Annotated in this window: 56 protein-coding genes, 1 pseudogene and 1 CRISPR repeat array (1 of these 58 running past the window's edge); of the genes and pseudogenes, 43 read left to right on the top strand and 14 right to left on the bottom strand. The window is 39.4% G+C overall.

Going from position 1 to position 57671, the window contains the following annotated elements; translation table 11 throughout:
• The 5 genes from QEZ38_RS01170 to csn2 form a co-directional block, all read left to right on the top strand.
• Positions 1–861 carry the 3' portion of a TDT family transporter gene (locus QEZ38_RS01170; RefSeq protein ID WP_075232154.1) on the top strand. It extends 36 nt beyond the left edge of the window, so 861 of the gene's 897 nt are visible here — the last part of the coding sequence; its start codon lies beyond the left edge, outside the window; it ends in the stop codon at positions 859–861.
• A 325-nt stretch (positions 862–1186) separates the two neighbouring features.
• Complete coding sequence (gene cas9 / locus QEZ38_RS01165; RefSeq protein WP_281334740.1) at positions 1187–5371, top strand: type II CRISPR RNA-guided endonuclease Cas9; 4185 nt, start codon at positions 1187–1189, stop codon at positions 5369–5371.
• Positions 5371–6237, top strand: coding sequence for a type II CRISPR-associated endonuclease Cas1 (gene cas1, locus QEZ38_RS01160; protein WP_281334739.1), 867 nt, complete (start codon positions 5371–5373; stop codon positions 6235–6237). Before cas9 ends, cas1 begins: the two co-directional genes overlap by 1 nt.
• Positions 6234–6578 (top strand): CRISPR-associated endonuclease Cas2, encoded by a 345-nt coding sequence (gene cas2 / locus QEZ38_RS01155; protein WP_281334738.1) that lies wholly within the window; start codon positions 6234–6236, stop codon positions 6576–6578. Before cas1 ends, cas2 begins: the two co-directional genes overlap by 4 nt.
• Positions 6568–7230: a type II-A CRISPR-associated protein Csn2 gene (gene csn2 / locus QEZ38_RS01150; RefSeq protein ID WP_281334737.1), complete on the top strand. Its 663-nt coding sequence runs from the start codon at positions 6568–6570 to the stop codon at positions 7228–7230. Before cas2 ends, csn2 begins: the two co-directional genes overlap by 11 nt.
• Positions 7231–7320: 90 nt before the next feature.
• Positions 7321–7818: a CRISPR direct-repeat array (repeat unit 36 nt; unit sequence GTTTTAGAGCTGTGTTGTTTCGAATGGTTCCAAAAC).
• Positions 7819–8208: 390 nt separating this feature from the next.
• Here csn2 and QEZ38_RS01145 read toward each other — a convergent pair.
• The 7 genes from QEZ38_RS01145 to QEZ38_RS01115 are packed head-to-tail and all read right to left on the bottom strand — an operon-like array spanning position 8209 to position 11031.
• Positions 8209–8748, bottom strand: coding sequence for a DUF3278 domain-containing protein (locus QEZ38_RS01145; protein WP_281334736.1), 540 nt, complete (start codon positions 8746–8748; stop codon positions 8209–8211).
• 12 nt (positions 8749–8760) lie between these two features.
• On the bottom strand, positions 8761–9102 hold the full coding sequence (locus tag QEZ38_RS01140) for a hypothetical protein (protein ID WP_075228452.1): 342 nt from the start codon (positions 9100–9102) through the stop codon (positions 8761–8763).
• Between the two features lie 10 nt (positions 9103–9112).
• Complete coding sequence (locus tag QEZ38_RS01135) at positions 9113–9655, bottom strand: DUF3278 domain-containing protein (RefSeq protein WP_281334735.1); 543 nt, start codon at positions 9653–9655, stop codon at positions 9113–9115.
• 25 nt (positions 9656–9680) lie between these two features.
• Positions 9681–10016, bottom strand: coding sequence for a hypothetical protein (locus tag QEZ38_RS01130; protein ID WP_281334734.1), 336 nt, complete (start codon positions 10014–10016; stop codon positions 9681–9683).
• 10 nt (positions 10017–10026) lie between these two features.
• On the bottom strand, positions 10027–10269 hold the full coding sequence (locus QEZ38_RS01125) for a hypothetical protein (protein ID WP_049548368.1): 243 nt from the start codon (positions 10267–10269) through the stop codon (positions 10027–10029).
• Between the two features lie 10 nt (positions 10270–10279).
• Positions 10280–10822: a DUF3278 domain-containing protein gene (locus QEZ38_RS01120; protein ID WP_281334733.1), complete on the bottom strand. Its 543-nt coding sequence runs from the start codon at positions 10820–10822 to the stop codon at positions 10280–10282.
• A gap of 14 nt (positions 10823–10836) precedes the next feature.
• Positions 10837–11031, bottom strand: a complete 195-nt coding sequence (locus tag QEZ38_RS01115) for a helix-turn-helix transcriptional regulator (RefSeq protein ID WP_001082477.1) — start codon at positions 11029–11031, stop codon at positions 10837–10839.
• 208 nt (positions 11032–11239) lie between these two features.
• Here QEZ38_RS01115 and QEZ38_RS01110 point away from each other — a divergent pair, with 208 nt between their 5' ends.
• Positions 11240–12073 carry a metallophosphoesterase family protein gene (locus tag QEZ38_RS01110; RefSeq protein WP_281334732.1) on the top strand — a complete coding sequence of 278 codons (834 nt, stop codon included), beginning with the start codon at positions 11240–11242 and terminating at the stop codon, positions 12071–12073.
• Positions 12074–12136: 63 nt separating this feature from the next.
• Here the strand turns inward: QEZ38_RS01110 and QEZ38_RS01105 are convergent, their stop codons facing one another.
• The gene (locus QEZ38_RS01105; protein WP_281334731.1) at positions 12137–12946 is read right to left on the bottom strand and encodes an amino acid ABC transporter substrate-binding protein; all 810 of its coding nucleotides are present in this window, start codon (positions 12944–12946) and stop codon (positions 12137–12139) included.
• 210 nt (positions 12947–13156) lie between these two features.
• Between QEZ38_RS01105 and QEZ38_RS01100 the strand changes: the two genes are divergently transcribed.
• The 16 genes from QEZ38_RS01100 to QEZ38_RS01025 all read left to right on the top strand — a co-directional run bounded on the left by QEZ38_RS01100 (position 13157) and on the right by QEZ38_RS01025 (position 31230).
• Positions 13157–13762, top strand: a complete 606-nt coding sequence (locus QEZ38_RS01100) for a nitroreductase family protein (RefSeq protein ID WP_000670164.1) — start codon at positions 13157–13159, stop codon at positions 13760–13762.
• A 12-nt stretch (positions 13763–13774) separates the two neighbouring features.
• A complete protein-coding gene (gene pepV, locus QEZ38_RS01095; protein ID WP_281334730.1) occupies positions 13775–15175 on the top strand; it encodes a dipeptidase PepV in 1401 nt (466 codons plus the stop codon).
• A 53-nt stretch (positions 15176–15228) separates the two neighbouring features.
• Entirely contained in the window at positions 15229–15819 is a 591-nt protein-coding gene (locus QEZ38_RS01090) for a uracil-DNA glycosylase family protein (RefSeq protein WP_153225192.1), read from the top strand.
• A complete protein-coding gene (locus QEZ38_RS01085) occupies positions 15816–16097 on the top strand; it encodes a rhodanese-like domain-containing protein (protein ID WP_153225193.1) in 282 nt (93 codons plus the stop codon). The genes QEZ38_RS01090 and QEZ38_RS01085 overlap by 4 nt, the downstream gene beginning before the upstream one ends.
• A gap of 166 nt (positions 16098–16263) precedes the next feature.
• Positions 16264–17589 carry a branched-chain amino acid transport system II carrier protein gene (brnQ, locus tag QEZ38_RS01080; RefSeq protein ID WP_281334729.1) on the top strand — a complete coding sequence of 442 codons (1326 nt, stop codon included), beginning with the start codon at positions 16264–16266 and terminating at the stop codon, positions 17587–17589.
• A gap of 96 nt (positions 17590–17685) precedes the next feature.
• Positions 17686–18723: a M42 family metallopeptidase gene (locus QEZ38_RS01075; protein ID WP_281334728.1), complete on the top strand. Its 1038-nt coding sequence runs from the start codon at positions 17686–17688 to the stop codon at positions 18721–18723.
• A 1-nt stretch (position 18724) separates the two neighbouring features.
• A complete protein-coding gene (locus QEZ38_RS01070; protein WP_153225196.1) occupies positions 18725–19186 on the top strand; it encodes an HIT family protein in 462 nt (153 codons plus the stop codon).
• 11 nt (positions 19187–19197) lie between these two features.
• The gene (gene ldcB / locus QEZ38_RS01065) at positions 19198–19914 is read left to right on the top strand and encodes an LD-carboxypeptidase LdcB/DacB (protein WP_281334727.1); all 717 of its coding nucleotides are present in this window, start codon (positions 19198–19200) and stop codon (positions 19912–19914) included.
• Between the two features lie 276 nt (positions 19915–20190).
• Complete coding sequence (pheS, locus tag QEZ38_RS01060; RefSeq protein WP_281334726.1) at positions 20191–21237, top strand: phenylalanine--tRNA ligase subunit alpha; 1047 nt, start codon at positions 20191–20193, stop codon at positions 21235–21237.
• Positions 21238–21368: 131 nt separating this feature from the next.
• A complete protein-coding gene (pheT, locus tag QEZ38_RS01055; RefSeq protein ID WP_281334725.1) occupies positions 21369–23774 on the top strand; it encodes a phenylalanine--tRNA ligase subunit beta in 2406 nt (801 codons plus the stop codon).
• Between the two features lie 278 nt (positions 23775–24052).
• The gene (locus QEZ38_RS01050) at positions 24053–24946 is read left to right on the top strand and encodes an ABC transporter ATP-binding protein (protein ID WP_006147212.1); all 894 of its coding nucleotides are present in this window, start codon (positions 24053–24055) and stop codon (positions 24944–24946) included.
• Positions 24943–26142 carry an ABC transporter permease gene (locus QEZ38_RS01045; RefSeq protein ID WP_281334724.1) on the top strand — a complete coding sequence of 400 codons (1200 nt, stop codon included), beginning with the start codon at positions 24943–24945 and terminating at the stop codon, positions 26140–26142. Before QEZ38_RS01050 ends, QEZ38_RS01045 begins: the two co-directional genes overlap by 4 nt.
• A gap of 292 nt (positions 26143–26434) precedes the next feature.
• On the top strand, positions 26435–27010 hold the full coding sequence (gene rpoE, locus QEZ38_RS01040; protein WP_000418422.1) for a DNA-directed RNA polymerase subunit delta: 576 nt from the start codon (positions 26435–26437) through the stop codon (positions 27008–27010).
• A 320-nt stretch (positions 27011–27330) separates the two neighbouring features.
• Positions 27331–28938, top strand: coding sequence for a CTP synthase (locus QEZ38_RS01035; protein ID WP_281334723.1), 1608 nt, complete (start codon positions 27331–27333; stop codon positions 28936–28938).
• A 98-nt stretch (positions 28939–29036) separates the two neighbouring features.
• A complete protein-coding gene (locus QEZ38_RS01030) occupies positions 29037–29990 on the top strand; it encodes a class I SAM-dependent methyltransferase (RefSeq protein WP_248035703.1) in 954 nt (317 codons plus the stop codon).
• Positions 29991–30039: 49 nt separating this feature from the next.
• Positions 30040–31230, top strand: a complete 1191-nt coding sequence (locus QEZ38_RS01025; RefSeq protein ID WP_248035705.1) for an acetate kinase — start codon at positions 30040–30042, stop codon at positions 31228–31230.
• 55 nt (positions 31231–31285) lie between these two features.
• On the opposite strand, the gene birA is transcribed toward QEZ38_RS01025, so the two are convergent.
• On the bottom strand, positions 31286–32221 hold the full coding sequence (gene birA / locus QEZ38_RS01020; protein WP_281334722.1) for a bifunctional biotin--[acetyl-CoA-carboxylase] ligase/biotin operon repressor BirA: 936 nt from the start codon (positions 32219–32221) through the stop codon (positions 31286–31288).
• A 210-nt stretch (positions 32222–32431) separates the two neighbouring features.
• Here birA and QEZ38_RS01015 point away from each other — a divergent pair, with 210 nt between their 5' ends.
• The gene (locus QEZ38_RS01015) at positions 32432–33622 is read left to right on the top strand and encodes an O-antigen ligase family protein (protein ID WP_281334721.1); all 1191 of its coding nucleotides are present in this window, start codon (positions 32432–32434) and stop codon (positions 33620–33622) included.
• 50 nt (positions 33623–33672) lie between these two features.
• On the opposite strand, the gene QEZ38_RS01010 is transcribed toward QEZ38_RS01015, so the two are convergent.
• Complete coding sequence (locus QEZ38_RS01010) at positions 33673–34221, bottom strand: NADPH-dependent FMN reductase (protein ID WP_281334720.1); 549 nt, start codon at positions 34219–34221, stop codon at positions 33673–33675.
• A gap of 260 nt (positions 34222–34481) precedes the next feature.
• Here QEZ38_RS01010 and QEZ38_RS01005 point away from each other — a divergent pair, with 260 nt between their 5' ends.
• From QEZ38_RS01005 to QEZ38_RS00975, 7 genes are all read left to right on the top strand, one after another.
• On the top strand, positions 34482–34970 hold the full coding sequence (locus QEZ38_RS01005) for a cell wall elongation regulator TseB-like domain-containing protein (RefSeq protein ID WP_248035713.1): 489 nt from the start codon (positions 34482–34484) through the stop codon (positions 34968–34970).
• A complete protein-coding gene (locus QEZ38_RS01000) occupies positions 34967–36145 on the top strand; it encodes a pyridoxal phosphate-dependent aminotransferase (RefSeq protein ID WP_248035715.1) in 1179 nt (392 codons plus the stop codon). The genes QEZ38_RS01005 and QEZ38_RS01000 overlap by 4 nt, the downstream gene beginning before the upstream one ends.
• Positions 36146–36294: 149 nt before the next feature.
• A complete protein-coding gene (gene asnS / locus QEZ38_RS00995) occupies positions 36295–37638 on the top strand; it encodes an asparagine--tRNA ligase (RefSeq protein WP_425445014.1) in 1344 nt (447 codons plus the stop codon).
• Positions 37639–37906: 268 nt separating this feature from the next.
• Positions 37907–39106 carry an MFS transporter gene (locus tag QEZ38_RS00990; RefSeq protein ID WP_281334718.1) on the top strand — a complete coding sequence of 400 codons (1200 nt, stop codon included), beginning with the start codon at positions 37907–37909 and terminating at the stop codon, positions 39104–39106.
• Positions 39107–39173: 67 nt separating this feature from the next.
• Entirely contained in the window at positions 39174–39941 is a 768-nt protein-coding gene (locus QEZ38_RS00985) for an epoxyqueuosine reductase QueH (RefSeq protein WP_000567559.1), read from the top strand.
• Between the two features lie 295 nt (positions 39942–40236).
• Complete coding sequence (locus tag QEZ38_RS00980) at positions 40237–41010, top strand: class I SAM-dependent methyltransferase (RefSeq protein WP_281334717.1); 774 nt, start codon at positions 40237–40239, stop codon at positions 41008–41010.
• Positions 41011–41022: 12 nt separating this feature from the next.
• Positions 41023–41880, top strand: coding sequence for an Rgg/GadR/MutR family transcriptional regulator (locus tag QEZ38_RS00975; RefSeq protein ID WP_045763550.1), 858 nt, complete (start codon positions 41023–41025; stop codon positions 41878–41880).
• Between the two features lie 324 nt (positions 41881–42204).
• On the opposite strand, the gene ntdP is transcribed toward QEZ38_RS00975, so the two are convergent.
• The 3 genes from ntdP to QEZ38_RS00960 form a co-directional block, all read right to left on the bottom strand.
• Complete coding sequence (gene ntdP / locus QEZ38_RS00970) at positions 42205–42738, bottom strand: nucleoside tri-diphosphate phosphatase (RefSeq protein ID WP_000775325.1); 534 nt, start codon at positions 42736–42738, stop codon at positions 42205–42207.
• An 88-nt stretch (positions 42739–42826) separates the two neighbouring features.
• Positions 42827–43603, bottom strand: a complete 777-nt coding sequence (gene recX, locus QEZ38_RS00965; RefSeq protein WP_281334716.1) for a recombination regulator RecX — start codon at positions 43601–43603, stop codon at positions 42827–42829.
• Positions 43604–43613: 10 nt separating this feature from the next.
• Positions 43614–44387, bottom strand: coding sequence for an aminoglycoside 3'-phosphotransferase (locus QEZ38_RS00960; RefSeq protein WP_281334715.1), 774 nt, complete (start codon positions 44385–44387; stop codon positions 43614–43616).
• 55 nt (positions 44388–44442) lie between these two features.
• On the opposite strand from QEZ38_RS00960, the gene rlmD reads away from it, so the two are divergent.
• From rlmD to whiA, 13 genes are all read left to right on the top strand, one after another.
• Positions 44443–45810 (top strand): 23S rRNA (uracil(1939)-C(5))-methyltransferase RlmD, encoded by a 1368-nt coding sequence (rlmD, locus tag QEZ38_RS00955; protein ID WP_281334714.1) that lies wholly within the window; start codon positions 44443–44445, stop codon positions 45808–45810.
• A 117-nt stretch (positions 45811–45927) separates the two neighbouring features.
• Positions 45928–46686, top strand: a complete 759-nt coding sequence (gene tpiA / locus QEZ38_RS00950; protein WP_045763546.1) for a triose-phosphate isomerase — start codon at positions 45928–45930, stop codon at positions 46684–46686.
• Between the two features lie 124 nt (positions 46687–46810).
• Positions 46811–48547, top strand: a complete 1737-nt coding sequence (locus QEZ38_RS00945) for an ABC transporter ATP-binding protein (RefSeq protein ID WP_281334713.1) — start codon at positions 46811–46813, stop codon at positions 48545–48547.
• Positions 48548–48557: 10 nt separating this feature from the next.
• On the top strand, positions 48558–50339 hold the full coding sequence (locus tag QEZ38_RS00940) for an ABC transporter ATP-binding protein (RefSeq protein WP_281334712.1): 1782 nt from the start codon (positions 48558–48560) through the stop codon (positions 50337–50339).
• 149 nt (positions 50340–50488) lie between these two features.
• Positions 50489–51007 carry a Dps family protein gene (locus QEZ38_RS00935; protein WP_281334711.1) on the top strand — a complete coding sequence of 173 codons (519 nt, stop codon included), beginning with the start codon at positions 50489–50491 and terminating at the stop codon, positions 51005–51007.
• 127 nt (positions 51008–51134) lie between these two features.
• The gene (locus QEZ38_RS00930) at positions 51135–51641 is read left to right on the top strand and encodes a dihydrofolate reductase (RefSeq protein WP_281334710.1); all 507 of its coding nucleotides are present in this window, start codon (positions 51135–51137) and stop codon (positions 51639–51641) included.
• Positions 51641–51811, top strand: coding sequence for a hypothetical protein (locus QEZ38_RS00925; RefSeq protein WP_000442255.1), 171 nt, complete (start codon positions 51641–51643; stop codon positions 51809–51811). Before QEZ38_RS00930 ends, QEZ38_RS00925 begins: the two co-directional genes overlap by 1 nt.
• 31 nt (positions 51812–51842) lie before the next feature.
• Positions 51843–53075 (top strand): ATP-dependent Clp protease ATP-binding subunit ClpX, encoded by a 1233-nt coding sequence (clpX, locus tag QEZ38_RS00920; protein ID WP_006145154.1) that lies wholly within the window; start codon positions 51843–51845, stop codon positions 53073–53075.
• 8 nt (positions 53076–53083) lie between these two features.
• Entirely contained in the window at positions 53084–53671 is a 588-nt protein-coding gene (gene yihA, locus QEZ38_RS00915; protein WP_006148034.1) for a ribosome biogenesis GTP-binding protein YihA/YsxC, read from the top strand.
• Between the two features lie 9 nt (positions 53672–53680).
• Positions 53681–54061: a RidA family protein gene (locus tag QEZ38_RS00910; RefSeq protein WP_001140424.1), complete on the top strand. Its 381-nt coding sequence runs from the start codon at positions 53681–53683 to the stop codon at positions 54059–54061.
• A 51-nt stretch (positions 54062–54112) separates the two neighbouring features.
• A complete protein-coding gene (gene rapZ / locus QEZ38_RS00905; RefSeq protein ID WP_281334709.1) occupies positions 54113–55003 on the top strand; it encodes an RNase adapter RapZ in 891 nt (296 codons plus the stop codon).
• The gene (locus tag QEZ38_RS00900) at positions 55000–55977 is read left to right on the top strand and encodes a YvcK family protein (RefSeq protein WP_281334708.1); all 978 of its coding nucleotides are present in this window, start codon (positions 55000–55002) and stop codon (positions 55975–55977) included. Before rapZ ends, QEZ38_RS00900 begins: the two co-directional genes overlap by 4 nt.
• Positions 55974–56885 (top strand): DNA-binding protein WhiA, encoded by a 912-nt coding sequence (gene whiA, locus QEZ38_RS00895; RefSeq protein ID WP_281334707.1) that lies wholly within the window; start codon positions 55974–55976, stop codon positions 56883–56885. The genes QEZ38_RS00900 and whiA overlap by 4 nt, the downstream gene beginning before the upstream one ends.
• Positions 56886–56956: 71 nt before the next feature.
• Here the strand turns inward: whiA and QEZ38_RS00890 are convergent.
• Positions 56957–57671 (bottom strand): annotated as a pseudogene (locus tag QEZ38_RS00890) (transposase); the annotation flags it as partial.

Here is a 57671-nt window from a genome sequence, read left to right as displayed (position 1 = left end):
TTGGGATTGGCTGGAGCAGGCAATCTCATCCTGGATATTTTTCCACTATTATCGCACATCTTTAGTTTGTCAGGCTTGATTTTATGGTTTTATTTTTTATACAGTCATCTTAGTGATTGGCAAGAAATCCAGCAAGAACTTAAGAAAGCTCCTCTATTATCGGGAATGGCGACTTTTCCCATGGCAGGGATGATTTTATCAACCTACTTACTGCGAATCTTACCTGCGAGTATGAGTATCATAGTGCAAGCTCTTTGGTGGTTTGCCTTTCTACTGGATGTAGGTTTAATCATCTACTTCACTAAAAATTATGTGCAGACTAAACCAAGAACGAGCGCAACGCCAAGTTGGACAGTTCTTTATGTGGGAATAGCAGTAGCAAGCTTGACCTACCCAGTGGTGGGCATAGTCGAGATTGCCTATGGTGCTTGGATTTTTGGCTTTACCTTAACCCTTTTCCTTTATCCTCTGATTTATCAAGATTTGAAAAGTAATCCATTGCCACGGGCTTTACTGGGGCAAGAAGGAATCTATTGTGCTCCCTTTTCTCTACTGTTAGCAGCACTCGTTCGGATCGGAGGTTCAGCTCTTCATGTCTGGATTTTGCTAGTCATGATTCTTGCTTCACAAACTTTCTTTTTCTTTGTCCTCAGTCGCTTGCCAAATATTTTAAAACAGGGATTTCAACCAGCTTTTTCAGCCCTAACCTTCCCAACTATCATCACAGCAACTTCATTGAAAATGGCCCAAGGCATTCTGCAGTTTCCAGTCCTTAACCTCCTCGTTTGGCTGGAAACGATCATTTGTTTAACAATCCTTGTCTATGTATTAGTAGAATATATGCGGTATTTAAGGAACTAAAAAAGCCCCTAGCACTGAGAAGTGTTAGGGGGTTATATATATCTAGTTTAAAAAGCGTTTGGAACCATTCGAAACAACACAGCTCTAAAACTAAAATATAACATCCTTACTGATTTTAACAAATTTTTACTAATAAATCATTATTTTTGTTGAAATCTTTAAAATTAGTAGTATAATTATAGTTATATTTTAAGGGGTATCTAATAAAGATATTTTTAAAGATTACAAGATGAGTTTAGATGATAATAAATCAATTTTGTAGTTAAAAAATAATTTTTAATTTTGTAAATATAATAAAAATTTTTTATAGGAGGATTATCAATATATGAATTCAAAAAATTACTCTATCGGACTTGATATTGGAACTAACAGCGTCGGATTTGCCGTCATTACGGATGACTATAAGGTTCCATCGAAAAAGATGAAAGTTCTGGGCAATACCGATAAACGATTTATCAAGAAAAATCTAATTGGAGCTTTATTATTTGATGAGGGAACTACTGCTGAGGCTAGACGTCTTAAACGAACTGCACGTCGTCGCTATACTCGTCGTAAAAATCGCCTTCGCTATCTTCAAGAAATCTTTTCTGAGGAAATGAGCAAGGTGGATAGTAGTTTCTTTCATCGCTTAGACGACTCCTTTTTAGTTCCTGAGGATAAAAGAGAAAGTAAATATCCTATTTTTGCTACCTTAGCAGAAGAAAAAGAATATCACAAGCAATTTCCAACTATTTATCATTTGAGAAAACAGTTAGCAGATTCAAAGGAAAAAGCTGATTTACGCTTGATTTATCTGGCATTAGCTCATATGATTAAATATCGCGGGCATTTTTTATACGAAGATACATTTGATATTAAAAACAATGATATCCAAAAAATTTTTAACGAATTTATAAGCATTTACGATAACATCTTTGAAGAAAGTTCACTTAGTGAGCAAAATGTACAAGTAGAAGCAATTCTTACAGATAAAATTAGTAAATCTGCAAAGAGAGAACGCGTTCTAAAACTATTTCCTGACGAAAAGTCTACTGGTTTGTTTTCAGAATTTCTCAAGCTGATTGTAGGGAATCAAGCTGATTTCAAAAAACATTTTGAACTAGAAGAAAAATCTCCACTACAATTCTCTAAAGATACCTATGATGAGGATTTAGAAAATTTGCTCGGACAAATTGATGATGATTTTGCAGATCTCTTTGTAGTTGCAAAAAAACTCTATGATGCCATTCTTTTATCAGGAATCTTAACTGTTACAGATCCTTCAACCAAGGCTCCACTATCGGCGTCTATGATTGAACGCTATGAAAATCACCAAAAAGATTTGGCAGCTTTAAAACAATTCGTCAAAAACAATCTTCAAGAAAAATATGATGAAGTTTTTTCTGATGATTCTAAAGATGGCTATGCTGGATATATCGATGGCAAGACCACACAAGAAGCATTTTACAAATATATCAAAAATCTTCTCTCTAAATTCGAAGGAGCAGACTATTTCCTTGATAAAATTGAACGCGAAGATTTTTTGATAAAACAACGAACCTTTGATAATGGTTCTATTCCTCATCAAATTTATCTTCAAGAGATGAATGCTATTCTTCGTCGTCAAGGAGAACACTACCCATTTCTAAAGGAAAACAGAGAAAAGATTGAGAAAATCTTGACATTCCGTATTCCTTATTACGTCGGTCCATTGGCTAGTGGAAATAGTGATTTCGCTTGGCTTACTCGAAATTCTAAAGAAGCAATAAGACCTTGGAATTTTGAAGAAATTGTTGATAAAGCAAGCTCTGCAGAAGCCTTCATCAATAAGATGACTAACTATGACTTATATCTGCCAGAGGAAAAAGTTTTGCCTAAGCACAGTCTCTTGTATGAAACATTTGCTGTCTATAATGAATTAACAAAAGTAAAATTTATTGCAGAAGGTTTAACAAGGTATCAGTTTTTAGACAAAAAGCAAAAGAAAGATATTTTTTATACTCTTTTTAAGGCCGAGGATAAAAGAAAAGTAACTGAAAAAGATATCATTCATTATCTACACAATGTTGATGGCTACGATGGAATCGAACTAAAAGGAATTGAAAAACAATTTAACGCTAGTCTTTCTACTTACCATGATTTACTCAAAATTATCAAGGATAAAGAGTTTATGGATGATGCTAAAAATGAAGCAATTCTTGAAAATATCGTCCACACGCTAACTATCTTTGAAGATCGTGAGATGATTAAGCAACGTCTTGCTCAGTATGACTCTCTCTTTGATGAAAAAGTAATCAAGGCACTAACTCGTCGACATTATACTGGTTGGGGAAAACTCTCTGCTAAGTTGATTAACGGTATCTGCGATAAAGAAACTGGCAAAACGATTCTTGATTATCTGATCGATGACGATTACAACAATCGTAACTTTATGCAGTTAATCAATGATGACAGACTTTCTTTCAAAGAAATTATTCAAAAAGCGCAAGTAGTTGGCAAGACAGACGATGTGAAGCAAGTTGTCCAAGAACTTCCAGGAAGCCCAGCTATTAAAAAGGGGATTTTACAAAGTATCAAGATTGTTGATGAACTTGTAAATGTCATGGGTCATGATCCAGAGTCCATTGTGATTGAGATGGCACGAGAAAATCAGACAACTGCCAGAGGGAAAAAGAATTCCCGACAAAGATATAAACGTATTGAAGATTCATTGAAAATCTTAGCAACTGGACTTAACTCCAAAATTCTAAAACAACATCCGACAGATAACACTGCCTTACGTGATGATAAACTCTTCCTTTATTATCTCCAAAATGGTCGAGACATGTATCTTGATGAAGAGCTGGACATTGATAGACTTGAGGATTATGACATTGATCATATCATCCCTCAAGCCTTTATAAAGGATGACTCTCTTGATAACCGTGTCTTAACTAGTTCAAAGGAGAATCGTGGTAAAACTGACAACGTTCCAAGTTTAGAAGTTGTTCAAAAAAGAAAAGCTTTTTGGCAACAATTATTGGATTCTAAATTGATCTCAGAACGTAAGTTTAATAATTTAACCAAGGCTGAACGCGGTGGGCTGGATGAACGTGATAAAGTTACCTTCATCAAACGCCAACTAGTTGAAACACGACAAATCACAAAACATGTTGCACAGATTTTGGATGCCCGCTTCAATACAAAAGTGAATGAGAAGAACCAGAAAATCCGTACTGTCAAAATTATCACTTTGAAATCCAATCTAGTTTCTAACTTCCGTAAAGAATTCCGACTATATAAGGTAAGGGAAATCAATGACTACCACCATGCGCATGATGCCTATTTAAATGCAGTAGTAGCTAAGGCTATCCTTAAGAAATATCCTAAACTAGAGCCTGAATTTGTCTATGGTGACTATCAAAAACATGATCTTAAGAGATACATCTCAAGAAGTAAAGATCCTAAAGAAATTGAAAAAGCAACAGAAAAGTATTTCTTCTACTCAAATTTGTTAAACTTCTTCAAAGAAGAAGTGCATTACGCAGACGGAACTATCGTAAAAAGGGAGAATATCGAGTACTCCAAGGATACGGGAGAAATCGCTTGGAATAAAGAAAAAGATTTCGCAATAGTGAAAAAAGTGCTTTCTCTTCCACAAGTTAATATTGTGAAGAAAACAGAAGTTCAGACACATGGTTTAGACAGAGGTAAACCTAAGGGGCTGTTTAATTCGAATCCATCTCCTAAACCATCAGAAGATAGTAAAGAAAATCTAGTTCCCATTAAACAAGGGCTTGATCCACGAAAATATGGTGGATATGCTGGTATTTCTAATTCATACGCAGTATTGGTTAAAGCGATTATTGAGAAAGGAGCGAAAAAACAACAGAAGACAATTCTTGAGTTTCAAGGTATCTCTATTTTAGATAAAATAAATTTTGAAAAGAACAAAGAAATTTATCTTCTTAAAAAAGGATACACAGAAATTCTATTAACTATTACTTTACCTAAATATAGTTTATTTGAGTTTCCTGATGGTACAAGGCGAAGACTAGCAAGTATTCTATCGACAAATAATAAACGAGGAGAAATTCATAAAGGAAATGAACTAGTCCTACCTGCAAAGTATACAACTCTTTTGTATCATGCTAAGAATATTAATAAAACACTCGAACCAGAGCACCTAGAGTATGTTGAGAAACATAGGGATGAGTTTGCTAAACTTTTAGAATATGTACTCGATTTTAACGAAAAGTACGTTGGGGCGCTGAAAAATGGAGAGAAAATCCGTCAAGCATTTACAGATTGGGAAACAGTTGATATCAAACAATTGTGTTTCAGTTTCATCGGTCCAGAAAATAGTAAGAATTCTGGATTATTCGAGTTGACATCGCAAGGGAGTGCTTCTGACTTTGAGTTCTTAGGAGTAAAAATTCCACGATACAGAGACTATACACCTTCATCACTCCTCAACGCCAACCTCATCCACCAATCCATCACTGGTCTCTACGAGACTCGGATTGACTTAAGAAAACTAGGAGAAGACTAATGGGATGGAGAACCGTTGTTGTCAATACGCACTCTAAACTATCCTACAAGAATAACCACTTGATTTTTAAAGATGCCTCTCGGACAGAGTTGATTCACCTGTCCGAGGTGGACATCCTACTTTTGGAGACGACAGACATCGTTCTCTCCACTATGCTAATTAAACGCTTGGTGGATGAAAATATTCTGGTCATCTTTTGTGATGATAAACGCTTGCCAACTGCATACTTAATGCCCTACTACGGTCGGCATGACTCCAGTTTGCAACTCTCCCGACAAATCGCTTGGGATGAGGATACTAAGGCACAAGTTTGGACCACCATTATTGCACAAAAAATTCTCAATCAGGCTTTTTATTTGGGGAGTTGTGGTTTTCTGGAGAAGAGCCAGTCCGTCATTGATCTATATCATGGTTTAGATCTATTTGACCCAAGCAATCGTGAGGGACACGCAGCACGGATTTATTTCAACACCTTGTTTGGGAATGATTTTAGTCGTGAGCAAGACAATGATGTCAATGCTGCCTTGGACTACGGCTACACCTTGATTTTGAGTATGTTTGCGCGTGAGATTGTATTGTCTGGCTGCATGACCCAATTTGGATTGAAACATGCCAATCAGTTCAATCAATTCAACCTAGCTAGCGATATTATGGAACCTTTCCGTCCCATTATTGACAGGATTGTCTATGAAAATCGAAGCAGTTCTTTTGTCAAAATCAAGCGAGAACTTTTTACTATTTTCTCAGATACCTTTCACTACAATGGTAAAGATATGTACCTGTCTAATATCGTCAGCGACTATACTAAGAAAGTCATTCAAGCGCTCAATCAACCGGAGAAAGGAGTTCCTGAGTTTAGGATATGAGTTATCGATATATGCGTATGATTTTAATGTTTGATATGCCCGTTGATACAGCCGAGGAACGCAAGGCCTATCGGAAATTTAGGAAGTTCCTCATAGATGAAGGATTTATCATGCACCAATTCTCCATCTATAGCAAGCTCTTGCTCAACAACTCTGCTAATAACGCTATGATTGAGCGACTCAAGATTCATAACCCTAAAAAAGGGAACATCACTCTCTTAACCGTCACAGAAAAGCAGTTTTCTCGCATGATTTACTTAAATGGTGAGCGAAATACTAGCGTAGCAAACTCCGACGCTCGTTTGGTCTTTCTGGGAGAGGAGCCTAGTGATGAAGATTAACTTTCCGCTATTGGATGAACCATTAGCTATTGAAAATGCGGCCTTTTTAGTGCTGGAAGACCAGTTTACCTTTTCAACTATCGTCAAGCAGTTCTACCAATATACTGATGATGGGGAGTTGAAGTTGTTTGATAGAAATCTAAAAGCGCTGAAAGAGTCCGAGTTACTAGTGATAACGGATGTCTTAGGATACAATCTCAACTCACCTGCTATGATTAAACTGATACATGCAGATCTTGAAAATCAGCTCAATGACAAACCAGAAGTCAAATCCATGATTGAAAAGCTAGTAGCTACGATTACAGAATTGTTAGCATTTGAGTGCTTGGAAAATGAACTAGACCTGGAGTACGATGAAATCACCATTCTAGAGTTGATTGATGCGTTAGGAGTCAAAGTTGAAACTCTGAGCGATACTCCTTTTGAAAAGATGCTAGAAATTATCCAGGTTTTTAAGTATCTTTCCAAAAAGAAACTCCTTGTTTTCATCAATGCGACAGCCTATCTATCAAAGGATGAGTTAGCAAATCTGATAGAGTATATCCAACTCAATCAACTAAGGGTTTTATTTGTGGAACCTCGAAAAGTCTATGATTTTCCGCAGTATGTGCTGGATCAAGACTATTTCTTGAACCCTGAAAATATGCTATAATAAGAGTAATAATTGGAACCTGACGATCTGGAGTCTGGCTGGGACGAATAGCGCGATTACGAAATTTCGTGAGAAAAATTTTTCTACGAGGTTTTAGAGCTGTGTTGTTTCGAATGGTTCCAAAACTATAGAGTGTACCTACTTTATAAATGACATGTTTTAGAGCTGTGTTGTTTCGAATGGTTCCAAAACAAAAATTCTTTTAATCAAAAGCACTCGGAAGTTTTAGAGCTGTGTTGTTTCGAATGGTTCCAAAACTTGTAATTGTGGGTACACAATGACAGAAGAGTTTTAGAGCTGTGTTGTTTCGAATGGTTCCAAAACCATCAACTTTGTACATTTGCCTTACCTAAAGTTTTAGAGCTGTGTTGTTTCGAATGGTTCCAAAACAACAATATTGGGCGGAGTTGGATAGAGCTTGTTTTAGAGCTGTGTTGTTTCGAATGGTTCCAAAACTCCTGAGTATAGTGAAGAGAATCTTCAAAAGTTTTAGAGCTGTGTTGTTTCGAATGGTTCCAAAACCTTTACCCTCTGTAGGCATATCAACAAATTGTTTTAGAGCTGTGTTGTTTCGAAAGATAGTAGAAGAGGGTTAGAGCTATTTTTAGGGCTTAAAAGAACTTTTTTGTAATATTTGAAATTTGCTTCTCATTTTACTTGATAATCTTTGTAAAATATAGTACAATTAATTCGTTGGAACTATTCGAAACAACACAGCAAAGTTAAAATAAGGCTTTGTCCGTATACAAACTTGAAAAAGTGAGCACCGATTCGGTTGCTAGAAAGTCATCTGTAAAGATGGCTTTTTTGTTTTGTAAAAGAAATGGGGTAAACTGTCTTTAAAATCATAAAAACGCATAATATCAGGAATTCAAAAAACTTGATGTTATGCGTTTTATCATGAAAACATTTACTGGGATTTTGCAATAAAGTGAGGTTTTTGCCAATCAGCTTATAAACTGTAATCCAAGCTTTCTCCTACTGTTCTTCATGTTCGGATAAAAAATAATAAGTCATAGTACCGAAGATTGATCCTACTCCAAGTCCTACTAGTAGGAAAAATGCGATCATTTTGAGTTCTAGAAACTGCAAGAAGAAATCTGTAATGGAGTGATTTTCAAGAAGTACTTTTTTGGAAAATAGGATAAATAAGTAGAGAGTTGGGATGCTAGTTCCAACTAACCAACTTCTTAACTTGATTTGGCGCTTGCTGTAAGTGATTTGTGGAATCTCGGATTGATCATCATCTTCTAAGTGGAGCCCTCTAGTAGTATATCTTGCCTTGAGACTGAGGGCAAAAATCATCAAGAAGTAGAGATAGGGCATAGCCGTTTGAACTATCTCTATAAAGCGCCCAAACAAAAGATAGAATAGGAAGAGAAAGAAGGAAGAGTAAAATATTTGGACCATGGAACGGGCACAAGCTTTGTAGATGACCTCTTGACGGCATTCATCAAAGGGTCCTTGGATATGAAAGAAATTTCGAACTAAGCGAGTGGTTAAGTCTTCTTTTTTCATGGTAGTGACCTCTTAATAACCTTGTTTTTGATTAACTTCTTTAAAAAGTTGATAGAGAGTATAGAAGTAGACTAGACTAAAAACGATACAGATGGTTAGAAATAATAGATATCTCCAATCCATAGAATTCGTTAACAGTTGTGGGAAAGATACGAGGATAAAGCAGAGAGATGCGTTTAAGAGGCGTATTTTTTTTGATGTGATTTTCTGAAATCTTTGTCCTTTGTTCAAGACAGGAAGAGCTAAGAGGAAGATGATCAGAAAAGGACGCGTAATTTGGCCATAAACTAGGAAAACTGTCATAAAGATACTGACCAAAATATGACTGAGAATTAAAGTTTGTAGTGATTTCATAAGTTTCCTCCTAATCGTCGTCTTGATCTTCTCTAGCTTTTTGAATCCGAAGAGTGATGACAATATACACTGTTAATCCGAAAAAGAAGGCTGCAACGATGGTTGACAAGATACTTCTTGTATTCAAAAGAGCGGTAAGATAGCTTTTGCTATCATCCATTAGGATATCGAGAAGTGGCATTCCAAAGAACATGGCTATTCCATAGACTAGACCAGCTTTAAGTCCAGGATTACGTAACTGTTTCTTTTCCTTCTGGCTCAACATATCAGGATCGATAGCAGCAATACTAGTTTTTTTAGTTTGAGTAGTGACATAGAGAGCACAAACCAAGGAAACCAGAAAAATAATGATTGGATATCCGAAAGCGACTACTTGGGGATATTTATAAGCAAGGACAAAGGGGATGAAATTGCCTAGAGTCATGAGGTAAAAGAGAATCATAAAGACTTTATTCCCGATGCGGTCAGCCTCGCGTCGTTTGTGTTCATCAAGTGGCCCTGAAATGCCATAGATACGTTTGATTAGTTTTTCATAGAGGGGTTCTTTTTTCATGGATGATTTCTCCTGAATGATAATGTTACTTTTTTTCTTTTACGAATTGATAGAGATAATAAAGATAAGTAATAGAAGAAAGGATAGCGATAGTTAGCAATAGATAATATTTCCAATCGTTTGAAATAACCGTCAGTTGTGGTAAGGATAGAAAGGATAGAATCATAAAGAATAGTGCTAAGTTGAGTATGCGCGTTTTTTGAGAGTCGATCTTTAGGTAAGTCAATCCTTTGTTGAGTGCTGGAACAAAGACTGGAAGGAGGACTATATCGTAGATTGGCAAGTTCCCTGAAACGATGATGAAGATGAGCAGTGAAGCAAACAAAAGATGATAGGTAAGTAAAGTTACTAGTGATTTCATAAGGCACCTCCTAATCCTGGTCTTTTTTAGCTCTTACAATACGAAGTGAGTCGACAATATGCACCATCACTCCGAAAAAGAAAGCTCCCAGTATAGTTTTAAAAATATGTTTTGTATTTAGAAGAGAACTGATAAAATTTGGATTTTCACTTGTTAGGGTATCAATGAGTGGAATTATAAAAAATATCACTGTTCCATAAATCGAACCTGCTTTCAGACCAGGATAACGTAACTGTTTCTTTTCTTTTTTCATGAGTTTCCTCCTAATCATTATCCTGATTTTTCTTGGCTTTTGCAATGCGACGGGAGATGAGGAACTGTATGCTCGCTCCGAAGAAGATAGAACCGAAAATGCTTGCTAAACCATTTCTTATAGTGAGAAGAGAATGGAAATAGTCCTGACCTTCACCAGTAAGTATATGGAGAAGAGGGGTTATAAAAAACATCCATAGGCCAAAGAACAAACCTGCTTTAAGACCAGGGTAGTGTAGTTGCTTATTTTCTTTCTCACTCAACATATCTGGTTCAATAGTTGTAATCCCTGTTTTTTGCATTTGGTAGGTGACGTAGCCAGCAGAGATGAGGGCAATCACTAAAATCAGAGGAGGATAGACTAGAGCCACTAGTTGAGGATATTTATAGGCTAGAACGAGTGGAATAAGATTTCCGAAAATCATCAGATAAAAGAGAATCATAAAGACTTTATTTCCGATGCGGTCAGCTTCGCGCCGTTTGTATTCGTCCAGTGGATCAGAAATACCGTAAGTGCGTTTGATGAGCTTTTCAGTGATAGTTTCTTTTTTCATTTTTCTTCTCCTTTTTAACAATCATCCTCCCAAAAGAGACTGTTGAGGTCAGTTTGGAGGCTTCGAGCGAGATTGAGACAGAGTTCCAGGGTGGGATTGTATTTATCGTTTTCAATCATATTGATGGTTTGTCTCGAGACACCGATATCCTTGGCAAGTTCGAGTTGGGACTTGCCCAGTTCCTTGCGGAATTCTTTCACACGATTCATGCTTCCTCCTTTTTAGATTGTGTCACATATATTTGACTATAGTATATTCTTTTGAAAATAAAATGTCAACTATTTTTGACATATTTTTAAAAGAATGTCGGTGGTAATATTTCTATGTGAAAATCTTCTAGCGATTTTATGCTATAATGAAGAAAAATAAGAGTGAGTTGGATACCCTGAATGCTATCCAATAAAGAAAGAGCAGAAAATGAACCATAAGATTGCAATTTTATCAGACATTCACGGCAACACGACCGCCTTAGCTGGAGTGCTTGAGGACGCTAAAAATTTGGAAGCGACTGAATATTGGCTTTTGGGAGATATTTTTCTTCCTGGACCGGGAGCAAATGACTTGGTGGCTCTTTTAAAAGACCTTCCCATTACAGCATCGGTTCGAGGCAACTGGGATGATTGTGTGTTAGAGGTTTTAGATGGACAATATGGTTTAGAGGATCCTAAAGAAATTCAGCTTCTCAGGATGACTCAATATCTGATGGAGGACCTAAAGCCAGAGCATATTGATTGGTTGAGAAATCTGCCTATGGTAGCCAAGAAAGAAGTTGAAGGCTTACGTTTTTCTCTTTCTCATAATTTACCTGAGAAAAATTATGGTGGTGATTTGCTGGTTGAAAATAATACCGAAAAATTTGACCAGTTACTTGATGAAACTACGGATGTAGCCGTCTATGGGCATGTCCATAAACAGCTCCTACGTTATGGTAGCCAAGGCCAACAAATCATCAATCCAGGTTCGATTGGTATGCCTTATTTTAACTGGGAAGGACTGAAAAATCACCGAGCCCAGTATACCTTACTTGAGCTTGAAAATGGTGAATTGGTCAATATCCAATTTCGAAAAGTCGCCTATGACTATGAAGCAGAGCTAGAATCAGCTAAGACCAAAGGCCTTCCTTTTATCGAAATGTATGAAGAGTTGCGACGTGAGGACAACTATCAAGGCCATAATAGAGATTTGTTAGCCAGCCTCAATGAAAAGCATGGCTATGTAGAGGATGTCAAGAATTATTTTGATTTTTTGTAAGAGTTGCTTTAATTAACAAATACTAAATAAACGATTGGACGAGCCAATCGTTTTTAATATATCTTATTGTAATTGAGATTGATCTGGTAGGTAAGAACCACCGAGGTAGGTCTTGCTGAGTTTTTCAAGGGTTCCATCTTGGTAGAGTTCTTTGAGAACCTTGTCAAATTGTTCTTTAAATTCTTTTTCGTCGCTTGAGAAGATGATGTAGTTGTTTGGATTGTCATTGCTTTCTAAGTAGACTAGGTTCAAGTCTAAACCTCGGTCTTGGATGATTTTTTGAACAGAGATTTTATCAAAGATTAGGAAATCAAATTCACCGTTGGCGAGGTCAGTCAGACGCTTAGCCACATCTTCGCCAGAATATTGGATGGTAGCAGGATTGTCGGAGTGATTTTGATTCCAGTCCGTAACAACCTTGGCAGTAGAAGTTCCAGTGTCATCCTGGGTTGTTTTACCAGCTATATCTTGAAGAGAGGTAAGAGCCTTGTCTTGTCTGCTCACAAGAACCAAAGGATTTTTTGCGATAGGTATCGAGTAGAGGTATTTGTCGGCTCTCTCTTTGGTGTAGCTCAAGTTGTTGGCAGCAGCTTGGTAACGGCCAGCATTCACTCCAGGGAAGATACTTTCCCAAGCAGTTTTTTGAAATTCAATCTTGTATTGGTCCAGTTTTTCATCGACCGCTTTTAAAACTTCAACATCATATCCAGTTAAATTACCATCTTGTTCAAAGTCAAAAGGAGGGATGTCTCCAGCAGTTGCTACGACAATGGTTTTAGGACTAGCAGTGGCAGTAGAAGTACTATCTTGTTTGGCTTGTCCACAGGCGACCAACAAGGGACTAATGGCTAATAATAAGAATAATTTTTTCATAAGATAATGGTATCTAGCTTACCAGACAATCAATCAGATATTCAATATATATTTTTTATGGAGGTGATAGAGAAATATTATAATTTCCAGTTTTGTAATAAACAATTCAAGTAAGAAAAAAGATAATTTGTTTCACTAATGAAAAATCTCTGCAAGCTCTTTCAAAATATGGTAAAATGGAAGCAGTAGAATTAGAAAAGGAAATCGATTATGAAATTTCTTGAATTAAATAAAAAACGTCATGCGACCAAGCATTTCACTGATAAGCCAGTTGATCCTAAAGATGTTCGTACGGCTATCGAAATCGCAACCTTGGCACCAAGCGCCCACAATAGCCAGCCTTGGAAATTTGTGGTGGTTCGTGAGAAAAATGCTGAACTGGCAAAATTAGCTTATGGTTCCAACTTTGAACAGGTATCATCAGCGCCTGTGACTATTGCCTTGTTTACAGATACAGACCTTGCCAAACGTGCTCGTAAGATTGCCCGAGTTGGTGGTGCTAATAACTTTTCTGAAGAACAACTTCAATATTTCATGAAGAATTTGCCTGCGGAATTTGCACGCTATAACGAACAGCAAGTCAGCGACTACCTAGCTCTCAATGCAGGTTTGGTTGCTATGAACTTGGTTCTGGCTCTTACAGACCAAGGAATCGGATCAAATCTGATTCTTGGTTTTGACAAATCAAAAGTCAACGAAGTTTTGGATATCGAAGACCGCTTCCGCCCAGAACTCTTGATTACAGTGGGTTATACAGACGAGAAATTGGAACCAAGTTACCGCTTGCCAGTAGATGAAATTATCGAGAAAAGATAGAAAGAAGAAAAAATGACAACAATTGATTTTACAGCAGAAGTAGAAAAACGCAAAGAAGACCTCTTGGCTGACTTGTTTAGCCTTTTAGAAATCAACTCTGAACGTGATGACAGCAAGGTTGATGCTGAGCATCCATTTGGACCTGGCCCGGTAAAAGCCTTGGAGAAATTCCTTGAAATCGCAGATCGTGATGGCTATCCAACTAAAAATGTTGACAACTACGCAGGACATTTTGAATTTGGTGATGGAGAAGAAGTTCTCGGAATCTTTGCCCACATGGACGTGGTTCCTGCTGGTAGCGGTTGGGATACAGATCCTTACACACCGACTATCAAAGACGGTCGCCTTTATGCGCGTGGAGCTTCTGATGACAAGGGACCTACAACAGCTTGTTACTATGGTTTGAAAATCATCAAAGAATTGGGCCTTCCAACTTCTAAAAAAGTTCGCTTCATCGTCGGAACAGACGAAGAATCGGGCTGGGCAGACATGGACTACTACTTCGAGCATGTAGGACTTGCGAAACCAGACTTTGGTTTTTCTCCGGATGCTGAATTCCCTATCATCAATGGTGAAAAAGGAAATATCACTGAATACCTTCACTTTGCCGGTGAAAATACTGGTGCAGCTCGTCTTCACAGCTTTACAGGTGGATTGCGTGAAAACATGGTTCCAGAATCAGCAACAGCAGTCATTTCAGGTGACTTAGCAGACTTGCAAGGGAAACTAGACGCTTTCGTTGCAGAGCACAAACTCAGAGGAGAAATCCAAGAAGAGAACGGTCAGTACAAGGTGACTGTAATTGGTAAATCAGCTCACGGTGCTATGCCTGCTTCAGGTATCAATGGTGCAACTTATCTTGCCCTCTTCCTCAGCCAATTTGCTTTTGAAGGACCTGCAAAAGACTACCTCGATATTGCTGGTAAGATTCTTTTGAACGACCACGAAGGCAAGAACTTGAAAGTAGCTCATGTGGATGAAAAGATGGGTGCTCTTTCTATGAATGCGGGTGTCTTCCGCTTCGACGAATCAAGTGCTGACAATACCATTGCCCTCAACTTCCGTTATCCAAAAGGAACAAGCCCAGAGCAAATCAAGTCAGTTCTTGAAACCTTGCCAGTTGCTTCAGTTAGCCTCTCTGAACATGGTCACACTCCTCACTACGTACCAATGGAAGATCCACTCGTTCAAACCTTATTGAATGTTTATGAAAAACAAACAGGTCTTAAAGGTCACGAACAAGTTATCGGTGGTGGAACATTTGGACGTCTCTTAGAGCGTGGTGTAGCCTACGGTGCTATGTTCCCAGATTCTATCGATACCATGCACCAAGCCAATGAATTTATCGCCTTGGACGATCTTTTCCGTGCTGCAGCAATCTATGCCGAAGCTATCTATGAATTGATCAAATAATGCTATAGAAGTCTGAGATTTAATGCTTAGACTTCTTTTTGGAGGGAAAGCAGATGTCTCAAATCGAAAGAATCAAGCAAGCTATCATGGAAGATCCACAGAATGCCAGCTATACTGAGCAAGGCATCGAGCCACTCTTTGCAGCACCAAAAACAGCTCGTATCAATATCATTGGCCAGGCACCTGGTCTCAAAACCCAGGAAGCAGGACTATACTGGAAGGATAAAAGTGGTGACCGCCTGCGCGAGTGGCTAGGTGTGGATGAAGACACCTTTTACAATTCAGGTTACTTTGCAGTCATGCCCATGGATTTCTACTTTCCAGGTCATGGGAAATCGGGTGACCTACCACCTCGTCCAGGTTTTGCAGAAAAATGGCATCCAGAACTCTTGAAGGAATTACCAGATATTCAATTAACCCTCTTGATTGGTCAGTATGCCCAAGCCTACTATCTACATGAGAAAGTTAGTGGCAAGGTGACAGACCGTGTGCATCGGTTCAAGGATTATTTGCCTGATTATTTCCCTCTGGTACATCCTTCACCCCGTAATCAAATCTGGATGAAAAAAAATCCTTGGTTTGAGGCAGAAGTAGTGCCTGACTTGAAAGATAGAATACAAAAAATTCTCGGAGAAGAAAAATGAAAGAAATTACTTTTAACAATTTTTACCAGCTTTATCAGAAAGAGTCGCTTTCTGTATTGGATGTGAGAGAAGTAGAGGAATTTGAGGCTCTTCATTTAGAAGGTGTTCGTAATTTCCCTCTCAGTCAACTGGCTGATGCTTATGAACAACTAGATAAAACCCAGCCTTACTATGTGATTTGTAAGTCAGGTATCCGTTCAGCACGTGCCTGCCAATTTTTAACAGAACAAGGCTATGAGGTTGTCAATGTCCAAGGTGGCATGGATGCCTTAGAATAAGAAAAATTTCCTTCGAAACCTTTTAAAAATGAGAAAGGACTCGAAGGATTTTTTTGCATTAAAATTCGGAAAATTGAAAACATTTTAGAATTATTTCGTGACAGCCTTTTCTAGCCTTTAATCATGTTATACTAAGAAAGTATTTTATTTTTAATAAGGAGAGTTTATGGCTAAAAAAGGTGCTTTAACAGGATTACTCCTGTTTGGAATATTTTTTGGAGCAGGTAACTTGATTTTCCCTCCAACTCTAGGCGCACAGTCTGGAGAAAACTTTCTCCCTGCCATTGCAGGATTTGTATTTTCGGGTGTTGGGATTGCCGTCCTAACTTTGATTATTGGAACCCTTAATCCGAAGGGTTATATCTATGAAATTTCTAAGAAAATTTCACCATGGTTTGCGACGATTTATCTTGCAGTTTTGTACTTGTCGATTGGCCCATTCTTTGCCATCCCTCGTACAGCAACGACATCGTTTGAAGTGGGTATTAGTCCACTCTTGGATCAAGCAGATAAAGGTTTAGGTTTGATTGTCTTCACCATTCTTTACTTTGTAGCTGCCTACCTAATCTCGCTGAATCCTTCAAAAATCTTAGATCGTATCGGTCGAATCTTGACTCCAGTTTTTGCCATCTTAATTGTTATTCTGGTTATCCTTGGAGCTTTCAAGTATGGTGGGAACGCACCACAAGCAGCGTCAGGAGCTTATCAAGCTTCAGCCTTTGGAGCCGGTTTCCTTGAAGGATACAATACGCTTGATGCGCTTGCATCGGTTGCCTTCAGTGTTATTGCAGTACAAACCTTGAAACAACTTGGTTTTTCAAGTAAGAAAGAGTACATTTCAACCATTTGGGTTGTTGGAATCGTTGTAGCACTCGGATTTAGTGCTCTCTACATCGGTCTAGGTTTCTTGGGCAATCATTTCCCAGTAACAGAAGAAGCAATGAAGAGTGGAACTCCTGGAGTTTATATCTTGTCTCAAGCGACTCAAGAAATCTTTGGTTCTACTGCTCAGCTTTTCCTTGCGGCTATGGTAACCGTTACTTGCTTTACAACGACTGTAGGGTTGATTGTATCAACTGCCGAGTTCTTTAACGGACGTTTTCCACAAGTCAGCTACAAGGTTTATGCGACAGTCTTTACCTTGATTGGTTTTGCTATTGCAAATCTTGGTTTGAGTGCTATTATTAAGTACTCTGTACCAGTTCTTGTTATTTTGTACCCAATTACGATTGCCATTGTCATGATTGTGATTGTGAACAAGTTTGTTGCTCTTTCAAAACCAGGAATGCAATTAACGGTTGGTATTGTCACAGCCATTGCTATTGCAAGTGTTTTAGGATCTACTTTTAAAGTTGAGGTCCTTGCAAATATCGTGAACGCTCTACCATTTGCGGCGGCTTCTCTGCCATGGTTAGTACCAGCTATTATCGGTATTCTACTTTCTCTTGTTCTTCCAAATAAACAAGAAAGTGAAGCTTTTGAAATGGAATAATCACTAAAATCACTTTTGTAGCTAAGTCTACAGGAGTGATTTTCTTTTTTATCCGATGATAAATGTGTTATAATAGGTAGCAAAAGAGGTGAAGAAATGAATCAAACTGTAGAATATATCAAAGAACTAACTGATATTGCGTCACCAACAGGTTTTACGCGTGAAATTACGAATTATTTAGTTGAGACGCTTGAAAAACTAGGCTATCAACCTATCCGTACTGCTAAAGGTGGAGTGAATGTTACCATTAAAGGTAAAAATAATGAGCAACATCGCTATGTAACTGCCCATGTGGATACCTTGGGAGCTATCGTTCGCGCTGTTAAACCAGATGGTCGCCTCAAGATGGACCGTATCGGTGGCTATCCTTGGAATATGATTGAAGGCGAAAACTGTACTGTTCATGTGGCTAGCACAGGGAAAACTGTTTCAGGTACGATTTTGATCCACCAAACTTCTTGTCACGTATATAAAGACGCTGGAACTGCTGAACGTACACAGGACAATATGGAAGTTCGTTTGGATGAAAAAGTGACCAATGAAAAAGAAACACGCGCACTCGGTATCGAGGTTGGTGACTTTATCAGCTTTGACCCTCGAACTGTCGTGACAGAGACAGGCTTTATCAAGTCTCGCCACTTGGATGACAAGGTCAGTGCGGCGATTTTGCTTAATCTGCTTCGTATTTATAAGGAAGAGAAGATTGTATTGCCAGTAACAACCCATTTTGCTTTTTCAGTCTTTGAAGAAGTGGGGCACGGTGCTAACTCTAATATTCCTGCTCAGGTAGTAGAGTATCTGGCTGTGGATATGGGAGCTATGGGAGATGACCAGCAGACAGATGAGTACACAGTGTCTATCTGTGTCAAGGATGCCTCAGGGCCTTATCACTATGACTTCCGTCAACACTTGGTTGCCTTGGCGAAAGAGCAAGATATTCCATTTAAGCTGGACATCTATCCATTTTATGGTTCGGACGCTTCAGCGGCTATGTCAGCTGGAGCAGAAGTCAAACACGCTCTTCTAGGAGCGGGTATCGAGTCTAGTCACTCTTATGAGCGTACTCATATCGATTCTGTAGTTGCTACTGAGCGTATGGTGGATGCTTACCTCAATAGTGGATTGGTAGACTAAGATGTGCCTCATCTGTCAACGAATTGAATTGATTAAGGCGGGGGAAAATCCCTATTTTGTAAAAGAACTGGAAACAGGCTATGTTGTTATTGGTGATCATCAGTATTTTGAAGGTTACACTCTGTTTTTAGCCAAGGAACATGTCACAGAATTACATCATCTACCTCCAAGTGTTAAACTTCGTTTTTTAGAGGAAATGAGTCTGGTTCAGGAAGCAGTTTCTAAAGCTTTTTCTGCTGAAAAAATGAATGTAGAGTTATTGGGAAATGGAGATGCACATGCTCACTGGCATATTTTCCCCAGACGAGAGGGTGATATGAAGGGACACGGTCTTAATGGTCGTGGTCCAGTTTGGTGGGTTCCTTGGGAAGAAATGGCAGCAGAAGATTGCCAAGCGCAACCGAAACAATTAGAAAACTTAATCCAAACTTTATCTGTTGAATTGGATAAAGTTATCATATGAAAGGATAAATCATGAAAAAAAGATACCTTATCTTGTCAGGACTACTAGCCCTAACATTGGCGGCTTGTTCGCAAGAAAAACCAGCAACTTCTGACGCAAAAGCTTCTTCAGAGCAAAAGACTGTACAAGAAGGAACCGCGGGAAGTAAGTCTCAGGAAGCGAGCCCAAAAAAGGCAGAAGTGGTCAATAAGGGAGACTACTTTAGCATTCAAGGCAAGTACGATGAAATCATCGTAGCAAATAAACACTATCCATTGTCTAAAGACTATAATCCAGGGGAAAATCCAACAGCCAAGGCTGAGTTGGTCAAACTCATCAAAGCTATGCAAGAGGCAGGATTCCCGATTAGCGATCATTACAGTGGCTTTAGAAGTTATGAGACTCAGACTCAACTTTACCAGGAATACGTTAATCAAGATGGAAAGGCAGAGGCTGACCGCTATTCGGCAAGACCTGGTTATAGTGAACACCAAACTGGTCTAGCATTTGACCTTATCGGCACAGATGGAGATTTAGTGACAGAAGAAAAAGCAGCCCAATGGCTTTTAGATCATGCTGCAGACTATGGTTTTGTCGTTCGCTATCTCAAAGGTAAGGAAAAAGAAACAGGCTATATGGCTGAAGAATGGCACCTTCGCTACGTTGGGAAAGAAGCCAAAGAAATCGCAGCAAGTGGTCTCAGTTTGGAAGAGTATTACGGTTTTGAAGGTGGGGACTATGTTGATTAGTCGTAAAACATCTTGCAAGAATGCTTGAAATTTGATAAAATGAATAATAATTAAATAGGAATCTGCAAGACTAGTATCTCAGGGGAAGTATATCAGGGAGGAGAGCCGTGACTGAAAGCTCTCTATATGAAAGCTGGGTGAATTCACTTGCCTATGGATTCAGAAATAAAGGTCTGACTTGTCAGATAAAAACGGATGGTACCGCGTGTCAACGCTCCGAGTGGAGTTTTTGGCATGTGGTTTTCTTTTTATCTACGAGAGACTGATGGAGGAATTATGTCAACTATTGAAGAACAATTAAAAGCGCTTCGTGAAGAAACGCTAGCTAGCTTGAAGCAGATTTCTGCTGAAAATAAAAAAGAGCTGCAAGACTTGCGCGTCTCTGTCCTTGGTAAAAAAGGTTCCCTGACTGAAATTCTTAAAGGGATGAAAGACGTTTCTGCAGAAATGCGTCCTGTTATCGGAAAACACGTCAATGAAGCACGTGATGTTTTGACAGCCGCTTTTGAAGAAACAGCTAAGCTCTTGGAAGAAAAGAAAGTAGAAGCTCAACTAGCAAGTGAGAGTGTCGATGTGACGCTTCCAGGTCGCCCAGTTGCGATTGGTCACCGTCACGTCCTCACACAAACTAGTGAGGAAATTGAAGATATCTTCATCGGGATGGGTTACCAAGTCGTGGATGGATTTGAAGTGGAGCAAGACTACTATAACTTTGAACGTATGAACCTTCCAAAGGATCACCCAGCTCGTGATATGCAGGACACTTTCTATATCACTGAAGAAATCTTACTCCGTACTCACACGTCTCCAGTTCAGGCGCGTGCTATGGATGCCCATGATTTTTCAAAAGGTCCTTTGAAGATGATCTCACCAGGACGTGTATTCCGTCGTGATACGGATGATGCAACCCACAGTCACCAGTTCCACCAAATCGAAGGTTTGGTTGTTGGGAAAAACATCTCTATGGCTGACCTTCAAGGAACCCTCCAGTTGATTGTACAAAAAATGTTTGGTGAAGAGCGTCAAATCCGTTTGCGTCCATCTTACTTCCCGTTCACTGAGCCATCTGTTGAGGTGGATGTCTCATGCTTCAAATGTGGAGGAGACGGCTGTAACGTATGTAAGAAAACAGGTTGGATCGAGATTATGGGTGCCGGTATGGTTCACCCACGTGTCCTTGAGATGAGTGGTATTGATGCGACTGTTTACTCTGGTTTTGCCTTTGGTCTTGGACAAGAGCGTGTAGCTATGCTTCGTTACGGAATCAACGATATCCGTGGCTTCTACCAAGGGGATGTTCGCTTCTCAGAACAGTTTAAATAAGATTGAAACCTGAAACACAATCCTAAACAGTCGTTCTCGTTTTCGCTTAGTCTAAAAATAGAAACGACTGACTCGAAGAAAAAGAAAGGAATTGAAAAGGTCTTGCTTGGTAGGACCTTATAATCAGAATTATGTTAGTATCATACAAATGGTTAAAAGAATTGGTGGACATTGATGTTCCATCACAGGAGTTGGCTGAAAAAATGTCAACCACAGGGATCGAGGTAGAAGGTGTCGAATCACCAGCTGCTGGTCTCTCAAAAATTGTTGTCGGAGAAGTCTTGTCTTGTGAAGATGTACCAGAAACTCATCTTCATGTCTGCCAAGTCAATGTTGGTGAAGAAGAAGCCCGTCAAATCGTCTGTGGAGCACCAAATGTGCGTGCAGGCATCAAGGTTATGGTGGCTCTTCCAGGTGCCCGTATTGCGGATAACTACAAAATCAAAAAAGGGAAAATCCGTGGTTTAGAGTCACTAGGAATGATCTGTTCACTTGGTGAATTGGGCATTTCTGACTCAGTTGTGCCTAAGGAATTCGCAGATGGGATTCAAATCTTGCCAGATGATGCCGTTCCAGGTGAGGAAGTCTTCTCATATCTAGACTTGGATGATGAAATCATCGAACTGTCTATCACACCAAACCGTGCAGATGCCCTTTCTATGCGTGGAGTGGCTCACGAAGTGGCAGCTATCTATGACAAGGCAGTCAACTTTAAAGAATTTACTTTAACAGAAACTTCTGAAGCTGCAGCAGATGCTCTTACAGTCAGCATTGACACAGACAAGGCCCCTTACTATGCAGCCCGTATCTTGGACAATGTGACCATCGCGCCAAGTCCACAATGGTTGCAAAACCTCCTCATGAACGAAGGCATCCGTCCAATCAATAACGTAGTGGACGTGACTAACTATATCTTGCTTTACTTTGGTCAACCCATGCATGCCTTTGACTTGGATACCTTTGAAGGAAACGACATCCGTGTGCGTGAAGCGCGTGCTGGTGAGAAATTGGTGACCTTGGATGGGGAAGAGCGTGAGTTGGAAACAACTGATTTAGTGATTACTGTTGCTGACAAACCAGTTGCCCTTGCAGGTGTCATGGGTGGACAAGCTACAGAAATCTCTGAAAAGTCTACTCGTGTCGTCCTTGAAGCTGCTGTCTTCAATGGCAAATCTATCCGTAAGACTAGCGGTCGTCTTAATCTTCGCTCAGAATCATCTTCACGCTTTGAAAAAGGGATCAATGTGGCAACAGTTAATGAGGCTCTTGATGCGGCAGCTAGTATGATTGCCGAACTTGCAGGTGCGACGGTGCGTAAGGGTATTGTTTCAGCGGGTGAACTTGATACTTCTGATGTGGAGGTTTCTTCGACTCTTGCAGACGTTAACCGTGTCCTCGGAACAGAACTTTCATACGCTGATGTAGAAGACGTCTTCCGTCGTCTTGGTTTTGGTCTTTCTGGCAATGCAGATAGCTTTACAGTCAGCGTCCCACGTCGCCGTTGGGATATCACCATCGAAGCGGATCTATTTGAAGAAATCGCTCGTATCTATGGATATGACCGCTTGCCAACCAGTCTTCCAAAAGATGACGGTACAGCTGGTGAATTGACTGCGACACAAAAACTTCGTCGTCAAGTTCGTACCATCGCTGAAGGAGCCGGTTTGACAGAAATCATTACCTATGCTCTGACAACTCCTGAAAAAGCAGTAGAGTTTACAGCTCAACCAAGTAACCTTACAGAACTCATGTGGCCAATGACTGTGGATCGTTCAGTCCTCCGTCAAAATATGATTTCTGGTATCCTAGATACAGTTGCTTACAACGTGGCTCGTAAGAATAAAAACTTGGCTCTTTACGAGATCGGAAAAGTCTTTGAACAAACAGGCAATCCAAAAGAAGAACTTCCAAATGAAATCAACAGCTTTGCCTTTGCCTTGACAGGCTTGGTTGCTGAAAAAGATTTCCAAACAGCAGCAGTTCCAGTTGATTTCTTCTATGCTAAAGGAATCCTTGAAGCCCTCTTTGCTCGTTTGGGACTCCAAGTAACTTATACAGCAACATCTGAAATCGCTAGCCTTCACTCAGGACGTACAGCCTTGATCTCACTCGGTGACCAAGTCCTTGGTTTCCTCGGTCAAGTACATCCTGTTACAGCTAAAGCTTACGATATTCCAGAAACTTATGTAGCAGAGCTTAACCTTTCAGTTATCGAGAAAGCTCTTCAACCAGCAGCTCCATTTGTGGAAATCACTAAATTCCCAGCAGTGAGCCGTGATATTGCTCTTCTCCTCAAAGCAGAAGTGACTCACCAAGAAGTGGTTGATGCCATTCAAGCTGCAGGCGTGAAACGTTTGACAGATATCAAACTTTTCGATGTCTTCTCAGGTGAAAAACTAGGACTTGGTATGAAGTCAATGGCTTATAGCTTGACCTTCCAAAATCCAGAAGATAGCTTGACAGACGAAGAAGTCGCACGCTACATGGAAAAAATCCAAGCATCGCTCGAAGAAAAAGTGCATGCAGAAGTGCGTTAACTCATCAATCCATCCTCCGGGGTGGATTTTTGAATTTTGAGATAACAATTCAGGACTGAAAATGAACATTTGAGGACATAGCCAACGGATTTATCAAGAAATGAGTATAATAAATTTATCACTTAAAATCTGGAGGACTAAAATGCTTGTTGATAAGCTAATAAAGTTCCTATCCAGAAAATATCCTTCTTGAAATCAAGATTTAAAAATGTACATAAATCATTGTAAATGCTGTCAAAAAGGAGTATAATGAGTGCAATAAATTTCGGAGGTGGATGATGCTCGAAGTAAGGAATCTAGAGAAAAGTTTTGGGCCTAAGCAAGTTTTGTTTGGTGTTGACTTTCAAGCACGACCAGGGCGTATTTTGGGGCTGGTTGGGAAAAATGGAGCTGGGAAAACAACTATTTTTCACAGTATTTTGAAATTTTTAGACTATCAAGGGGAGATTGAGCTTGATGGTCAAGATATTCGTCAGGAGACCTATGCTCGCATTGGTTATCTACCTGAAGAACGCAGTCTTATGCCTAAACTGACAGTCCTTGAACAAGTTCGTTATTTGGCGACCCTAAAAGGTATGGACACCAAGGAAATCAAAGAAAAACTCCCTCAATGGATGGAAAAACTGGAAGTCAAGGGGAAACTGACGGACAAGATCAAAAGTCTCTCAAAAGGAAATCAACAAAAGATTCAGTTGATTATTACTTTGATTCATGAACCAGATTTGATTATCCTAGATGAACCTTTTAGTGGCTTGGATCCAGTTAATACCGAACTCCTTAAGCGAGTTATCTTGAAAGAAAAAGAGCGTGGAGCAACCATTATCTTTTCTGACCATGTCATGACCAATGTCGAAGAACTTTGTGATGATATCCTCATGATTCGTGATGGGCGTGTGGTCTTGCATGGACCTGTCCAAGAAGTCCGCAATCAATACGGAAAAACACGACTTTTTGTTTCAAGTGAACGAAGCAAGGAAGAACTGGAGAGTCTTCCTCATGTTAAACAGGTTAGCTTGACCAAGCAAGGTAGTTGGAAGTTGATTTTAGATGATGAAAGTGCAGGTAGAGAGCTCTTCCCAATCTTGACTCAAGGTCAATATATCGCGACTTTTGATCAACAAGCTCCAACGATCGATGAAATCTTTAAATTAGAATCAGGGGTGGAAGTATGAGAAATATGTGGGTTGTAATTAAAGAAACCTATCTAAGACATGTCAAGTCGTGGAGTTTCTTCTTTATGGTGATTTCGCCTTTCCTCTTTTTAGGTCTATCTGGAGGAATTGGTGTTCTCCAAGGTTCTTCCTTGGCTCAAAATAGTAAGGTAGCAGTAGTTAGTTCTGTTCCTTTTGTTACAGAAGAACTTAAATCGACCAATGGTCTTAACTTTGACTATAAGGATGAAGCGAGTGCTCAAGAAGCCATCAAGGATGAAAAAATAAAAGGCTATCTAACCATTGACCAGGAGAACAGTGTCCTCAAGGCAGTCTATCATGGTGAAACTTCACTAGAGAGTGGCATTAAGTTATCAGTGACCGCTAAGTTGAATGAACTCCAATCCCAACTCAACCGTTCAGAAGCAAATTTGTCTCAGGAACAGGAAAAACGCTTGGCTCAAACGGTTCAATTTACAGAACAGATTGATGAAGCCAAGGAAAATAAAAAGATGGTCCAAACCTTTGCGGCTGCAGGACTAGGTTTCTTCCTCTATATGATTTTGATTACTTATGCTAGTGTTACTGCTCAGGAAGTAGCCAGCGAGAAAGGAACCAAAATCATGGAAGTGGTCTTCTCAAGCATTCGTGCAAGCCATTACTTCTATGCTCGTATGCTTGCCTTACTTCTTGTGATCTTGACTCATATTGGTATTTATGTCGTTGGTGGTCTTGGAGCTATCTTATTCTTTAAGGATATGCCTATCTTGGCTAATTCAGGTATTCTAAATCACTTGGGAGAAGCCTTCTCGCTTAACACCTTATTATTTATCTTAGTCAGTCTCTTCATGTATGTGGTCTTGGCTGCCTTCTTAGGTTCTATGGTTTCTCGACCTGAAGACTCTGGTAAGGCCTTATCGCCTTTGATGCTTTTGATTATGGTAGGTTTCATTGGGGTAACTGTATTAGGAACTTCTGGGGACAATTTAATCTTGAAAATCGGTTCTTACATCCCATTCGTCTCAACCTTCTTTATGCCATTCAGAGCTATCAATGGTTACGCAAATGGAGTAGAAGCTTGGATTTCGCTTGCTATAACGGTGATTTTTGCAGTTACTGCAACAGCTTTTATCGGACGTATGTATGCTAGTTTGGTCCTTCAAACGGATGATTTGGGGATCTGGAAAACCTTTAAACGAGCTTTAAGTTATAAATAAAGTCACGGACCTGTGAGTGTATCTCCCAGGTCTTTTATACTCTTCGAAAATCTCTTCAAACCACGTCAGCTTCCATCTGCAACCTCAAAACAGTGTTTTGAGCAGCCTGTGGCTAACTTCTTAGTTTGCTCTTTGATTTTCATTGAGTATTAATTAGCTGAAATATTTCACATTTATTTCTCCTAAACCTTTGACTATTAGGCAAAATTATCGTACAATAAAGAGTACATGATAAAATGAGACCGGAGTTTATCCACTCTGGCGTTAGTAGTAAAAAATGAGGAGAAACGCTTTGGAATTAGAAGTATTTGCTGGGCAAGAAAAAAGTGAACTATCTATGATTGAGGTGGCTCGTGCCATCTTGGAACTCCGTGGTCGTGATCACGAAATGCATTTTAGTGATTTGGTTAATGAAATCCAAAACTATCTCGGTACCTCTAATAGCGATATTCGTGAAGCTTTGCCTTTGTTCTATACAGAGTTGAACTTTGACGGTAGCTTTATCTCACTTGGAGATAACAAATGGGGCCTTCGTTCATGGTATGGAGTCGATGAAATCGATGAGGAAATCATTGCTCTTGAAGAAAGTGATGATGAAGAAGTAGCACCTAAGGCTAAGAAAAAACGTGTTAACGCCTTCATGGATGGTGATGCAGATGCTATTGATTACAGTGCAGATGATCCAGAAGATGAGGATGCATACGAAGAAGATCCAGCTCTTTCTTATGATGATGAAAATCCAGATGATGAGAAGAATGAAGTGGAAGCCTACGATGCTGAAATAAATGAAATCGCCCCAGATGATCTAGACGAAGAAGTCGATCTTAATGAAGAAGACGACGAAGACTCTGAAGAAGAGGAAGAATAAAAATAAAAAGGAGTTGGAGCTGGAATCGGTCTATCAAGTCTCGATTTCCTAGTCCCAGCATCTTTTTACTTTTTAGTTTGAATGAGTTATGTAAAATAGAATGCCAAGTCAACGATTTGTTCTATTTGACAAATGCTTCATTTTGAGGTAATATATTGTTCGGGCACCTCTTTTAGAGGTCGGAGCTCCCTAGTTATTAGGGAGCTATTTTTGTTTTTCCAGGAAGCTTTTCTTCTTGGGGTGTAGTTATTGATGAAGGTCTTGTTTTCTCAATCCCCTGTTAGTGAACAAGACCTTGAACATTTTAGAAAGAGGAATCTATGTCTACGAAATATATTTTTGTCACTGGTGGTGTGGTGTCGTCTATTGGAAAAGGGATCGTTGCAGCGAGTCTTGGACGTCTTTTAAAAAACCGTGGTTTGAAGGTGACCATTCAAAAATTTGACCCTTATATCAATATCGACCCAGGAACCATGAGTCCTTACCAGCACGGGGAAGTCTTTGTAACTGATGATGGGGCTGAGACAGATTTGGACTTGGGCCACTATGAACGTTTTATCGATATCAACCTCAACAAATACTCAAACGTGACAACTGGTAAAATCTACAGCGAAGTTCTTCGTAAGGAACGCCGTGGAGAGTATTTGGGTGCAACTGTCCAAGTTATTCCTCATATTACAGATGCTTTGAAAGAAAAAATCAAGCGTGCTGCTCTAACGACTGACTCTGACGTTATTATTACAGAGGTTGGTGGAACAGTCGGCGATATCGAGTCTCTTCCATTCTTAGAAGCTCTTCGTCAGATGAAGGCAGATGTGGGTGCAGATAATGTCATGTACATTCATACGACCTTGCTTCCTTACCTCAAGGCAGCTGGTGAAATGAAAACTAAACCAACTCAACACTCTGTCAAAGAATTGCGTGGTCTGGGAATCCAGCCTAATATGTTGGTCATCCGTACTGAAAAGCCAGCTGGACAAGGAATTAAAAATAAACTAGCCCAGTTCTGTGATGTGGCGCCCGAAGCAGTTATTGAGTCCTTGGATGTGGATCATCTTTACCAAATCCCACTTAATCTGCAGGCACAAGGCATGGATCAAATCGTCTGTGACCATTTGAAAATAGATGCACCTGCAGCAGATATGACAGAGTGGTCAGCTATGGTTGACAAGGTCATGAACCTCAAAAAACAAGTCAAGATTGCCCTTGCCGGTAAGTATGTTGAGTTGCAGGATGCCTACATCTCCGTTGTTGAAGCCTTAAAACACTCTGGTTATGCCAATGATGCAGAAGTCAAGATTGATTGGGTCAATGCTAACGATGTGACAGCTGACAATGTGGCAGAACTTCTATCTGACGCTGACGGAATCATCGTTCCAGGTGGTTTTGGCCAACGTGGAACAGAAGGTAAGATTGAAGCGATTCGCTATGCGCGTGAAAATGATGTACCAATGCTTGGAGTCTGCTTGGGTATGCAGTTGACCTGTATCGAGTTTGCCCGTAATGTCTTAGGTCTTGAAGGAGCTAATTCAGCAGAGCTAAATCCTGATACCAAATACCCTATCATCGATATCATGCGTGATCAGATTGATGTTGAGGACATGGGTGGTACCCTTCGTTTGGGACTTTATCCTTCTAAGTTAAAACGTGGTTCTAAGGCAGCGGCAGCTTATCATAACAAAGAGGTGGTGCAACGCCGTCACCGTCACCGCTATGAATTTAACAATGCCTTCCGTGAACAGTTTGAAGGAGCAGGTTTTGTCTTTTCAGGTGTTTCACCAGACAACCGCTTGGTCGAAATTGTGGAAATTCCAGAAAATAAATTCTTTGTGGCTTGTCAGTACCATCCAGAGCTTTCAAGTCGTCCAAACCGCCCAGAAGAACTCTACACTGCTTTTGTAACAGCAGCTGTCGAAAATAGTAAATAGTCATGATTAAACCTTTGAGAGTCATCTCAGAGGTTTTAATTTGTTTTCACTATCATGAAAATCTGGAAAAAGGACATTATTTTTGGTAAGATAAGGGTATGGATTTTGAAAAAATTGAACAAGCCTATACCTATTTACTAGAAAATGTCCAAATCATTCAAAATGATTTGACGACAAATTTTTACGATGCCTTGATTGAGCAAAATGGAATCTATCTGGATGGTCAGACAAATCTGGAAGATGTCAAGAAAAACAATCAAGCATTAAAACGATTGGCTCTTCGAAAAGAAGAGTGGTTACGAACCTACCAATTCTTGTTAATGAAGGCAGCGCAAACAGAACCTCTCCAAGCAAATCACCAGTTTACACCAGATGCCATTGGTCACTTGATGATTTTTCTGATAGAGCAACTGTGGCCTGCTGAGAATCTAAGTTTATTAGAGTTGGGGTCTGGGATGGGAATTCTAGGTGCTAGCTTCTTAACGTCCATGAACAAAAAGGTAGATTACCTTGGGATTGAGCTAGATGACCTCTTGATCGATCTGGCTGCAAGCATGGCAGAAGTTATGGATCTGCAAATGGGCTTTGTCCAAGGAGATGCAGTACGTCCACAAGTATTAAAAGAAAGTGATATTATTGTGAGCGACCTCCCAATTGGCTACTACCCAGACGATCAGATTGCTTCACGTTACCAAGTGGCAGCAAAGGATGAACATACTTACGCTCATCATCTATTTATGGAGCAATCTCTCAAGTATCTTAAGACGGGAGGCTATGCTATTTTTCTTGCTCCAACAGATCTTTTGACGAGTCCTCAGAGTGATTTCTTGAAATCCTGGCTGACTGATCAAGCTCAACTAGTCGCTATCATAGCTTTACCAGAGGAGCTATTCGCTCAAGGAGCCCAGTCTAAGACCATTTTTGTTTTGCAAAAGAAGGTGGGAGAAGGGACAGAGCCCTTTGTTTATCCACTTACTAGCCTTCGGGATCCTGAAATTTTGTTGGAATTTAAGGAAAATTTTCAAAATTGGTGTCAAGAACATGAAATCTAGTATAAATTTTGATATAATAGTTGAAAACGCTTAAAAAAGGGGAAACATTATGACAAAAACCATTGCAATTAACGCTGGAAGCTCTAGCTTGAAATGGCAACTTTACCAAATGCCAGAAGAAAAGGTGCTTGCAAAAGGGTTGATTGAGCGAATTGGATTGAAAGATTCTATTTCTACAGTTAAATTTGATGGTCGTTCAGAACAACAAGTCCTTGACATTGACAACCATACTTTGGCAGTTAAGATTTTGCTTGATGACTTGATTCGTTTTGATATTATTAAATCTTATGATGAAATTACTGGTGTTGGACACCGTGTCGTTGCAGGTGGAGAGTACTTCAAAGAGTCTACAGTCGTGGAAGGTGATGTAATTGAAAAAGTTGAAGAGTTAGGTCTTCTTGCTCCATTGCACAATCCTGCAAATGCTGCGGGTATTCGCGCCTTCAAAGAATTATTGCCAGATATTACGAGTGTCGTTGTTTTTGATACTTCCTTCCATACAACAATGCCAGAGAAAGCTTATCGCTATCCTCTACCAACAAAATATTACACAGAAAACAAGGTTCGTAAGTACGGAGCGCACGGTACAAGCCATCAGTACGTTGCTCAAGAAGCAGCAAAACTCTTGGGTCGTCCACTTGAAGAGTTGAAGTTAATCACTTGTCACATCGGTAATGGTGCTTCTATTACAGCTGTTAAGGGTGGGAAATCTGTTGATACCTCAATGGGATTCACTCCGCTTGGTGGTGTAATGATGGGAACTCGTACAGGGGATATTGACCCAGCCATCATTCCTTATTTAATGCAATATACAGAGGACTTTAACAAGCCTGAGGACATCAGTCGTATTCTCAATCGTGAGTCAGGATTGATGGGTGTTTCTGGTAAATCTAGTGACATGCGTGATGTAATTGCTGCTATGGAGGCAGGAGATCACGATGCTACTTTGGCTTATGAAATGTATGTTGACCGTATCCAAAAACATATTGGTCAATACCTTGCAGTCCTAAATGGAGCAGATGCTATTATTTTCACAGCAGGTATCGGTGAAAATTCTACTAATGTACGTGAAGATGTTATTTCAGGAATTTCTTGGTTCGGTTGTGATGTAGATCCAGAGAAAAATGTCTTTGGTGTAACCGGAGATATTTCGACAGATGCAGCAAGTGTACGTGTACTGGTAATTCCAACGGATGAAGAACTCGTTATCGCGCGTGACGTTGAACGTTTGAAAAAATAACAAATCAAAAAATCGACCTTCAATAATAAAGGTCGATTTTTTTGATCTAGGAAAACTACCATTTAGTCAACGAAACTTCGCCACTATTAAGCCAAATCTTTTCACCCTTGGCTAATTCTATCAGCAGTTGACCTTGGTCAGAGATGTCACAGGCTTTTCCTGTGATTATTTCCTGATCCTTCTTGAAGGAAATCTCTTTTCCTAAAACGATTGAGCGCTTTTTATAGAGATAGAGGAGTTCATCGGCTTCTGTTTCATAGAAACATTTCCAAATTTCAGCAATCAATTCATTGCGAGTAATGGGAGTCTTTTGAGAAAATAAGCTTCCAGCTTTAGTTTGTAGATTCTTGGGAAATTCAGCGATAGAAAAGTTGATCCCGACCCCAATGATAACATCTGTAACGAGACCAGTTTCTACGGAGGTAATGGCTTCGGTTAGAATACCAGCAATTTTTTTCTGGTTCAGATAAATGTCATTGACCCACTTGATATCCACGTCGATTAAACTAAGGTTTTTGATAGCCTTGTAGATAGCTCCAGCTGTTAGAAGTGTATAGGCAGGAAGATTCTGATAAGGGAGATTGGGCTGTAGGTGAAGGGACATGTAAATTCCCCCCTTATCAGGTGAGTAATAAGGACGTTGAAAACGACCACGCCCCATGGTTTGACTAGTGGAAAGGTAGAGCCTATCTCCTTTTGCACCAGCTTCCATAGCCTCTTTAGCATCAGTTTGAGTAGATTTTGTTGAGGGTTTAAACTGGACAGTAATGGGACTATTCGCTTCGATTTCCTGAGGCAAGATAAGGTCTCCGTCCAGAAGTTTATACCCACGATTTTTGATACTGTCAATCTCCAGTCCCTCTTGCTGGAGACGTTGGATCGCCTTCCATACGGAAGTTCGAGATAGGTTTAATCTATCAGCGATTTTTTCTCCGCTTAGATAATCGGTCTCAGTAGCTAGTATTTTATAGACTTCTTGGTAGGATTTCATGCTAGACCCTTTCTGGAATAATTAGATTTATTGTACCATATTTTTAAAAAAGGGATAGCGATTTTCAAGTAATCTTAGCTAACTATAAAATTTTCCCCAGTTTTAGTTTGGATGATAGAGGCAAAGAGGTTTTCAAATCGCTTGAAAAATGGTAAAATGTTCTAATAGCTTATTTATCTGAATGTGATATTCAGAAGGAAAGGATCTGTTGTGAAATCAATAGGTATCATTGAAAAGTTAAAAAGTTTATCGAAACAAGAAGGACTTCTTTTAGGAGTTATTCTGAGTATTTTTCTTCCTTTTTATCTTTTTGTTATTATTTTTATCTCTTACTTACTTTGGTTAGTATATACTGGGGAGATGAAGGGGATCTTGAAACGTTTGTCTCAACACCCGGTCTTGCTCTTTTTTATTGCTTATAGCACTGCAATTTCTCTTCTGGCACAAAATGTGATGGGAGTAGTTTCTTCGGTGGCTATGTTTCTGTTTGCCATCTTCTTTTACTACTATCAATCCCAGTTGACTCCTAAATTTTTCAGGTTGACGATTGAAGGAATATTAGCCTTAAGTGTCTTTGCAGCAGCCTTTGCAGCCTTGGAACATTTCCAAATTGTAAAGAAATTTGATTATACCTTCCTCTCACCACGAATGCAGGTTTGGCATCAAAATCGAGCGGAGGTTGCCTTCTTTAATCCCAATTATTATGGAATTATCTGTTGTTTCTGTATCATGATTGGTTTTTATCTGATTAGCACAACGAAGTTAAGGTGGTTACGAATCTTTTCTATGATTGCCATCTTTGCTAATTTATTCGGTTTAAACTTTACGCAGAATCGCACAGCTTTTCCAGCTATTATCTTTGGAGCGATTATTTATCTCTTCACAACTATTAAGAACTGGCGTGCTTTCTGGCTTAGTGTTGGAGTATTTGGGGTTGGTTTAGCCTTTCTATTTTCAAGTGATTTGGGTGTTCGAATGGGAACCTTAGATTCATCTATGGAAGAACGTGTTTCTATCTGGAATGCTGGAATGGCCTTGTTTAAGCAAAATCCATTCTGGGGTGAAGGCCCGCTAACCTATATGCACTCTTTCCCTCGTATTGGAGCACCTTATCATGAACATGCTCATAGTATTTATATAGATACGATTTTGAGTTATGGAGTTGTTGGTACAGTTCTCTTGGGGATTGCTTCTTCCACTCCAGTACGAATGTTGATTGATATGAGTCAAGTACCTAGTAAGCGTCCTATCCTTGGACTTTACCTCTCTTTCTTGACAGTAGTAGCTGTGCACGGAATTTTTGATTTGGCTCTCTTTTGGATTCAATCATCCTTTATTTTCCTTTTAGTGATGTGTAGTTTACCACTAAAACATAGTATGATTGATGAATTTGTTGATTAAGAAAAAGATAGTAGAAACTAACATTTTCTACTATCTTTTTTTCAATTCAATTATTGAATAGCTTGAACCAAGTCTTCAGCTTGTTGTTTTAGTGAAGTAGCAACACTGTCTTCAAGGACTAATTTGCCATCTGCCCAAGCAGAATCATTGACACGAGCTGCAGTGAATTCACCAACAACTTGTGTACGGATGAATGGCAAGAGGTCTTTGTAGATTGCAAAGAGTTGTTCATGACCTGCATTTGCTACTGAAGATACAGTAACGATTTTATCTTGAAGAGCAGATGCTCCGCGTGTATCAGACAAGTCAATTGCGCGTGAAAGCCAGTCAAGCAAGTTTTTCACTGTTCCAGGAATTGAGAAGTTGTAGACTGGAGAGAAGATCCAGATTGCGTCAGCAGCCAGAACTGCCTCACGAGCTGCTGCTACAGCTGGAAGAGTTGGAACTTCAAGTTCTTGGTTAAAAAGTGGGATTGCGGAGTAGTCAAGGTAGCTAACCTCAGCTTTACCTGCAAGAGCTTTTTCAGCTTCTAGCGCCATTTGGTGGTTGAAAGAACCTTCACGAAGTGAACCAACGATAAATAATACTTTTTTAGACATAGGGAGTCTCCTTTAGATTTTAATCAGAGTTATCTCTGTTGTTATAAACAATGTTACAACAAAAGGAAATCATTTGCAAGAAATCTGCTCAGAAAGTAAAAATTGATGATAGTCAAGATTATTTTTAGGAGTAGAGATTATGAAAAGTCTGTGAAATCAATGATTCAAGCGTCATATACTCCTGTCATAAGAGAAGTTCCGTGCTAAATCCTCCCCTTTATTCACTTGTAATTCACTAGGATAGATGGTAAAATAGACGAGTGAAAATGAGACAGAAAAAAGAAAAAAATTCCCTATTATTTCAGTACAGTATTGGCTTAACCATGCTGGCTCTAGTTGTGACCTCTTCCTTTCTTTATTTGGTGTGGCTTGGTATGAAGCCTTATCGAACTGCAAAGACAGAAGGGGAGAGACTGGCCAAGCAGTATGCTGAGCTGGAAACGGTTAGTCAGATTGACTTTTTTAATGGTTTAGAGAGCTACTATAGTGTCCTAGGTCAAGATAAAAATCAAAAGCCAATAGCTGTTTTAATTGAGAAAAATAGTCAAAAAATCTATGTGTATCAACTAGAAAATGGTACTTCACAAGAAAAAGCAGAAGCAGTTGTTAGAGAAAAAGGAGCAACTGAAATTGATACGGTTACCTTTGGACGCTATGCTGATAAGCCCGTCTGGGAAATCAAGTCTGGTGGAGACTACTATCTGGTTGATTTTGAAACAGGTGTCATACTCGAAAAGGAGAAGCTATGAAATTATCCAAACGTGTTTTAGAAATAGAAGAAAGCGTCACTCTGGCTAGCGATGCAAAAGCTAAGAAGTTAAAAGCAGAAGGAAAGGATATCCTTTTTTTAACCTTGGGTCAGCCAGATTTCCATACTCCTAAAAATATTCAAGATGCTGCTGTTGAGGCTATTCGAGATGGACGTGCTTCTTTCTATACGGTAGCTTCAGGTTTGCCTGAATTAAAAGCAGCGGTCAATACCTATTTTGAACGTTATTATGGTTATTCTGTGGCGGCAAATGAAGTCACATTTGCTACAGGTGCCAAGTTCTCCCTCTATACTTTCTTTATGGCTGTGATTAATCCAGGAGATGAGGTAATCATTCCTACTCCTTACTGGGTCAGCTATGGGGATCAGGTTAAGATGGCTGAAGGTGTACCAGTATTTGTCCAAGCCAAGGAAGACAATCACTTTAAAGTAACTGTGGAGCAATTAGAAGCAGCTCGAACAGATAAGACTAAAGTCTTAGTTCTTAACTCACCATCTAATCCTACCGGTATGATCTACTCTCGGGAGGAATTGTTAGCCATTGGAAATTGGGCAGTTGAGCATGATATTCTTATCCTAGCAGATGATATTTATGGTCGTTTGGTCTATAACGGGAATGAGTTTGTTCCAATCTCCAGTCTTTCAGAAGCTATTCGCAAACAAACTATTGTCATCAATGGAGTGTCTAAGGCCTACGCTATGACAGGATGGCGTGTTGGTTATGCAGTAGGTGATCCAGAAATTATTGCTGCTATGAGCAAATTGACTGGTCAAACAACTTCTAACCTAACCGCTGTTTCACAATACGCAACAATCGAGGCCTTAACTGGTCCACAAGACTCTGTAGAAACCATGCGTCAGGCTTTTGAGGAACGTCTCAATACCATTTATCCTCTCTTGTGCCAAGTCCCTGGCTTTGAAGTAGTCAAACCGCAAGGAGCTTTCTACCTCTTCCCAAATGTTAAAAAAGCTATGGAGATGAAAGGCTATACAGATGTAACAGCATTTACAACGGCTATTCTTGAGGAAGTTGGTCTGGCTCTGATTACAGGAGCAGGATTTGGAGCACCAGAGAATGTCCGTCTCAGCTATGCGACAGACCTAGATACACTCAAAGAAGCTATTCGTCGCTTACACCAATTTATGGAAAAATAAAAATAAGATCTTCGTTGTCCTGACGGAGATTTTTTTGGATAAAACCTGAGATTTTTCTCTGATAGAATCTAGCTATCAGGCATTATTTGTGGTACAATAATGAGTAATGATGTCTTTGGACAAGTTAAACGAAAAAAGGAAGATAAATGATGACAAAACGTGTAACAATTATCGAAGTAAAAGATTACGTTGGTCAAGAAGTCACTATCGGTGCTTGGGTTGCCAACAAATCAGGAAAAGGGAAAATTGCCTTCTTACAATTGCGTGATGGAACAGCCTTTTTCCAAGGTGTAGCTTTTAAACCAAACTTTATCGAAAAATTTGGAGAAGAAGTAGGTCTTGAAAAATTTGACACCATCAAACGTCTAAGTCAAGAAACATCTGTTTTCGTGACAGGGATTGTTAAAGAAGACGAGCGTTCTAAATTTGGTTACGAATTGGATATTACAGACATCGAAGTTATCGGTGAATCTCAAGATTACCCAATCACTCCAAAAGAACACGGAACAGACTTCTTGATGGACAACCGTCACTTGTGGCTTCGTTCTCGTAAGCAAGTAGCTGTCATGCAAATCCGTAATGCTATCATCTATGCGACTTATGAGTTCTTTGATAAAAATGGCTTCATGAAGTTTGATAGCCCAATTCTTTCAGGAAATGCTGCAGAAGATTCTACAGAACTTTTTGAAACAGACTACTTCGGAACACCAGCATACTTGAGTCAATCTGGTCAACTTTACCTTGAAGCTGGTGCTATGGCTCTTGGTCGTGTCTTTGACTTTGGTCCAGTATTCCGTGCTGAAAAATCTAAGACTCGTCGTCACTTGACTGAGTTCTGGATGATGGATGCAGAGTATTCATACTTGACACATGATGAGTCACTTGACTTGCAAGAAGCTTATGTTAAAGCTTTGCTTCAAGGTGTTCTTGATCGTGCTCCTCAAGCCTTGGAAACATTGGAACGTGACATTGAGCTTTTGAAACGCTATATTGCAGAGCCATTCAAACGCATCACTTACGATCAAGCCATTGACCTCTTGCAAGAGCATGAAAATGATGAAGACGCTGACTACGAGCATCTTGAACATGGTGATGACTTTGGTTCACCACACGAAACATGGATTTCAAACCACTTTGGTGTACCAACCTTCGTGATTAACTACCCAGCAGACATCAAGGCCTTCTACATGAAGCCAGTTCCTGGTAACCCAGATCGCGTACTTTGTGCAGACTTGCTCGCACCAGAAGGTTACGGAGAAATCATCGGTGGTTCAATGCGTGAGGAAGACTATGATGCCCTTGTAGCGAAGATGGAATCACTAGGTATGGATCGTACAGAATATGAATTCTACCTTGATCTTCGTAAATACGGTACAGTCCCACATGGTGGATTTGGTATCGGTATCGAGCGTATGGTAACCTTCGCAGCTGGTACAAAACACATCCGTGAAGCCATTCCATTCCCACGTATGTTGCACCGTATTAAACCTTAATAACTATAAACGCCGTCTGGCGTTTTTATACTCTTCGAAAATCAAATTCAAACTACGTCAGCTTCACCTTGCCGTATATATGTTACTGACTTCGTCAGTTCTATCCACAACCTCAAAACAGTGTTTTGAGCAGCCTGCGGCTAGCTTCCTAGTTTGCTCTTTGATTTTCATTGAGTATTACTTTAAATGAAAGAGGTGGAGAAAATGTAGGCAACTCTAAGTAAGTCTTTTAGAAACAGTCATATTACATATTGAAAGAGAGAAAACGATGTTTAAAAGAACTTACAAACGCAATATTCCACTCCTGGCAGGTCTGGAATTCACTTCTTATTTTGGAATCACCAGTTTTTGGATTTTATTTTTCATTCAAAATGGTCTTTCCTTACTTCAAATCGGTCTACTAGAAAGTATCTTTCACGGTACAAGTCTCTTGTGTGAAATCCCGTCTGGTATGTTAGCCGATCGATTTAGCTACAAGACCAATCTCTATTTGGCTCGCTTGGCTAGTATTGTGTCCTCTATCTTGATTTTGTTTGGTCAGGGGAATTTTTGGATTTATGCGCTTGCCATGATGGTCAACGCTTGGTCCTATAATTTTGATTCGGGGACCAGTACCGCTTTCTTATATGATTCAGCAGTTGAAGCAGGTCAAAAGGACCGATATCTTCAGATTTCTAGTTTTTTGTCTGGTGTGGCAGAAGTCACCCGAACCTTAGGTACAGTTGTGGCAGGCTTCTTTATTCACGGAGCATTGGCTTGGACCTATCTGATTGCTATAGGATTTTCATTTCTTTCTATCATTTTGATTTATTTTATGAAAGAACCAATGGCCAAGAGAGAGAAAAATGAATCCTTGACCTTTAAAATGATTGTCCAACAAGTCCGAAAAGAATGGCAGGAAAAACCAGTACTCTTTTACTGGATGCTGACTTACCAGCTAGTCGGGACACTCATGTGTATGTTTTACTTTTATTATCAGCAGAAAATAAGTGACTTAGCAGGATGGCAGGTTTCACTGGTTATGCTGATTGGTAGTGGGTTAAATCTTATAGCGGTTTATGTAGCTAGTCAAATCGGTAAAAAATGGAATAGTAATCGAGTTTTTCCGACTCTTGTTGCACTAACGGGCTTGGCCTTGTTGTTGGTGTTTTCAGGAACCCCCTTTGCTTTTCTTCTTGTATATCTTTTAACTGATACACTTTATGCAGTTTATCAGCCGATCTATTTCAATGACTTACAAGGTTATTTACCTTCCAGTGTAAGAGCAACTATGCTTAGTATCAATTCTATGCTCTTTAGTCTTTCCATGATTGTCATATTTCCACTGACAGGTTGGTTGATCGATCGTTGGGGTCTTGTAGCGGTCTTTTTAGTTCTAGGTCTTATCTTGCTTTTAACCTGTCCTATCCTAATAATCAGTCTGACAAGGATGGGCGAGCTATTAGATAAGGACTTAAAAACTGAGTAAAGCACGAAAACCTATTTGCCCAAAGGGTCATCCTGTGGTACAATAGCAAGAGGAAAAGGAGAAGAGTATGATCGATGTAGAAGAAATTCTAAGTAAGATGAATCCCAATCAAAAGATCAACTATGACCGTGTCATGCAAAAGATGGTTCAAGTTTGGGAAAAAAATGAAGAAAGACCAACCATTCTCATGCACGTCTGTTGTGCTCCTTGTAGCACCTACACTCTAGAGTACTTGACCAAGTATGCGGATGTGACTATTTATTTTGCTAATTCAAATATCCATCCTAAAGCTGAGTATCACAAGCGTGCCTATGTGACCAAAAAATTTGTCAGTGATTTCAATGAACGAACTGGCAACAAGGTTCAATATCTAGAAGCACCCTATGAACCCAACGAATACCGTCAGCTGGTCCGTGGTTTGGAAGAAGAACCTGAAGGTGGGGATCGTTGCAAGGTTTGTTTTGACTATCGCTTGGACAAGACAGCGCAAGTGGCTATGGACTTAGGATTTGATTACTTCGGTTCAGCCCTAACCATCAGTCCTCACAAAAATTCACAAACCATCAATAGCATCGGGATTGATGTGCAGAAAATCTACACCACTCATTATCTTCCGAGTGATTTTAAGAAAAATCAAGGCTATAAACGCTCTGTAGAAATGTGTGAAGAGTACGACATTTATCGCCAATGCTATTGTGGCTGTGTCTATGCCGCTCAAGCTCAAAATATTGACTTGGTACAGGTCAAGAAGGATGCAACAGCCTTTATGGTAGATAAGGATATCGAAAAAGACTATTCGCATATCAAGTTCACTGTTACAAAATTAGATATTTAGATGAAAACCTGCCTCAAGGCAGGTTTTTTACTAGGGAAAAGTGATAGCCAGAAATCGATGGACCAATCTATGAATTCCTAGTCCATGACTCGCGAGCCTTCAATAAACTAGTTGAGACTTAAAACTTGTGGATGAAAAATGAAGTTTTGTTTAAAAGAGTTTTTTGGAGTATAGAAGTCCAATAAGTAGTTCAGTATTGTAGTAAAATTATTTCTTTTTGCATTTATACAACTTATTTTACACTATCTTTATTCTTGTGATATAATGTCAAATTATAGAGTGGAGGTCATTTAAAATGATTGATGAAGTAATTGAACAATATCAAAATCACGATAATCTTGATATTCGAGTAGAATTGCATAAGAAGTATTCAAAAAATAGATTGGGGTTTAACAATTGGATATTTTCTAACTACCAAAATACTGATGGGGTAAAGATTCTAGAATTGGGATGTGGTACAGGAGAACTGTGGAAAAGTAATCTTGATTCTATAGACAAGATGAAGCAATTGATTATAACGGATTTTTCTAATGACATGGTAGAAACTACGAAGTCAGTGATTGGAAATAGAGATAATGTCAACTATGAAAGAATGGATATCCAAAATATTTCTTTTAAAAATGAAACTTTTGATATTGTTATTGCTAATATGCTCCTACATCATGTAAATGACATTGATAAAGCTATCTCTGAAGTGAATAGAGTATTAAAAAAAGGAGGAATTTTTTATTGTGCTACATTTGGTGAAAATGGAGTTGTAGATTATTTGGCAAGCTTATTTAAAGATGTGGTTAATCAAAATTTGGAAAATAAAACTTTTACTTTACAAAATGGGAAAGCTTTTTTAAATAAGTATTTTGACACTGTGGAAAAATTAATTTATGATGATGAGCTACAGGTGACAAGTATAGACGATCTAGTTCAATATATTCAATCCTTGAAAGGAATTTCCGAAATAGGTTCACTAGAAGAGGAAATAATTCGTAATAGATTGGAAAGTGAGTTTAATAATGGTATGTTGATTATTCCTAAAGAATATGGTATGTTTATCGCTCGAAAAGAAAGTTAAGGGAACGAAATTGTGAAAAATTACGGAGAAGCTTTTAGATATTTTAGAAAATTAAACGGATATTCTTTAGAGTATGCTGCAGCTGATTCTATATCTAAATCTCAACTTTCTAGATTTGAAAGGGGAGAAAATGAAATTTCTCTTTCAACGTTTTTTGAATTATTATCAAATATCAATGTTTCGATCGAGAATTTTTGTAATTATCTAGAACATTATAAAAGATCGGAGCTTGATGATTTTTTGGTTAATTTATCTCCAAATTTTTATAGTTTGAATACTAAAGGATTGGAGGAAATAAAAAATGAGCAACAAAAACTTTTTGAGAAGAGTGGAGAAAAAACTTATAGAATAAATACAATTATGGTTCAGGGACTATTAAATCAGATAGATTGTAATTATGTAGTTAGTAGAGATGATCTAAATTTAGTATATGACTATTTATTCCAGAAGGAAAGATGGGAGTCCTATGAGATAGCGCTGATTGGTAATTTATATCATCTTTTTGAAATAGATTATATCTACAGGGTAGGAAAAGAAATACTAGAGCGTACACATTATTACGAAAAAATCGGTAAGAATAGAAATTTAGTTGTGTCAGCTTGTTTAAATTTTTGGTTCTGTTGCCTTGAAAATTCACATCTATCATATGCAGACTACTTTGAAATGAAATTAAGAAAATTATTAAAAGATGACACAAAAGTCTTTGAAAAATCTACATTCAAGTTTGTAGAAGGATATAAAATATACCTGATCGAATCTAAAGAATCTGGAATTAAACAAATGCAAAATGTCATTAAATACTTTGAGTTTATTGAATCTAAAAATATTGCTTTATATTTTCAAAAACGATTAAATGATCTGGTAGATTAAATAGCATTTTATCTGTCAAATTATTATTTTCAAAATGTCGTACTAAATGATTGATGCTATGTGGAAATACAATAACTAAATTTTTGATACGAAGGTGATCTGAATTCTTTTATAGCAATCATCTTCGTATTTTTGTATTAAACGATATAAGGTTGTTGTAAACTTACAAGGAACAAAGAAATTAAAAAAGTATTAGTCTATCCATTTATTTTGTATATCTCGCGAATTCTATCATAATGGATTTATTCCTTTTTGTGTTTACACAACTTATTTTACACTACCAAAAAAACGAGGTCAGGATTTTAATCCTGACCTCTGACAACTTTACCGATTCTTTAGTTCTACGTAGCGTTTGTACCAAATGTTGACATAGGCTTCTGAGAAAGGACCTCGCTCATTGTTAATCCAATCAACAAGAATCTTAACATGCTCTTTCAGAATATAGTCTAGATCAGAAGAATACTTCATTTTTCGCTTGTGTCGTTCATACTCCTCAACGTCCAAGAGGCGTTTTTCACCATCTGTAAAAACTTTAACATCCAAATCATAGTCAATGTATTTTAAAGCTTCTTCATCCAGATAGTAAGGACTTGCCATATTGCAGTAGTAGGAGATACCATTTTCACGAATCATAGCGATAATATTAAACCAATATTTCTTGTGAAAGTAAACAATAGCCGGTTCTCGAGTCACCCAACGACGACCGTCACTTTCGGTAACAAGTGTGTGGTCGTTGACGCCGATAATAGCGTTCTCTGTTGTTTTTAGTACCATGGTGTCTCGCCAAGTACGGTGAAGACTCCCATCATGCTTATAACTTTGAATTGTAATAAAGTCGCCTTCTTTTGGAAGTTTCATAACTAACCAACTTTCTACAATTTATAAGTTTATCGTTTACTATTGTATCACATTTTTGTTTAAAGTTCTTAGTTTTTTCATGAAAAAATTAAAGATATTCTCTGAGAGCGCTGGCTATATCCGAAAAATCATAACCTTTTCTAGCTAAAACTTGAGTCAAACGTTGTTTCAGTTCGTATCCTTCATACTTTCGTGAATATTTTTGGTATTGCTTATCTAACTCTTTAAAAATCAGCTCTTGAACGGTTTCTTCTTCGACCTGGCTATCCAATTGGTCAAAGGCTGTTTTGGCTTCTGTGTAGGAGAAACCTTTGTTGGTTAGGCCTTGGATAATCTTATCCTGTAGAGCACGGGCAGGTAATTTATCTTGGTATTTTTTTAATAGTTTTTCAGCTGTACGCTCTGCGACTTCCGTCATATCAAACTCTTGTAAGACTTCTTGGATGATAGATTTGGCAACACCTTTTTGAGAAATCTTCTGCATCAGCATATAGCTTCCCTTATCTCCTGAAAGCTGATTGGAATTGATGATGGCTTGTGCATATTGGCGATCATTGATCCAATTATCATCTTTTAAAGACTGGATAACTTTGGGGATGATTTTCTCATCAATTTCATGTTTGGCAAGATAATCTCTAACTTCTTTTTCAGTACGGGCCTTGAAGGATAAGTGGTAGAGAGCTAGATTTTTACTGTAGGAAAATTGCGCAAAGGATTTAATCTCAGTTAGTTCTTCAGCTGAGATCTCTTTCCCTTTAGTCAACATAAAGCGAACAATGGTATCCTCTGTAATGTAGCAGGTTTGGTCGCTATCAAGCTCTAGCAGATAGAGACGTTTTTTCTTTTCTAGTTTTGTGATTTTCATGGTTTTCCTTTTATCCGAATGCTTCAAAGGCAGCAACGAGTCGAAGTTTATTTATATCGACCTGTTCTCTCCCGTAATAGTTAAGAAATAGTTCAGCGTATTTAGGGTCCTTTAGGTTATAGTTTAGGGACCAAACTGTCCAAAAGAGATCGATATGCCGGTCACTGAAATCAGCCAAACCAAGATCAATAAAACAAGAGAAGTGGTCAGCATCTTTTAGAATAAAGTTTGGTAGACAGGCATCACCGTGAATAAAGGCATCTGTTTCTAAAAGGTGCCCTTGTTCTTGGATGAGTTGGAAGGCCTCTTCGCGACTGTTAATCTGGAATTGGGGTAGGAGCGCCTTGGCATAGAACTCCCCTTTTTCATAGTTTTTAAAGGCTCTTTCTTTATAGGCTTTTAAATGATTTTCTGATGGAAAATTTTGTGGGTTTAAGCTGTGAAGCTTTTTAAGAGCCTCTGCCATGGTTCGGCAGATTTGTTCTGGTTTGTCTAAAAAAGCGAGTGCATCATGCCCAATAGCCTCTTTAGTCAGGAGGTAGTCTTTATCTGTAGATAGATAGTGAATGACTGGTGTTCCTATTCCCTCTTGTTCAAACCAACTTGCAATGCTAGCTTCTCGCTCTAAACTTCCCTTTTGATCAATTTTTAAATAGTAACCTGAATCAAGATAGAGAACTCTTGCTCCTGAATGAGAAGAGCTGTCAGAAAGTGTTGCCCCCTCTATATAAGTTCGTAATTGCTCAGGAAAATCCAATGAGGAAAAAGATATCTTTGTATTCATGGTTTTATTGTAACATATTCTTAACCATTGAGAAACTACGTGGTATAATAGACTTATGAATCTAAAAGTCAAACAAAAAATTCCATTAAAAATCAAGCGTATGGGGATAAACGGGGAAGGTATCGGATTTTACCAGAAAACCCTTGTTTTTGTTCCAGGTGCCCTCAAGGGTGAAGATATCTATTGTCAGGTGACTTCTGTTAAGCGTAACTACGTTGAGGCTAAACTGCTTGAGGTTAATAAAAAATCTAAGTTTCGAGTGGTACCAGACTGCACCATTTATAATGAGTGTGGTGGCTGTCAAATCATGCATCTGCACTATGACAAGCAGCTGGAGTTCAAGACAGATCTCCTTCATCAAGCTCTGAAAAAGTTTGCTCCTGCTGGCTACGAAAACTATGAAATTAAACCAACCATTGGCATGCAGGAGCCTAAGTATTATCGGGCCAAACTGCAATTCCAAACTCGAAAATTTAAAGGTCAAGTTAAGGCAGGTTTGTATGCTCAGAATTCTCACTACTTGGTTGAGCTAAAAGACTGCCTGGTTCAAGACAAGGAAACGCAAGCTATTGCCAATCGCATTGCTGAACTCTTGACCTATCATCAAATTCCGATTACAGATGAACGGAAAATCCTTGGGGTTCGGACCATCATGGTTCGTCGAGCACGGAAAACTGGGCAAGTTCAGATTATCATTGTGACCAATCGTCAATTAAATCTGACTCAATTTGTGAAAGATTTAGTCAAGGATTATCCTGAAGTAGTGACTGTCGCAGTCAATACCAATACTGCTAAAACTAGTGAGATTTATGGGGACAAGACTGATATTATTTGGGGTCAAGATAGTATACGCGAAGGTGTTCTAGACTATGAATTTTCTCTTTCACCACGAGCTTTTTACCAGCTTAATCCTGAACAGACTGAAGTCCTCTACAGTGAAGCCGTTAAAGCATTGGACGTGACTGAAAATGACCATCTGATTGATGCCTATTGTGGTGTTGGAACCATTGGTTTTGCCTTTGCTAAGAAAGTCAAAAGCTTGAGAGGGATGGATATTATTCCAGAAGCTATTGAGGATGCCAAAGAAAATGCCAAGCGCATGGGTTATACCAATACTCACTACGAGGCTGGAACTGCAGAAGAAATCATCCCCCGTTGGTACAAGGAAGGCTATCGTGCAGATGCTTTGATTGTGGACCCGCCACGTACAGGTTTAGATGATAAGCTCTTGGATACTATTGTCAAGTATGCTCCTGAAAAGATGGTCTATGTTTCCTGCAATGTGTCTACCTTGGCGCGTGATTTAGTCCGTCTAGTAGAGGTCTATGATCTACACTATATCCAGTCTGTTGATATGTTTCCACACACGGCTAGAACAGAAGCAGTGGTCAAATTAACCAGGAGAAAGCCAGCTTCTAGATAAAAACGGCAACTGGAAAGTTTTTGAAAAGAAGACTTCTAGTTACAGAGTAAGATTTGCAAGCTATCTTTAAATATGATAAAATAAGTAGAAAATAAAATGAAAAAAGAGGTATGTGAAATGTCACGTAAACCATTTATCGCTGGTAACTGGAAAATGAACAAAAACCCAGAAGAAGCAAAAGCATTCGTTGAAGCTGTAGCATCAAAACTTCCTTCATCAGACCTTGTTGAAGCAGGTATCGCAGCTCCTGCTCTTGACTTGACAACTGTTCTTGCTGCTGCTAAAGGTTCAAATCTTAAAGTTGCTGCTCAAAACTGCTACTTTGAAAATGCAGGTGCTTTCACTGGTGAAACTAGCCCACAAGTTTTGAAAGAAATCGGTACTGACTACGTTGTTATCGGTCACTCAGAACGCCGTGACTACTTCCACGAAACAGACGAAGACATCAACAAGAAAGCAAAAGCAATCTTTGCTAACGGTATGCTTCCAATCATCTGTTGTGGTGAAAGTCTTGAAACTTACGAAGCTGGTAAAGCAGCAGAATTCGTAGGTGCTCAAGTTTCAGCTGCTCTTGCTGGATTGACTGCAGAACAAGTCGCTTCAACAGTTATCGCATACGAGCCAATCTGGGCTATCGGTACTGGTAAATCAGCTTCACAAGACGACGCACAAAAAATGTGTAAAGTTGTTCGTGACGTTGTAGCTGCTGACTTCGGTCAAGAAGTAGCTGACAAAGTACGTGTTCAATACGGTGGTTCAGTTAAACCTGAAAACGTTGCTGAATACATGGCTTGTCCAGACGTTGACGGAGCTCTTGTTGGTGGTGCATCCCTTGATCCAGAAAGCTTCTTGGCATTGCTTGACTTTGTAAAATAGTCTTTAAATATCTGAGACAGACAGTTCCCTCTCTTGAGGTTTTGGCTGCCTGTCTTCTTTTTAGTAAAATGGCGTGCGAAAGCACGCTCTTTTCTGCATTTTAGAAGAAAAAGAAAGGAGAATTATGCTGTATATTTGGTCTTATCTCAAACGCTATCCCAAGTGGTTAGTGTTAGACTTTCTCGGGGCAATTTTCTTTGTCATTGTCAATCTAGGTTTACCAACAGTTTTGGCCCGCATGATTGACCAGGGAATCAACCAAGGTGACCAGGATAAACTCTATTTTTGGGCCGTAATCATGTTGGTTATTATCGTCTTGGGAACATTTGGACGGGTTGTTCTGGCTTATGCTGCTAGTAAATTGACCACCAATATGGTTAAGGATATGCGGGATGATGTCTATGCTAAGCTGCAAGAGTACTCTCATCATGAGTACGAGCAAATTGGTGTGTCTTCACTAGTCACTCGTATTACCAGTGATGCCTTTGTCCTCATGCAGTTTGCGGAACAAACGCTTAAGTTGGGTGTTATCACTCCTATGATGATGCTGTCGAGTATTCTCATGATTTTCTTGACGAGTCCTTCACTGGCCTGGATCGTCGCTTTTTCCGTTCCTTTTCTAGCTGTTGTAGTCATTTATGTGGCGGTAAAAACGCGTCCCTTATCTGAAAAGCAACAGAAAACACTGGATAAGATTAACCAGTATGTCCGTGAAAATTTGATGGGGCTACGAGTGATTCGTGCCTTTGCTCGTGAAGACTTCCAAGAAAACCGTTTCGAAGAGAAAAATGCAATCTATGCGGATAATTCGAATCGCTTGTTTAAATTAACTGGTTTGACGGAACCACTATTTGTGCAAATCATTATCGCTATGATTGTGGCTATCGTTTGGTTTGCTTTGGATCCTCTCAAACAGGGAAGTTTGCAGATTGGGGATTTGGTAGCCTTCATCGAGTATAGTTTCCATGCTCTCTTGTCCTTCCTTTTCTTGTCAAACCTCTTTACCATGTATCCACGTACTGCTGTATCTAGCGAGCGTTTGAAGGAAATCATGGACATGCCTATTTCCATTGATCCAAACGAGGATGGAGTTCAAGAAACAGAAACACATGGTTACTTAGAATTTGATAATGTAACCTTTGCCTATCCTGGTGAAACAGAAAGTCCTGTCTTACACAACATTTCCTTTACTGCTAAACCGGGAGAAACCATTGCATTTATCGGTTCAACTGGGTCAGGTAAGTCTACTCTAGTTCAATTGATTCCTCGTTTCTACGATGTTACGCTAGGTAAAATCAAGGTCGATGGTGTTGATGTCAGAGATTATCGACTCAAATCTCTCCGTCAGAAGATTGGATTTATTCCACAAAAGGCCTTGCTTTTTACTGGGACTATCGCAGACAATCTCCGTTACGGGAAAGAGGATGCCAGTCATGAGGACTTGCACCAAGCAGCTGATGTAGCCCAAGCCAAAGACTTTATTGAAAGTCGAGAAGAAGGTTTTGCGACTCATCTAGCTGAAGGGGGAAGTAACCTATCAGGTGGTCAGAAACAACGTTTGTCGATTGCACGCGCAGTCATCAAGGGTCCGGACATCTACATCTTTGACGATTCTTTCTCAGCCTTGGACTACCGTACAGATGCTATTTTGCGCCGTCGTCTCAAGGAAGTGACGCAAGATGCTACGGTATTGATTGTCGCTCAACGTGTTGGAACTATCATGGATGCTGACCAGATTATCGTCCTTGATAAGGGTGAAATCGTTGGTCGTGGCCGTCATGAGGAATTGATGGAAACCAATGACATCTATCGAGAAATTGCTGAGTCGCAGCTGAAAAATGCGTCTCTGACAGAAGAATAGGAGGTAAAGGATGAAACAACAATCTAGTCTAGCTCGTCTATGGACCTATTTAAAAGCCTACCGATTCTCTGTTTTCTTTGCAGTCTTCTTGAAAATAGTCAGCGTCATTATGAGTGTTATCGAGCCTTTTGTATTGGGGCTTGCTATCACAGAATTAACCAGCAATCTTCTTGCTATGGCAAATGGTGTTGCAGGAGCGGCTATCAATACCAGCTATATCGCAGTAATTCTAGTGATCTATCTCTTGCGTGGTCTTCTCTATGAGTTGGGGTCATATTATTCAAACTACTTTATGACCAATGCGGTGCAGTCCATGATACAGGATTTGCGAAATGAAATGAGCGAAAAAATCAATCGCATTCCTGTGTCCTACTTTGACAAGCACCAGTTTGGAGATTTATTAGGTCGTTTTACCAGTGACGTTGAAACTGTTTCAAATGCCCTTCAACAATCTTTCCTACAGATTGTCAATGCAGTCTTTACCATTCTTTTTGTTATGGGAATGGTCCTCTATTTAAATATTCAGTTAGCTATCATTGTTATCTTGTCGATTCCAGTGACTTATTTTGGAGCTAAAACGATTCTAAATCGCTCGCAACCATACTTTAAACAGCAGGCAGCCATTCTAGGTCGTATGAATGGATTTGTGCAGGAAAACTTGACAGGTTTCAATGTCCTCAAACTTTTTGGACGCGAAGAAAAATCTCAAGAGAGGTTTGAAAAGATTACGGATGAATTGCAACAAGTTGGATTCAAGGCTAGCTTTATTTCAGGTTTGATGATGCCTGCCCTTCATATCGTGTCTGATTTAACTTACTTAATTGTAGCTGTCTTAGGTGGTTTGCAAGTTATTGCAGGTCGCTTGACGATCGGTAATATGCAGGCTTTCGTTCAGTATGTGTGGCAGGTCAGTCAACCAATTCAAAACATCACTCAATTAGCTGGGCAAATGCAAAGTGCTAAGTCTTCGCTTGACCGTGTCTTTGAAGTTTTGGATGAACAAGAAGAAGTCCAAACTACAGAAGTAAAAGACTTGGCACCATTGACAGGTCAAGTTAGCTTCAAGAATGTCGATTTCCAATACGTGGAAAACAAACCATTGATTCGCAATTTCAACCTAGATGTTAAACCTGGAGAGATGGTAGCTATAGTTGGACCTACTGGAGCAGGTAAAACAACTTTGATTAACCTTCTTATGCGTTTTTACGATGTGACAGCTGGTGCCATTTTAGTGGATGGCCAAGATATTCGTGACCTGTCTCGTCAGGACTACCGTCGTCAGTTTGGGATGGTCCTACAGGATGCTTGGCTCTATGAGGGCAGTATCAAGGAAAATCTTCGCTTTGGAAATCTTGAGGCAACAGATGAGGAAATCGTCGAAGCGGCTAAGGCTGCCAATGTGGACCACTTTATTCGCACCCTTCCTGGTGGATACAATATGGAAATGAACCAAGAGTCAAGTAATATTTCTCTTGGTCAGAAACAGCTGTTAACTATTGCGCGTGCTCTCTTGGCTGATCCAAAAATCTTAATTTTGGACGAAGCGACCTCATCAGTCGATACTCGTTTAGAACTCTTGATTCAAAAGGCCATGAAACGTTTGATGAAGGGGAGAACAAGCTTTGTCATTGCCCATCGACTTTCGACAATTCAGGAAGCTGACAAAATTTTGGTACTTAAAGATGGACAGATAATCGAACAGGGAAATCATGAAAGTCTTTTGGCTGCAAAAGGTTTCTATTACGATCTTTATCAAAGTCAATTTTCTAGTAAAAACAGAGAAAATAGCTAGGGTAAATAGCCACTCATTTTCTTAAATTATCAGTCAATTACAACTTTTTTAATATGGGTTAATTTTCTTGCTTTTGTCTACTAGGTGTAGTATACTGAGGTAGTAATCAATAAATATGGTTACAAAAATAATATTATGAGGTGAGAAAAATGGTAGAATTGAAAAAAGATGCATTAAAAGACGTAACAACATTATCTAAGACAGCTCCTGAAACGCTAGTAAAAACGAAAGAAGTCTTGAATCAAGCCGTAGCTGACTTGTACGTAGCACATATCGCTCTTCATCAAGTACACTGGTACATGCGTGGTCGTGGTTTCCAAGTATGGCATCCTAAGATGGATGAATACATGGACAGTCTTGATGGTTACCTTGACGAAATCAGCGAACGCTTGATTACACTTGGTGGCAAACCATACTCTACTCTGACAGAGTTTCTTCAACACAGTGAAATCGAAGAAGAAGTTGGAGAGTTCCGCAACGTAGAAGAAAGTTTGGAACGTGTTCTTGAAATTTATCGTTACCTCATCACTCTTTTCCAAAAAGCTTTGGATGTAACAGATGAAGAAGGTGATGATGTAACCAATGATATCTTCGTTGGTGCTAAGGCAGACCTTGAAAAAACAGTCTGGATGCTTGCAGCAGAATTAGGACAAGCACCTGGTTTGTAAGATACTGTATTTTTCTAAAAATCCGTAGAAGTTTTCTACGGATTTTTTCTATTCAGGAGGGCATTCCAAAACAGTCTTTTTTGAAGATTTTTGATAAAATAGAACTATCAATGAAAAGGATGAAAGCATGACAAAGAAAATCGTAGCCATTTGGGCTCAAGATGAAAAGGGTGTAATCGGGAAAGAGGATCGTTTGCCTTGGCATTTGCCAGCAGAGTTAAAACATTTTAAAGAAACAACCTTGAATCATGCCATTTTAATGGGCCGTGTAACCTTTGATGGAATGGGACGACGATTGCTTCCAGGACGTGAAACCTTGATTTTGACGCGCAATCCCGAAGAGTCAATTGAAGGAGCACTGGTTTTCCAAAATGTTGAGGATGTTTTAGACTGGTATCATCATCAGGCTAAGAATCTCTATATCCTTGGTGGCAAGCAGATTTTTCAGCTTTTTGAACCTTATCTCGATGAGATTATTGTGACACAAATTCATGCTCAAGTTGAAGGGGATACCTATTTCCCAGAAGATTTTGACTTGACTGCTTTTGAGACTGTTGCAAGCAAATCTTATTCCAAAGATGAGAAAAATGTCTATGATTTTACCATCGAATATAGAAAGAGAAAGGAAGTCTAATGGAGCGCAGTATTTTTGGATTTTTTACAGCTCTTTTGTGTGCTGTCTGTCTTGTAGCTGGAACACACGCTTTTCGTAAAAAGCGCTTTGGACTTGCTACTCTGCTTTGGCTTAATGCTTTTACAAACTTGGTGAATAGCATTCATGCTTTTTATATGACCTTATTTTAGATAGAAAAATCATTTAGAACGGAAGGGAATCATGCCTACAAATAGGAAAAATGATATGATGGTTTATTGCTCATTTTGTGGCAAAAGCCAAGAAGAAGTTAAAAAAATAATCGCTGGGAACAACGCCTTTATCTGTAATGAATGTGTGGAGTTGGCCCAGGAAATTATTCGTGAGGAGTTGGCAGAGGAAGTCCTAGCAGACTTGTCTGAAGTACCAAAACCAATCGAACTCCTAAACATCTTGAACCACTATGTGATCGGTCAAGATCGTGCCAAACGTGCCTTGGCAGTGGCTGTATATAACCACTACAAACGCATCAATTTCCATGACACTCGTGAAGAGTCAGAAGATGTGGATTTGCAAAAGTCAAACATTTTGATGATTGGCCCAACTGGTTCAGGGAAGACTTTCCTTGCTCAAACTCTTGCTAGAAGTTTGAATGTACCTTTTGCCATTGCTGATGCAACAGCTCTTACTGAGGCTGGTTATGTCGGTGAGGACGTGGAAAATATCCTCCTCAAACTCTTGCAGGCAGCTGACTTTAATATCGAACGTGCAGAGCGTGGAATTATCTACGTAGACGAAATCGACAAGATTGCCAAGAAGAGCGAAAATGTTTCTATTACACGTGATGTTTCTGGTGAAGGTGTGCAACAAGCCCTCCTCAAGATTATCGAGGGAACTGTAGCTAGCGTACCACCTCAAGGCGGTCGCAAACATCCACAACAAGAAATGATTCAAGTGGACACTAAGAATATCCTCTTTATCGTGGGTGGTGCCTTCGATGGCATCGAAGAGATTGTCAAACAGCGTTTGGGAGAAAAAGTTATTGGTTTCGGACAAAACAACAAGGCTATTGACGAAAACAGCTCTTACATGCAAGAAATCATTGCAGAAGATATTCAAAAATTCGGTATTATTCCTGAGTTGATTGGTCGCTTGCCGGTATTTGCAGCCTTGGAGCAGTTGACTGTGGATGATTTGGTTCGCATCTTGAAGGAGCCAAGAAATGCCTTGGTCAAACAATACCAGACCTTGCTTTCTTATGATGATGTAGAACTTGAATTTGACGACGAAGCTCTCCAGGAAATTGCAAACAAAGCCATCGAACGCAAAACTGGTGCGCGTGGTCTTCGCTCAATTATTGAAGAAACCATGCTAGACGTTATGTTTGAGGTTCCAAGTCAAGAAAATGTGAAAACAGTTCGTATCACAAAAGAAGCAGTTGACGGAACGGCTAAACCAATCCTAGAGACAGCCTAGAGGTGACTATGGAAATCAATACACACAATGCTGAGATTTTGCTGAGTGCAGCCAACAAGTCCCACTATCCGCAGGATGAACTTCCTGAGATTGCTCTTGCAGGTCGCTCAAATGTTGGTAAATCAAGTTTTATCAATACCATGCTCAATCGTAAAAATCTAGCTCGTACCTCTGGAAAACCAGGAAAAACACAACTACTCAATTTCTTTAACATTGATGATAAGATGCGTTTTGTGGATGTGCCTGGTTATGGTTATGCCCGTGTTTCCAAAAAGGAACGCGAAAAATGGGGTCGTATGATTGAGGAGTACTTGACTACTCGAGAAAATCTTCGAGCGGTTGTTAGTCTTGTTGACCTTCGTCATGACCCGACAGCAGATGATGTGCAGATGTACGAATTTCTTAAGTATTATGAGATTCCTGTCATCATTGTGGCGACTAAGGCAGATAAGATTCCGCGTGGTAAATGGAATAAGCACGAATCAGCTATTAAAAAGAAATTAAACTTTGATCCAAGTGATGATTTTATCCTCTTTTCATCCGTAACAAAAGCAGGAATGGACCAAGCTTGGGATGCTATTTTAGAAAAATTGTGAGGAATACAAATGGCAAAAACAATTCATACAGATAAAGCTCCAAAGGCAATCGGACCTTACGTTCAAGGAAAAATCGTTGGCAACCTTTTGTTTGCTAGCGGTCAAGTTCCATTGTCTCCTGAAACTGGAGAAATCGTAGGAGAAACGATCCAAGAACAGACTGAACAAGTCTTGAAAAATATTGGAGCTATTTTAGCAGAGGCAGGAACGGATTTTGACCATGTTGTTAAAACAACTTGCTTTTTGAGTGATATGAACGACTTTGTACCTTTCAATGAGGTATACCAAACAGCCTTTAACAAGGAATTTCCAGCTCGTTCAGCTGTAGAAGTAGCTCGTCTTCCTCGCGATGTAAAAGTCGAAATTGAAGTCATCGCAGAGATTGGATAAGCGAGTTGAAGTTTGGTTCTTCCAAACTTCTTTTGATATAAGGAGACAATGATGACACAGAAACAACTTCACCTGGTGATTGTGACAGGGATGAGTGGTGCAGGAAAAACCGTAGCCATTCAATCCTTTGAAGATTTAGGATATTTTACCATTGATAATATGCCACCTGCCCTCTTACCAAAATTTTTACAGTTGGTTGAGACCAAGGATGATGACCACAAGTTGGCCCTAGTGGTGGATATGCGTAGTCGTTCTTTCTTCTCAGAGATTCAGGCTGTCTTGGATGAATTGGAAAATCAAGATGATTTGGACTTTAAAATCCTCTTTTTGGATGCAGCAGATAAGGAATTGGTGGCACGCTATAAGGAGACTAGAAGAAGTCACCCTCTGGCAGCAGATGGTCGTATCTTGGACGGAATTAAGCTGGAACGTGAACTCTTGGCACCCTTGAAAAATATGAGTCAAAACGTGGTTGACACAACAGAGTTAACTCCTCGTGAACTCCGTAAGACCATTGCAGAGCAGTTTTCAGACCAAGAACAGGCTCAGTCCTTCCGTATTGAGGTTATGTCTTTCGGGTTTAAATATGGCATTCCTATTGATGCTGACTTGGTATTTGATGTTCGTTTCCTCCCAAATCCTTACTATCTACCAGAACTTCGCAATCAGACAGGTGAAGACCAGGCCGTTTATGACTATGTTATGAATCATGAAGAATCTGAAGATTTCTACCGCCATTTGTTAGCCTTAATTGAACCAATTCTACCAGGTTATAAAAAAGAAGGAAAATCTGTTTTAACCATTGCAGTGGGTTGTACAGGTGGGCAACACCGAAGCGTTGCCTTCGCTAAACGATTAGCCAATGACTTGGCTAAAAATTGGCCAGTAAACGAAAGTCATCGTGATAAAGACCGCAGAAAGGAAACGGTAAACCGTTCATGAGAAAACCAAAAATTACGGTGATTGGTGGAGGAACTGGAATCCCTGTTATTTTAAAAAGTTTGCGGGAAAGAGATGTTGACATTGCAGCCATTGTAACTGTTGCTGATGATGGAGGTTCTTCAGGTGAACTGCGTAAAAATATGCAGCAGTTGACACCACCTGGAGATTTACGCAATGTGCTTGTTGCCATGTCAGATATGCCAAAGTTCTATGAAAAGGTTTTTCAATACCGCTTCTCGGAAGATGCAGGTGCCTTTGCTGGACATCCGCTAGGGAATATTCTCATAGCAGGGCTTTCTGAAATGCAGGGTTCAACCTATAACGCCATGCAATTGCTGAGTAAGTTTTTCCATACGACTGGAAAGATTTTCCCATCAAGTGACCATCCTTTGACACTCCATGCCGTCTTTAAAGATGGGACAGAAGTAGCTGGAGAAAGTCACATTGCAGACCATCCAGGTATGATTGACCATGTTTATGTCACCAACACTCTAGACGATGAGAAACCGCAGGCTAGCCGTCGAGTGGTGAATACCATTCTTGAGAGTGATATGATTGTCTTGGGCCCAGGTTCACTCTTTACTTCGATTTTGCCTAATATTGTTATTGAAGAAATTGGCCAGGCCCTTCTGGAAACCAAGGCTGAAATTGCCTATGTCTGCAACATCATGACCCAACGTGGAGAGACCGAGCATTTCACAGATAGTGATCACGTAGAAGTCTTGCATAGTCATTTGGGCCGTCCATTTATTGATACTGTCCTTGTTAACATCGAAAAGGTTCCGAGGGATTATATGGATACCAACCGATTTGATGAGTATTTAGTACAGGTTGAACATGATTTTGAAGGTTTGCGTCAGCAAGTCCCTCGTGTTATTTCATCTAATTTCTTACGCTTGGAAAATGGGGGAGCCTTCCACGATGGTGATTTAATCGTAGATGAGCTCATGCGCATTATACAGGTGAGAAAATGAGCTTCACAGTTGCAGTAAAAGAAGAAATTTTGGGTCAGCACCATCTGAGTCGCCACGAACTATCTGCCATTATTAAGATGTCTGGTAGTATTGGTTTATCGACTTCTGGCTTAACCCTGTCAGTTGTGACAGAAAATGCCAAGTTAGCCCGTCATCTCTATGAGTCTTTTTTGCACTTCTATGAGATTAAATCAGAAATTCGTCACCATCAGAGGAGTAATCTTCGTAAAAATCGAGTCTATACTGTTTTTACGGATGAGCGAGTTCAAGAACTACTCAGTGATTTGCACTTAGCAGACTCCTTCTTTGGACTAGAGACTGGTATTGCGCCTGAAATTCTGGCAGATGAGGAAGCGGGTCGTGCCTATCTCTGTGGAGCCTTTTTGGCGAATGGAAGTATTCGAGATCCAGACTCTGGTAAATACCAGCTTGAAATCAGCTCAGTCTATCTGGACCATGCCCAAGGGATCGCTGCGCTTCTTCAGCATTTCTTGTTGGATGCCAAGGTGATTGAACGAAAAAAAGGTGCAGTGACCTATCTTCAGCGTGCTGAGGATATCATGGATTTTCTCATAGTTATTGGAGCCATGCAGGCGCGTGATACTTTCGAAGGCATCAAAATTTTACGTGAAACCCGTAATGATCTCAATCGTGCTAATAATGCAGAGACGGCTAATATTGCTCGGACGGTTTCAGCGAGTATGAAAACCATCAACAATATCAGTAAAATCAAAGATAGAATTGGCTTGGATAATTTGCCAGCAGACTTGCAGGAAGTTGCCCGTCTGCGTATCCAGCATCCAGACTATTCTATTCAAAAGTTGGCAGATAGTCTGACCAATCCCTTAACCAAAAGTGGTGTCAATCATCGCCTGAGAAAGATCAACAAAATTGCAGATGAATTATAGCGATATAAAACAACCCCTTGAATTATCAATGTTTTCAGGCTCTTTGTCAACTGTAGTGGGTTGATGAAAAGTTATAACCTGGAGAGGACCAACATGGTTCTCTCCTTTTTGATGTTCAAAGCAATGAGGATTCTAGTTTTAAAGTTTTTAAAGTTCCGGAAGCCAAAAGCATTGCGCTTGATGACCTTAATGAGGTTATTAGTAGCCTCTAGTTTCGCGTTTGAGTAGGGCAGTTCCAGTGCGTTCATGATTTTGTCCTTGTCTTTCAAAAAGGTCTTAAAAACAGTTTGAAAAATAGGATTTACACAAGAAATCGTTTCTTCAATCAGTTCAAAGAAATGGTCTGTTTGTTTCTCTTGGAAATGAAACAGTAATAGTTGATAGAGATCGTAGTGCTGTCTAAGTTCTTGAGAGTATGCAAGGAGCTTTTCGAGAATCTCATTATTGGTCAAGTGTGAGCGAAAAGTAGGGCGATAAAAACGTCTATCACTAAGTTTACGGCTATCCTGTTGAATGAGTTTCCAGTAACGTTTTAATGCTTTATATTCGTGCGATTTACGATCAAAACGATTCATGATTTGGATGCGAAGACGATTCATAGCTCGACTGAGATGTTGGACAATGTGAAAGCGGTCGAGAACGATTTTAGCATTTGGGAGTGAAACAGTCTGGGGAACTGTTTCAGCCTGAGCCTTGAAATTCGCAAGCGAAGTTTTCTGGCAATATCGTAATAGGGACTAAACATATCCATTGTAATGACTTTCACGCGACTTCTCACCTGACTAG

It is taken from the genome of Streptococcus taonis (assembly GCF_029948085.1).
GTDB classification, from domain to species: domain Bacteria; phylum Bacillota; class Bacilli; order Lactobacillales; family Streptococcaceae; genus Streptococcus; species Streptococcus taonis.
The sequence above is the reverse complement of the archived record's forward strand: the minus strand, read 5'-3'. Positions and strand labels throughout refer to the sequence as shown.

Coding starts and splice junctions, on each gene's coding strand:
- QEZ38_RS01090 (WP_153225192.1), top strand. CDS start 15,229: ATGTCTCAAATCGAAAGAATCAAGCAAGCTATCATGGAAGATCCACAG.
- QEZ38_RS01145 (WP_281334736.1), bottom strand. CDS start 8,748: ATGAAAAAAGAAGACTTAACCACTCGCTTAGTTCGAAATTTCTTTCAT.
- QEZ38_RS01045 (WP_281334724.1), top strand. CDS start 24,943: ATGAGAAATATGTGGGTTGTAATTAAAGAAACCTATCTAAGACATGTC.
- QEZ38_RS00990 (WP_281334718.1), top strand. CDS start 37,907: ATGTTTAAAAGAACTTACAAACGCAATATTCCACTCCTGGCAGGTCTG.
- QEZ38_RS00960 (WP_281334715.1), bottom strand. CDS start 44,387: ATGAATACAAAGATATCTTTTTCCTCATTGGATTTTCCTGAGCAATTA.
- QEZ38_RS00925 (WP_000442255.1), top strand. CDS start 51,641: ATGGAGCGCAGTATTTTTGGATTTTTTACAGCTCTTTTGTGTGCTGTC.
- QEZ38_RS00930 (WP_281334710.1), top strand. CDS start 51,135: ATGACAAAGAAAATCGTAGCCATTTGGGCTCAAGATGAAAAGGGTGTA.
- QEZ38_RS01105 (WP_281334731.1), bottom strand. CDS start 12,946: ATGAAAAAATTATTCTTATTATTAGCCATTAGTCCCTTGTTGGTCGCC.
- clpX (WP_006145154.1), top strand. CDS start 51,843: ATGCCTACAAATAGGAAAAATGATATGATGGTTTATTGCTCATTTTGT.
- QEZ38_RS00900 (WP_281334708.1), top strand. CDS start 55,000: ATGAGAAAACCAAAAATTACGGTGATTGGTGGAGGAACTGGAATCCCT.
- QEZ38_RS01050 (WP_006147212.1), top strand. CDS start 24,053: ATGCTCGAAGTAAGGAATCTAGAGAAAAGTTTTGGGCCTAAGCAAGTT.
- QEZ38_RS01115 (WP_001082477.1), bottom strand. CDS start 11,031: ATGAATCGTGTGAAAGAATTCCGCAAGGAACTGGGCAAGTCCCAACTC.
- QEZ38_RS01075 (WP_281334728.1), top strand. CDS start 17,686: ATGAATCAAACTGTAGAATATATCAAAGAACTAACTGATATTGCGTCA.
- QEZ38_RS01110 (WP_281334732.1), top strand. CDS start 11,240: ATGAACCATAAGATTGCAATTTTATCAGACATTCACGGCAACACGACC.
- QEZ38_RS00940 (WP_281334712.1), top strand. CDS start 48,558: ATGAAACAACAATCTAGTCTAGCTCGTCTATGGACCTATTTAAAAGCC.
- QEZ38_RS01000 (WP_248035715.1), top strand. CDS start 34,967: ATGAAATTATCCAAACGTGTTTTAGAAATAGAAGAAAGCGTCACTCTG.
- QEZ38_RS01030 (WP_248035703.1), top strand. CDS start 29,037: ATGGATTTTGAAAAAATTGAACAAGCCTATACCTATTTACTAGAAAAT.
- QEZ38_RS01135 (WP_281334735.1), bottom strand. CDS start 9,655: ATGAAAAAAGAACCCCTCTATGAAAAACTAATCAAACGTATCTATGGC.
- asnS (WP_425445014.1), top strand. CDS start 36,295: ATGACAAAACGTGTAACAATTATCGAAGTAAAAGATTACGTTGGTCAA.
- cas9 (WP_281334740.1), top strand. CDS start 1,187: ATGAATTCAAAAAATTACTCTATCGGACTTGATATTGGAACTAACAGC.
- pheT (WP_281334725.1), top strand. CDS start 21,369: ATGTTAGTATCATACAAATGGTTAAAAGAATTGGTGGACATTGATGTT.
- rapZ (WP_281334709.1), top strand. CDS start 54,113: ATGACACAGAAACAACTTCACCTGGTGATTGTGACAGGGATGAGTGGT.
- tpiA (WP_045763546.1), top strand. CDS start 45,928: ATGTCACGTAAACCATTTATCGCTGGTAACTGGAAAATGAACAAAAAC.
- QEZ38_RS01120 (WP_281334733.1), bottom strand. CDS start 10,822: ATGAAAAAAGAAACTATCACTGAAAAGCTCATCAAACGCACTTACGGT.
- yihA (WP_006148034.1), top strand. CDS start 53,084: ATGGAAATCAATACACACAATGCTGAGATTTTGCTGAGTGCAGCCAAC.
- rlmD (WP_281334714.1), top strand. CDS start 44,443: ATGAATCTAAAAGTCAAACAAAAAATTCCATTAAAAATCAAGCGTATG.
- recX (WP_281334716.1), bottom strand. CDS start 43,603: ATGAAAATCACAAAACTAGAAAAGAAAAAACGTCTCTATCTGCTAGAG.
- QEZ38_RS00980 (WP_281334717.1), top strand. CDS start 40,237: ATGATTGATGAAGTAATTGAACAATATCAAAATCACGATAATCTTGAT.
- QEZ38_RS01010 (WP_281334720.1), bottom strand. CDS start 34,221: ATGTCTAAAAAAGTATTATTTATCGTTGGTTCACTTCGTGAAGGTTCT.
- ntdP (WP_000775325.1), bottom strand. CDS start 42,738: ATGAAACTTCCAAAAGAAGGCGACTTTATTACAATTCAAAGTTATAAG.
- cas2 (WP_281334738.1), top strand. CDS start 6,234: ATGAGTTATCGATATATGCGTATGATTTTAATGTTTGATATGCCCGTT.
- cas1 (WP_281334739.1), top strand. CDS start 5,371: ATGGGATGGAGAACCGTTGTTGTCAATACGCACTCTAAACTATCCTAC.
- QEZ38_RS01130 (WP_281334734.1), bottom strand. CDS start 10,016: ATGAAATCACTAGTAACTTTACTTACCTATCATCTTTTGTTTGCTTCA.
- QEZ38_RS01035 (WP_281334723.1), top strand. CDS start 27,331: ATGTCTACGAAATATATTTTTGTCACTGGTGGTGTGGTGTCGTCTATT.
- whiA (WP_281334707.1), top strand. CDS start 55,974: ATGAGCTTCACAGTTGCAGTAAAAGAAGAAATTTTGGGTCAGCACCAT.
- QEZ38_RS01025 (WP_248035705.1), top strand. CDS start 30,040: ATGACAAAAACCATTGCAATTAACGCTGGAAGCTCTAGCTTGAAATGG.
- ldcB (WP_281334727.1), top strand. CDS start 19,198: ATGAAAAAAAGATACCTTATCTTGTCAGGACTACTAGCCCTAACATTG.
- csn2 (WP_281334737.1), top strand. CDS start 6,568: ATGAAGATTAACTTTCCGCTATTGGATGAACCATTAGCTATTGAAAAT.
- QEZ38_RS01140 (WP_075228452.1), bottom strand. CDS start 9,102: ATGAAATCACTACAAACTTTAATTCTCAGTCATATTTTGGTCAGTATC.
- brnQ (WP_281334729.1), top strand. CDS start 16,264: ATGGCTAAAAAAGGTGCTTTAACAGGATTACTCCTGTTTGGAATATTT.
- QEZ38_RS00945 (WP_281334713.1), top strand. CDS start 46,811: ATGCTGTATATTTGGTCTTATCTCAAACGCTATCCCAAGTGGTTAGTG.
- QEZ38_RS01125 (WP_049548368.1), bottom strand. CDS start 10,269: ATGAAAAAAGAAAAGAAACAGTTACGTTATCCTGGTCTGAAAGCAGGT.
- QEZ38_RS00935 (WP_281334711.1), top strand. CDS start 50,489: ATGGTAGAATTGAAAAAAGATGCATTAAAAGACGTAACAACATTATCT.
- QEZ38_RS01070 (WP_153225196.1), top strand. CDS start 18,725: ATGTGCCTCATCTGTCAACGAATTGAATTGATTAAGGCGGGGGAAAAT.
- QEZ38_RS00985 (WP_000567559.1), top strand. CDS start 39,174: ATGATCGATGTAGAAGAAATTCTAAGTAAGATGAATCCCAATCAAAAG.
- QEZ38_RS00910 (WP_001140424.1), top strand. CDS start 53,681: ATGGCAAAAACAATTCATACAGATAAAGCTCCAAAGGCAATCGGACCT.
- pepV (WP_281334730.1), top strand. CDS start 13,775: ATGACAACAATTGATTTTACAGCAGAAGTAGAAAAACGCAAAGAAGAC.
- pheS (WP_281334726.1), top strand. CDS start 20,191: ATGTCAACTATTGAAGAACAATTAAAAGCGCTTCGTGAAGAAACGCTA.
- QEZ38_RS01085 (WP_153225193.1), top strand. CDS start 15,816: ATGAAAGAAATTACTTTTAACAATTTTTACCAGCTTTATCAGAAAGAG.
- QEZ38_RS01100 (WP_000670164.1), top strand. CDS start 13,157: ATGAAATTTCTTGAATTAAATAAAAAACGTCATGCGACCAAGCATTTC.
- birA (WP_281334722.1), bottom strand. CDS start 32,221: ATGAAATCCTACCAAGAAGTCTATAAAATACTAGCTACTGAGACCGAT.